Origin of the sequence: Frateuria defendens (assembly GCF_001182895.1) — a bacterium.
In the GTDB taxonomy this organism is placed as follows: Bacteria; Pseudomonadota; Gammaproteobacteria; order Xanthomonadales; family Rhodanobacteraceae; genus Frateuria_B; species Frateuria_B defendens.
Genome location: NZ_LFQR01000083.1, coordinates 1 through 56,468, shown reverse-complemented (window position 1 = coordinate 56,468; position 56,468 = coordinate 1). Strand labels below are relative to the sequence as shown.

General features: G+C 72.3%; 47 protein-coding genes and 1 pseudogene (1 of these 48 running past the window's edge). 28 read left to right on the top strand and 20 right to left on the bottom strand.

Annotated features, from left to right (window positions below; translation table 11 throughout):
* The 5 genes from trpB to accD form a co-directional block, all read left to right on the top strand.
* On the top strand, positions 1–622 hold the 3' portion of the coding sequence (trpB, locus tag ACH65_RS12390; protein WP_049622911.1) for a tryptophan synthase subunit beta. 596 nt of this gene lie to the left of the window's left edge; 622 of the gene's 1,218 nt are visible here — the last part of the coding sequence; its start codon lies off the left edge, out of view; the stop codon is at positions 620–622.
* A gap of 34 nt (positions 623–656) precedes the next feature.
* Positions 657–1,049, top strand: a complete 393-nt coding sequence (locus ACH65_RS19075) for a DEAD/DEAH box helicase family protein (protein ID WP_049622910.1) — start codon at positions 657–659, stop codon at positions 1,047–1,049.
* Positions 1,007–1,261, top strand: a complete 255-nt coding sequence (locus tag ACH65_RS19070) for a hypothetical protein (RefSeq protein WP_153242585.1) — start codon at positions 1,007–1,009, stop codon at positions 1,259–1,261. The genes ACH65_RS19075 and ACH65_RS19070 overlap by 43 nt, the downstream gene beginning before the upstream one ends.
* A gap of 6 nt (positions 1,262–1,267) precedes the next feature.
* Complete coding sequence (gene trpA / locus ACH65_RS12375; RefSeq protein WP_049622908.1) at positions 1,268–2,068, top strand: tryptophan synthase subunit alpha; 801 nt, start codon at positions 1,268–1,270, stop codon at positions 2,066–2,068.
* Positions 2,069–2,295: 227 nt separating this feature from the next.
* Entirely contained in the window at positions 2,296–3,165 is an 870-nt protein-coding gene (accD, locus tag ACH65_RS12370; RefSeq protein ID WP_049622907.1) for an acetyl-CoA carboxylase, carboxyltransferase subunit beta, read from the top strand.
* A 298-nt stretch (positions 3,166–3,463) separates the two neighbouring features.
* On the opposite strand, the gene ACH65_RS12365 is transcribed toward accD, so the two are convergent.
* The 3 genes from ACH65_RS12365 to ACH65_RS12355 all read right to left on the bottom strand — a co-directional run bounded on the left by ACH65_RS12365 (position 3,464) and on the right by ACH65_RS12355 (position 7,535).
* Positions 3,464–4,147: a DUF2968 domain-containing protein gene (locus tag ACH65_RS12365; protein WP_082190299.1), complete on the bottom strand. Its 684-nt coding sequence runs from the start codon at positions 4,145–4,147 to the stop codon at positions 3,464–3,466.
* Between the two features lie 1,695 nt (positions 4,148–5,842).
* Positions 5,843–6,406: a phosphatase PAP2 family protein gene (locus ACH65_RS12360; protein WP_049622905.1), complete on the bottom strand. Its 564-nt coding sequence runs from the start codon at positions 6,404–6,406 to the stop codon at positions 5,843–5,845.
* Positions 6,375–7,535, bottom strand: coding sequence for a glycosyltransferase family 4 protein (locus tag ACH65_RS12355; RefSeq protein WP_049622904.1), 1,161 nt, complete (start codon positions 7,533–7,535; stop codon positions 6,375–6,377). The genes ACH65_RS12360 and ACH65_RS12355 overlap by 32 nt, the downstream gene beginning before the upstream one ends.
* A 126-nt stretch (positions 7,536–7,661) precedes the next feature.
* Between ACH65_RS12355 and ACH65_RS12350 the strand changes: the two genes are divergently transcribed.
* The 7 genes from ACH65_RS12350 to ACH65_RS12320 all read left to right on the top strand — a co-directional run bounded on the left by ACH65_RS12350 (position 7,662) and on the right by ACH65_RS12320 (position 16,497).
* Positions 7,662–8,105 (top strand): DUF4399 domain-containing protein, encoded by a 444-nt coding sequence (locus ACH65_RS12350; RefSeq protein WP_049622903.1) that lies wholly within the window; start codon positions 7,662–7,664, stop codon positions 8,103–8,105.
* A 374-nt stretch (positions 8,106–8,479) separates the two neighbouring features.
* The gene (gltX, locus tag ACH65_RS12345) at positions 8,480–9,880 is read left to right on the top strand and encodes a glutamate--tRNA ligase (protein WP_049622902.1); all 1,401 of its coding nucleotides are present in this window, start codon (positions 8,480–8,482) and stop codon (positions 9,878–9,880) included.
* A 241-nt stretch (positions 9,881–10,121) separates the two neighbouring features.
* Positions 10,122–11,378 carry a TolC family protein gene (locus tag ACH65_RS12340; RefSeq protein WP_049622901.1) on the top strand — a complete coding sequence of 419 codons (1,257 nt, stop codon included), beginning with the start codon at positions 10,122–10,124 and terminating at the stop codon, positions 11,376–11,378.
* The gene (locus tag ACH65_RS12335; protein ID WP_049622900.1) at positions 11,375–12,511 is read left to right on the top strand and encodes an efflux RND transporter periplasmic adaptor subunit; all 1,137 of its coding nucleotides are present in this window, start codon (positions 11,375–11,377) and stop codon (positions 12,509–12,511) included. Before ACH65_RS12340 ends, ACH65_RS12335 begins: the two co-directional genes overlap by 4 nt.
* A 3-nt stretch (positions 12,512–12,514) precedes the next feature.
* The gene (locus ACH65_RS12330) at positions 12,515–15,595 is read left to right on the top strand and encodes an efflux RND transporter permease subunit (protein ID WP_049622899.1); all 3,081 of its coding nucleotides are present in this window, start codon (positions 12,515–12,517) and stop codon (positions 15,593–15,595) included.
* A gap of 89 nt (positions 15,596–15,684) precedes the next feature.
* A complete protein-coding gene (locus ACH65_RS12325; protein ID WP_049622898.1) occupies positions 15,685–15,951 on the top strand; it encodes a hypothetical protein in 267 nt (88 codons plus the stop codon).
* A 63-nt stretch (positions 15,952–16,014) separates the two neighbouring features.
* Positions 16,015–16,497, top strand: coding sequence for a transcriptional repressor (locus tag ACH65_RS12320; protein ID WP_049622897.1), 483 nt, complete (start codon positions 16,015–16,017; stop codon positions 16,495–16,497).
* 191 nt (positions 16,498–16,688) lie between these two features.
* Here ACH65_RS12320 and ACH65_RS12315 read toward each other — a convergent pair whose 3' ends face one another.
* Complete coding sequence (locus ACH65_RS12315) at positions 16,689–18,686, bottom strand: TonB-dependent receptor domain-containing protein (protein ID WP_049622896.1); 1,998 nt, start codon at positions 18,684–18,686, stop codon at positions 16,689–16,691.
* 87 nt (positions 18,687–18,773) lie between these two features.
* Here ACH65_RS12315 and ACH65_RS12310 point away from each other — a divergent pair, with 87 nt between their 5' ends.
* From ACH65_RS12310 to ACH65_RS18580, 3 genes are all read left to right on the top strand, one after another.
* Positions 18,774–19,208: a MerC domain-containing protein gene (locus ACH65_RS12310; protein WP_049622895.1), complete on the top strand. Its 435-nt coding sequence runs from the start codon at positions 18,774–18,776 to the stop codon at positions 19,206–19,208.
* Positions 19,209–19,244: 36 nt separating this feature from the next.
* Positions 19,245–20,237, top strand: coding sequence for a cation diffusion facilitator family transporter (locus ACH65_RS12305; protein ID WP_049622894.1), 993 nt, complete (start codon positions 19,245–19,247; stop codon positions 20,235–20,237).
* A 68-nt stretch (positions 20,238–20,305) separates the two neighbouring features.
* Positions 20,306–20,467, top strand: coding sequence for a 30S ribosomal protein THX (locus ACH65_RS18580; RefSeq protein WP_064504852.1), 162 nt, complete (start codon positions 20,306–20,308; stop codon positions 20,465–20,467).
* Positions 20,468–20,563: 96 nt separating this feature from the next.
* Here the strand turns inward: ACH65_RS18580 and hutI are convergent, their stop codons facing one another.
* From hutI to bcsE, 12 genes are all read right to left on the bottom strand, one after another.
* Entirely contained in the window at positions 20,564–21,793 is a 1,230-nt protein-coding gene (gene hutI / locus ACH65_RS12300; RefSeq protein WP_049622893.1) for an imidazolonepropionase, read from the bottom strand.
* Positions 21,790–23,223 (bottom strand): chloride channel protein, encoded by a 1,434-nt coding sequence (locus ACH65_RS12295; RefSeq protein WP_082190297.1) that lies wholly within the window; start codon positions 23,221–23,223, stop codon positions 21,790–21,792. Before ACH65_RS12295 ends, hutI begins: the two co-directional genes overlap by 4 nt.
* The gene (locus ACH65_RS12290; RefSeq protein ID WP_049622892.1) at positions 23,220–24,791 is read right to left on the bottom strand and encodes a bifunctional GNAT family N-acetyltransferase/carbon-nitrogen hydrolase family protein; all 1,572 of its coding nucleotides are present in this window, start codon (positions 24,789–24,791) and stop codon (positions 23,220–23,222) included. Before ACH65_RS12290 ends, ACH65_RS12295 begins: the two co-directional genes overlap by 4 nt.
* Before the next feature lie 64 nt (positions 24,792–24,855).
* Positions 24,856–26,031: a cellulose synthase complex periplasmic endoglucanase BcsZ gene (gene bcsZ, locus ACH65_RS12285; protein WP_049622891.1), complete on the bottom strand. Its 1,176-nt coding sequence runs from the start codon at positions 26,029–26,031 to the stop codon at positions 24,856–24,858.
* A 17-nt stretch (positions 26,032–26,048) separates the two neighbouring features.
* Positions 26,049–29,660: a cellulose synthase complex outer membrane protein BcsC gene (bcsC, locus tag ACH65_RS12280; protein WP_153242584.1), complete on the bottom strand. Its 3,612-nt coding sequence runs from the start codon at positions 29,658–29,660 to the stop codon at positions 26,049–26,051.
* A 2-nt stretch (positions 29,661–29,662) separates the two neighbouring features.
* Positions 29,663–31,951 (bottom strand): cellulose biosynthesis cyclic di-GMP-binding regulatory protein BcsB, encoded by a 2,289-nt coding sequence (bcsB, locus tag ACH65_RS12275; protein ID WP_049622890.1) that lies wholly within the window; start codon positions 31,949–31,951, stop codon positions 29,663–29,665.
* Positions 31,948–34,566, bottom strand: coding sequence for a UDP-forming cellulose synthase catalytic subunit (gene bcsA / locus ACH65_RS12270; RefSeq protein ID WP_049622889.1), 2,619 nt, complete (start codon positions 34,564–34,566; stop codon positions 31,948–31,950). The genes bcsB and bcsA overlap by 4 nt, the downstream gene beginning before the upstream one ends.
* Positions 34,563–35,327, bottom strand: coding sequence for a cellulose biosynthesis protein BcsQ (gene bcsQ / locus ACH65_RS12265; RefSeq protein ID WP_049622888.1), 765 nt, complete (start codon positions 35,325–35,327; stop codon positions 34,563–34,565). Before bcsQ ends, bcsA begins: the two co-directional genes overlap by 4 nt.
* Complete coding sequence (gene bcsR / locus ACH65_RS12260; RefSeq protein ID WP_049622887.1) at positions 35,324–35,530, bottom strand: cellulose biosynthesis protein BcsR; 207 nt, start codon at positions 35,528–35,530, stop codon at positions 35,324–35,326. Before bcsR ends, bcsQ begins: the two co-directional genes overlap by 4 nt.
* Positions 35,531–35,540: 10 nt before the next feature.
* Positions 35,541–37,184, bottom strand: a complete 1,644-nt coding sequence (gene bcsG / locus ACH65_RS12255) for a cellulose biosynthesis protein BcsG (protein WP_049622886.1) — start codon at positions 37,182–37,184, stop codon at positions 35,541–35,543.
* On the bottom strand, positions 37,171–37,362 hold the full coding sequence (bcsF, locus tag ACH65_RS12250; RefSeq protein ID WP_049622885.1) for a cellulose biosynthesis protein BcsF: 192 nt from the start codon (positions 37,360–37,362) through the stop codon (positions 37,171–37,173). The genes bcsG and bcsF overlap by 14 nt, the downstream gene beginning before the upstream one ends.
* A complete protein-coding gene (bcsE, locus tag ACH65_RS12245) occupies positions 37,359–38,897 on the bottom strand; it encodes a cellulose biosynthesis protein BcsE (protein WP_153242583.1) in 1,539 nt (512 codons plus the stop codon). The genes bcsF and bcsE overlap by 4 nt, the downstream gene beginning before the upstream one ends.
* 522 nt (positions 38,898–39,419) lie before the next feature.
* On the opposite strand from bcsE, the gene ACH65_RS12240 reads away from it, so the two are divergent.
* Together ACH65_RS12240 and ACH65_RS19875 are read left to right on the top strand one after the other, a co-directional pair.
* The gene (locus tag ACH65_RS12240) at positions 39,420–40,784 is read left to right on the top strand and encodes a formimidoylglutamate deiminase (RefSeq protein ID WP_049622883.1); all 1,365 of its coding nucleotides are present in this window, start codon (positions 39,420–39,422) and stop codon (positions 40,782–40,784) included.
* A 191-nt stretch (positions 40,785–40,975) separates the two neighbouring features.
* Positions 40,976–41,146 (top strand): hypothetical protein, encoded by a 171-nt coding sequence (locus tag ACH65_RS19875; protein ID WP_153242582.1) that lies wholly within the window; start codon positions 40,976–40,978, stop codon positions 41,144–41,146.
* Here the strand turns inward: ACH65_RS19875 and ACH65_RS12235 are convergent.
* Positions 41,147–42,052: pseudogene (locus ACH65_RS12235) on the bottom strand (LysR substrate-binding domain-containing protein).
* Positions 42,053–42,186: 134 nt separating this feature from the next.
* On the opposite strand from ACH65_RS12235, the gene ACH65_RS12230 reads away from it, so the two are divergent.
* Positions 42,187–43,278: an aldo/keto reductase gene (locus tag ACH65_RS12230; RefSeq protein ID WP_049622918.1), complete on the top strand. Its 1,092-nt coding sequence runs from the start codon at positions 42,187–42,189 to the stop codon at positions 43,276–43,278.
* Between the two features lie 25 nt (positions 43,279–43,303).
* Here ACH65_RS12230 and ACH65_RS12225 read toward each other — a convergent pair whose 3' ends face one another.
* Positions 43,304–43,981, bottom strand: a complete 678-nt coding sequence (locus tag ACH65_RS12225) for a hypothetical protein (RefSeq protein WP_049622882.1) — start codon at positions 43,979–43,981, stop codon at positions 43,304–43,306.
* Positions 43,982–44,184: 203 nt separating this feature from the next.
* On the opposite strand from ACH65_RS12225, the gene ACH65_RS12220 reads away from it, so the two are divergent.
* The 9 genes from ACH65_RS12220 to ACH65_RS12180 are packed head-to-tail and all read left to right on the top strand — an operon-like array spanning position 44,185 to position 53,880.
* Positions 44,185–45,135, top strand: a complete 951-nt coding sequence (locus tag ACH65_RS12220; protein ID WP_049622881.1) for a tetratricopeptide repeat protein — start codon at positions 44,185–44,187, stop codon at positions 45,133–45,135.
* Positions 45,136–45,140: 5 nt separating this feature from the next.
* A complete protein-coding gene (locus tag ACH65_RS19870; protein ID WP_161805611.1) occupies positions 45,141–46,016 on the top strand; it encodes a NifU family protein in 876 nt (291 codons plus the stop codon).
* Positions 46,013–47,179: an NHL repeat-containing protein gene (locus ACH65_RS12210; RefSeq protein WP_153242581.1), complete on the top strand. Its 1,167-nt coding sequence runs from the start codon at positions 46,013–46,015 to the stop codon at positions 47,177–47,179. The genes ACH65_RS19870 and ACH65_RS12210 overlap by 4 nt, the downstream gene beginning before the upstream one ends.
* A 17-nt stretch (positions 47,180–47,196) precedes the next feature.
* Entirely contained in the window at positions 47,197–49,518 is a 2,322-nt protein-coding gene (hypF, locus tag ACH65_RS12205) for a carbamoyltransferase HypF (protein ID WP_049622878.1), read from the top strand.
* Positions 49,519–49,529: 11 nt separating this feature from the next.
* Entirely contained in the window at positions 49,530–49,811 is a 282-nt protein-coding gene (locus ACH65_RS12200) for a HypC/HybG/HupF family hydrogenase formation chaperone (protein WP_049622877.1), read from the top strand.
* On the top strand, positions 49,808–50,935 hold the full coding sequence (hypD, locus tag ACH65_RS12195) for a hydrogenase formation protein HypD (RefSeq protein WP_049622876.1): 1,128 nt from the start codon (positions 49,808–49,810) through the stop codon (positions 50,933–50,935). The genes ACH65_RS12200 and hypD overlap by 4 nt, the downstream gene beginning before the upstream one ends.
* Positions 50,932–51,981 carry a hydrogenase expression/formation protein HypE gene (hypE, locus tag ACH65_RS12190; RefSeq protein WP_049622875.1) on the top strand — a complete coding sequence of 350 codons (1,050 nt, stop codon included), beginning with the start codon at positions 50,932–50,934 and terminating at the stop codon, positions 51,979–51,981. Before hypD ends, hypE begins: the two co-directional genes overlap by 4 nt.
* 8 nt (positions 51,982–51,989) lie before the next feature.
* Entirely contained in the window at positions 51,990–52,325 is a 336-nt protein-coding gene (locus tag ACH65_RS12185) for a hydrogenase maturation nickel metallochaperone HypA/HybF (protein ID WP_049622874.1), read from the top strand.
* A 37-nt stretch (positions 52,326–52,362) separates the two neighbouring features.
* Positions 52,363–53,880 (top strand): sigma-54-dependent transcriptional regulator, encoded by a 1,518-nt coding sequence (locus ACH65_RS12180; RefSeq protein WP_049622873.1) that lies wholly within the window; start codon positions 52,363–52,365, stop codon positions 53,878–53,880.
* Positions 53,881–53,895: 15 nt separating this feature from the next.
* On the opposite strand, the gene ACH65_RS12175 is transcribed toward ACH65_RS12180, so the two are convergent.
* Positions 53,896–54,948 (bottom strand): HoxN/HupN/NixA family nickel/cobalt transporter, encoded by a 1,053-nt coding sequence (locus ACH65_RS12175; RefSeq protein WP_049622872.1) that lies wholly within the window; start codon positions 54,946–54,948, stop codon positions 53,896–53,898.
* Positions 54,949–54,950: 2 nt separating this feature from the next.
* Complete coding sequence (locus ACH65_RS12170; RefSeq protein WP_049622871.1) at positions 54,951–55,415, bottom strand: hydrogenase maturation protease; 465 nt, start codon at positions 55,413–55,415, stop codon at positions 54,951–54,953.
* A 251-nt stretch (positions 55,416–55,666) separates the two neighbouring features.
* Between ACH65_RS12170 and ACH65_RS12165 the strand changes: the two genes are divergently transcribed.
* Positions 55,667–56,104, top strand: a complete 438-nt coding sequence (locus tag ACH65_RS12165) for a GNAT family N-acetyltransferase (protein ID WP_049622870.1) — start codon at positions 55,667–55,669, stop codon at positions 56,102–56,104.
* The last annotated feature ends 364 nt before the right edge of the window (positions 56,105–56,468 follow it).

Below are 56,468 nucleotides of genomic sequence, written 5' to 3'. Positions count from 1 at the left end.
CGGCACGGTGGCGGGCCCGCATCCGTACCCGCTGATGGTGCGCGACTTCAACACCATCGTCGGCCGCGAGGCGCGCGAGCAGATGCTCGAAGGCTACGGCCGCCTGCCGGATGCGATCACCGCCTGCGTGGGCGGTGGCTCCAATGCCATCGGCATCTTCCACGCCTTCCTCAACGACCGCGCCGTGCGTCTGGTGGGGGCCGAGGCGGCGGGTGAGGGCATCGCCACCGGCCATCACGCCGCCTCGCTGGCCGCCGGCCGCCCCGGCGTGCTGCACGGCAACCGCACCTACGTACTGTGCGACGACGACGGCCAGATCACCGAGACGCACTCGGTCTCGGCCGGCCTCGACTACCCGGGCGTGGGCCCCGAGCACGCCTTCCTCAAGGACGCCGGCCGTGCCGAGTACGTCGGCGTGACCGACGAGGAAGCGCTGGAAGCCTTCCACCTGCTGGCGCGCACCGAGGGCATCCTCGCCGCGCTCGAATCGAGCCATGCCGTGGCGCAGGCGATCAAGCTCGCGCGCGAATACCCCAAGGACAAGCTGGTGCTGTGCAACCTGTCCGGTCGCGGCGACAAGGACGTGCATACCATCGCCGCCCGCGAAGGCATCTCGCTTTGATCGCGCCGGCGATCTTTCGCGGAAGGACCTCGCCGTGACCGGCCAGGCGCCGCTCGCGCTGTTCCTGATCGGGCCGCCGGCGGTGGGCAAGATGACGGTGGGCGCCACGATCGCGGCGCGCACGGGGCTACGCCTGTTTCACAGCCACCAGACCATCGACCTGGTGCTGCCTTTGTTCCGGTTCGGGTCCGCGCCGTTCGAACGGCTGGTCCGCGGATTCCGGCGTCGGATATTCGAGGAGGTAGCCCAGAGCGACCTGCCCGGATTGATCTTCACCTACGTTTGGGCCTTCGACCAACCGAAGGACGCGCAGATCGCCGAAGAGCTGGCCGATGTCTTCCGGGAGCGCGGGGGCGGGCGTTGTTCGTGGCCCTGCATGCGGACTTGGAAGAACGCCTGCACCGCAACGAGAGCGCGTTCCGGCTAGAACAGAAGCCGTCCAAGCGCGATGTGGCGGCCTCCCGCGAGCGCTTGCTGGCGGCGGAAGCGAGGCATCGCTTCCACGCCGGCGAGTACTTTGCGGGCCGCCCGGACTATTTGCATATCGACAACACCGCGCTGGCGCCCGAGGCGGCCGCCGAGCGCGTCATCGCCGCCTTTGACCTGCCGCTTGCCGGGCAGGCGGAGCCACAGGGGTAGTTATCCATGAATCGCATCGACCGACGTTTCACCACCTTGAAGGCCACCGGCCGCACCGGCCTGATCCCCTTCGTCACCGCCGGCGATCCCTCGCCCGGTCATGCCGTGGCCCTGATGCGCGCGCTGGTCGCCTCCGGTGCCGACGTGATCGAGCTGGGCGTGCCGTTCTCCGACCCGATGGCCGACGGCCCGGTGATCCAGCACGCCAGCGAGCGCGCCATCGCCAAGGGCGTGGGCCTGGGCGACGTGCTCGGCTGGGTGGCCGAGTTCCGCCGCAGCGACGCGGACACGCCGGTGGTGCTGATGGGCTATTTGAACCCGATCGAGATCCACGGCTACGCGCGCTTCGCCGAAGAGGCGGTGGCGGCCGGCGTGGACGGCGTGCTGCTGGTGGACTGCCCGCTGGAGGAGTCGGCCGTGCTGGCGCCGCTGCGCGAGGCCGGCCTCAAGCAGATCCTGCTCGCCGCGCCCACCACCGCACCCGCGCGTATGGCAAAGCTGTGCGAGTCGGCGGAGGGCTTCCTGTACTATGTGTCGTTCGCTGGCATCACCGGCGCGGCAAGGCTGAGCACGGCGGACATCGCCGCGCGCGTGGCCGACATCCGCGCCAGGGCGAAGGCGCCGGTGGCGGTGGGCTTCGGCGTGCGCGACGCGGCGAGCGCCAAGGCCATCGCCGGCTTCGCCGATGCGGTGGTGATTGGCAGCGCGCTGGTCGAACGGCTGGCCGGCGCCACGGAAGAGGGCGACATCGCCGATCGCGTGCAGGGTTTCCTGCGGCCGATCCGCGAAGCGCTCGACGCGCGGTAGGCGCACCGTTCCTCGCGCCCTCTCCCCGCCGGGGAGAAGGTTGGGGGGAGGGGCGGGTGCTCGCCGCGAGCCTGCCTGCAAGACGTGCTTTGCAGGCAGGTGGACGCAGCGTGCACTCGCCCTTAGTTTTCGCTCCCGTAGAGAGCGGGCAGCGCGCGGTGCCGCGCAGGTTCGCTTGGATGGACGGTGTCGCAGCGACGGCGTCCGGTTTCAGATCGAGGTCGACTATGAACTGGCTGCAGAAAATCATGACCCCGCGCGCGCCCACGCAGGCGTCCGCCGCCGGCAAGGGCAAGGTGCCCGAGGGCGTGTGGGAGAAGTGCGGCGGCTGCGGCGCGGTGCTGTACAAGCCGGAGCTGGAACGCAACCTGATGGTCTGCCCCAAGTGCGGCCACCACCACGCCATCGGCGCGCGCGCGCGGCTCCTGTCCTTCCTCGACGAGGGCAGCGCGCAGGAGCAGTGGGCGAGCCTGGAGCCCACCGATCCGCTCAAGTTCCGCGATTCCAAGAAGTACCGCGACCGCATCGTGGCCGCGCAGAAGTCCACCGGCGAGAAGGACGCGCTGCTGGCGATGAGCGGCAAGCTCAAGGGCCGGCCGCTGATGGCGGTGGCGTTCGAGTTCTCCTACATGGGCGGCTCGATGGGCTCGGTGGTGGGCGAGAAGTTCACCCGCGCCGCCGAGCGCGCGCTGGCCGACCGGAGCGCCCTGGTGTGCTTCTCCGCCACCGGCGGTGCGCGCATGCAGGAGGCGCTGTTCTCGCTGATGCAGATGGCCAAGACCTCGGCCGCGCTGGCGCGCCTGCGCGACGCCGGCGTGCCCTACATCAGCGTGCTGACCCACCCGACCACCGGCGGCGTGTCGGCGAGCTTGGGCATGCTGGGCGACCTCAACGTGGCCGAGCCCAAGGCGCTGATCGGCTTCGCCGGCCCGCGCGTGATCGAGCAGACCGTGCGCGAGACCTTGCCGGAAGGCTTCCAGCGCTCGGAGTTCCTGCTCGAGCACGGCGCCATCGACCTGATCGTCGACCGCCGCGAGATGCGCGACAAGCTGGCCGACGTGCTCGGCCTGCTGGCGAAGGCGCCGCGCGCGGCCTGAGCCGGCCTCGCCAAGTCAGCCGTGGATCGCCGATGCCGCCGCCAGGGCGGCATCGGCATTTTCGGCCCCGGGTTTTCCACAGCCGGTGTGGACGTCCCTGGGACAAGCCTGTGGGTAAGTGCGCCGGGCGGCTTTGCGGTCAGGGACTTGCTACGGCTTGGTGAATTTCTGCGCAAGGCGCGCCATCGTCACCGGTCGGCATAGCGCACGAGCGTGTCCGCCGAATCCGTGCCCCATCGCGCGCAGGCATCCGCTGCGCGCGATGTTTTCGTTTCGGCGGAAAGAAACGGCTGTCCGCTCAGGGCGAACTTGCTGCAGCGCTCGGGGCGATGGCGGCGGCCGCGGCATCGCTTTTCGCCGCGGGCGGCGGCAGCGTGAGGTCGAGGTTGGTCTGCTGCATTTCCAGCGCGCGGATGCGCTGCTGCATGGCATCGAGCTGGGCGCTGCTGTTGCGCAGGTCGCTGGACAGCGACACCGCCTGTTGCTGCGCCTGCTGCTGCAAGGCGACCACCTGGCGCGCCTGCTCCTGCTGGTGCGTGGCGTCCTGCTGCAGGCTGCGCAGGCGCTCCTCGTTGAGCGCGATCAGGTGGTCGGTGTAGCGCTTGCCGGCCTGCAGGCGCGCGGCCTCGATATCGACCTGCGCCAGCTTCTCGGTCTGCGTGCCGAAGGCGCGGTAGATGCTCTTCGCGTCGTTCGCCGAGTCGGTGTGGATCACGCGCCAGAACTCCTTCTCGTGGAACAGCACCACGTAGTAGCTCAGCTTGTCGGCATGGAACAGCAGGCTGGCGCCGTAGCTGCCGTTGCAGGTGGTGCGCTGCTCGGTGAGCTGGTGAGCATCCATCAGCTTGCGCAGTTCGTCCACGGTGCTGGCGTCCGCCGTGCCGCGCGGCGGCGGCGCTTCGGGTGCGGGTGCGGGCGTGGCAGCCGGCGGCGGCGCCTTGGGCGCATGCTTGGCCGGCGCGGCGGCGGCGAGCGCCGGCATGGCGAGCAGCGCAAGCCGACAGCTACCGCCGCGTGTTCGGCGAGCTGCCGCGCGACACGCTGATGCGCGTGTCGTCCGGCGAACCGCTGCCCTCGTCGCCCTGACGTCCTGAGAGTCCGTTCACGCTCTGCCGGCGGGGCGCTGCCGCCGTGGTGCGCGCCTTGTGCGCACGAGCCTGCGGCGCAGCAAGGGCCCGGACGCGACGGTCACGCGCGAGGCGGGCTCCTGCACGGCTCCGGGTGCGTTCTGGTGGCAGGATCGTGGCGCTGCCGCCGTTGGCGAAGCCGCTGCACGCGGCGCGGCGCATCGTTGTCGATGAAAGCGCTCGCACGCGCGCAGGGCTTCGTGTCCGGGCGTCGCCGCGAACGCGCGGGAGGCTATCGCGGCGGTGCTTCGCATCGCATCGCATCGCGACGCGCGCGCCGTGCTGCGAGATAGCGGCGTCAGCACCGACCTGCCGGATCCGTGCATGGGCGTGCCGCATTTGCCCAGCTCTTTGCCGGATTCGCCTAGCTCTTTGCCGGATCGGTTCATCGGAGTCCCGCTGCGCCCGGTGTAATGGTCTCACGCGCCGGTGCCCATCGGGCACGGTCGCAACGGCAGCGCCTGCCACCATGGGCGGCAGGCGACACGCATTGCGTGACGCAAATGGGGGATCGCATGAGTCGCATCTATCGCCACCTCTGGAGCGGCGCGGCGCGCAGGCGGTCGCACCGGAATGGGCGTCGTGAGGCAGTCTGGGTTTGTGTCGCCAACATGATGCGCCGGCGCCCGGCAAGGCGTGCACGAGCCGGTACGACCGGGCCTCGGGCAGCCGCGTGGAGATTCCAGGCGTCGCTAGCCGGAACGCATTGACCACGGAGCCGGTCCAGGCCGGCGTCGTGGGGGGACATGATGCCCTGTCATGTTGCTTCGCCATATGGATCGCCCCACCCCCGGGGTGTGCCATGTGCCTCCACGATGCCGCCCTGGGCCGGTTTCACACGGCTCGATCGAACGAACGATGCGGCATGTCGCCGCTCGGCGATGGGCGTCGCCATGAAAGCTAAGCTCGCGGCAGGCGGCCTTCTTGGGGAAGGCGGTTGCCTCGGCGAAGGCGCCGGCGGATTGCCGCTGGCGCCTTCGTCGTGTGCGACGTGCGCAATGTTTCGGCAAAGGTTTTCCACAGCGACTGTGGACGCGCCTGGGGTAAGCCTGTGGATAGGTGATCTATCTGCTTGAGCGCAAAGGTGGTGGCGACGTGTCGGTTAGAGAATGTGCAACCTCGTCGTCACGATGGTCGGCGCATCGAGACGATGCGTCGCGCCCATGGCTCCGACGTGGACGCGCTTTGCGCGAGGCGCCGTCCTCGCGCACGCACGCCGTGGCGGTTGACGCTGCGGCCCCCGTGTCTGGCAAGCGCAACGGCAGCGATGTTTTCCACAGCGTCTGTGGATGCACGTGGCGCAAGCCTGTGGATAGGTGGCCTATCTGCTTGAGCGCAAAGGCAGTGGTGACGCGCCGGTTACGGAATGCGCAATCCTGTCGTGGCGATGGCGAGCCGGGCGGATGCAGTGGACGGCGGGGTTGGCGCGGCAGGCGCGCTGCTTTTCCACAGCGCCTGTGGACGCGCCCGGGGCAAGTCTGTGGATAGGTGATCTATCTACCTGAGCGCAAAGGCGGCGCCGACGCGATGCCTAGAGAATGCGCAGCCTCTCAGGCCGCGATCGTTCCCAGCCACAGCGACAGCGCGCCCAGGCCGCCGCCGATCAGGGTCGCGGCCAGCACGTCGCTGGGGTAGTGCAGGCCGAGGATCACGCGCGAGATCGCCACCAGCGTGGTGAAGGTGACCAGCAGCGGCGCCAGCAGCGGGTACCAGGCCAGGGCCACCAGGGTGAAGCCGACCGCCTGCAGGGTGTGGCCGGAGGGGAAGCTGAACTCGTCCAGCGGCGGCACGTGCGCGATCACGCCGGGGCAGGCGCGGAACGGGCGCGGCCGGCGCGTCCAGCGCTTGAGCAGGCGGTACAGCAGCAGCGCGGCGAGGCCGGTGGCCGCCATGTGCATGGCGACGAGCAGCCCGCGGCGGCCGTCGAAGGCCGCCAGCGCGAGCATCAGCGCATACCAGAACACGCCGTCGCCGAGCCGGCTGACGGCGCCGAAAAACAGCCCCACCGCACGGCGCGCGCCCCAGCGGTTGGCCGCCACGCACACACGCCGGTCCAGCGCGAAGCGCGGGCCCAGCGGCAGTTCAGACGTGGACCATGGCGGTGTGGCGGACATGGCGTACCTCCTCGGCGAGTTGCTGCAGCAGCGCTTCGAATTCGCGGATCACCGCCTCCGGCGAGAGGCGCGCCATGCTGGCGTGCGCGTCGCGGCCCATGTGCCGGATCAGGCCGGGGTTGCCGGCCAGCTCCACCGCGGCGTCCACGAACGCGCGCTCCTCGCCCGAGGCGACACAGCGGCCGTTGCAGCCATCGCGCAGGTGCTCGCGCGCGGCGCCTTCCTCGTAGGCCACCACCGGCAGGCCGGCGGCCAGCGCCTCCAGCACCACGTTGCCAAAGGTCTCGCTCAGGCTGGGGAAGAAGAACACGTCGGCGCTGGCGTAATGCCGTGCCAGTGCCTCGCCGCGCTGCGGGCCGGCGAAGATGAAGTCGGGATGCGCGGCTTCGAGCGCGGCGCGCGCCGGGCCATCGCCCACCCACACGTAGCGGGCCTGCGGCAGGCGCCGCTGCAAGGCGCGGAAGGCCCTCACCGCGAGGTCGAGGTTCTTCTCCGGCGCGATGCGCCCCACGTACAGCACCACCGGCGTATGGCCGTCCACGCCCCATTGCGCGCGCAGCGCAGGGTCACGCCGGCTGGGGTGGAACAGCGCGGTGTCCACCGCGCGGCGCAGCAGGCGCGCGTTGTCCACGCCCAGCTCTTGCAGCTCATGCACCAGCGCCTCGGTGGGCACCAGGGTGCTGGCGCCGCGGCGGTGGAAGCGGCGCAGGTAGCCGCGCACCAGCGGCGTCAGCACGCCGAGGCCATAGTGCCCGGCATAGGCGTCGAAGCGGGTGTGGAAACCGGTGGACACAGGGATGCCCAGGCGGTTGGCGGCGCGCAGGGCGGACCCGCCCAGCGGACCCTCGGTGGCGATATAGAGCGCATCGGGCCGCAGCCGCGCCCAGCGCCGGCGCAGCATGCGCCCGGCCGGCAGGCCCAGGCGCAGGCCGGGGTAGCGGGGCAGCGCAGCGCCGCGCACTTCGGTGGCGAGGATGCCCGGCTCGTCGGCGAACGGCTGCGGCTGGCGCGGGCGGATCACTTCCACCGTGTGGCCGCGCGCGGCGAGGCCGGCGGCGAGGCTGTGCACGGTGAGGGCGACGCCGTTGATCTCGGGCGGATAGGTTTCGCTGACGATGCCGATGCGCATGGGCCATCACCTGTGCTGGCTCGATGCAGCTTGTCCGGGCCAGGTTGCGCGCGCGTGGCGCGTGCATGACGCGGCGGTGACGGCGGGCGCTACACTGCGCGGACTCATCCTGCGGAGATACGACCGATGAAGCGCATCCTGTTCGCGACACTCCTCGCCGCCTCCGGCGCCGCGGCCGTCGCCGCCGACAACCAGGCCGCCGGCGGCCTGCCGGTCACCAAGGCGCCGGCCGGCGCCGAGGTCTACATCATCGCGCCGAAGGACGGCGCCACCGTGGGGCCGGAGGTGACGGTGCGCTTCGGCCTCAAGGGCATGGGCGTGGCGCCCGCGGGCGTGAAGAAGGAAGGCACCGGCCACCACCACCTGCTGGTCGACGTGAAGGAACTGCCCGCGGCCGGCCTGCCGATCCCGAAGGACGACAACCACCTCCACTTCGGCAACGGCCAGACCGAGACCACCGTCAAGCTCAAGCCCGGCACGCACACGCTGCAACTGGAACTGGCCGACGAGAACCACGTGCCGTTCGAGCCGGCGGTGGTGTCGAAGAAGATCACGGTGCACGTCAAGTAACGCGGTGCACATCGAGCAACACGGTACGCGTCGAGTAACACGAGGCATGTCGAGCAAGCCGCGGCCTCCGGCTTTTCCCTCTCCCCCCGGGGAGAGGGCAGGGTGAGGGGGCTCGCGCAAGCGGGGCTAGCTTCTTTGGGTTTGTTCGGGCACCGACAGCAGCGTGCTTGCTCGACGTACAAAAACAAGCACGCACTCTCGTTCTTCCCAAGGTTCCTGCACGCCCCGCCCCTCACCCGGGCCCTCTCCCCAGCGGGGAGAGGACGCGCGTGGCGGCAAGGTGAAGATGTTTGGGCACCAAGCCGCTCATGCGGGCCAGCGCCGCCGGCATCGGCTAAAATCTCCGGCTTCGCCTCGCAAGCCAAAGCCCTCCGATGACCGTCCGTACCCGCTTCGCCCCCAGTCCCACCGGCTTCCTGCACATCGGCGGCGCCCGTACCGCGCTGTACTGCTGGCTGGAGGCGCGCCGCCGCGGCGGCGCGTTCGTGCTGCGCATCGAGGACACCGACCGCGAGCGCTCCACCGACGCGGCGGTCAAGGCCATCCTCGATGCGATGGCGTGGCTGGGGCTCAACGCCGACGAGGGCCCGGTCTACCAGACCGAGCGGCTCGGGCGCTACAAGGAAGTGGCCGAGCGGCTGCTCGCCGAAGGCAAGGCCTACTACGCCTACGAGAGCAAGGAAGAGATCGAGGCGATGCGCGAGGCCGCCATGGCCAAGGGCGAGAAGCCCCGCTACAACGGCTACTACCGCGATCGCAACGAGCCCTACCGCGACGACCCGAACCGGGTGATCCGCTTCAAGAACCCGCTGGAAGGCGCGGTGGTGTTCGAGGACAAGGTAAAGGGCCGCGTGGAGTGGGCCAACGCCGAGCTCGACGACCTGGTGATCTTCCGCTCCGACGGCTGGCCCACCTACAACTTCGCGGTGGTGGTGGACGACATCGACATGGGCATCACCGAGGTGATCCGCGGCGACGACCACGTCAACAACACGCCGCGCCAGATCAACATCTACCACGCGCTCGGCGCACCGGTGCCGGAGTTCGCGCACCTGCCGATGATCCTCGACAAGGAGGGCAAGAAGCTCTCCAAGCGCACCAACTCGGTGAGCGTGATGGAGTACCGCGAGGACGGCTTCCTGCCGCACGCGCTGCTCAACTACCTGGTGCGGCTGGGCTGGTCGCACGGCGACCAGGAGATCTTCTCGGTGGAGGAGATGATCCGCCTGTTCGACGTGGCCGACGTCAACAAAGCCGCCTCGCGCTTCGACACCGAGAAGCTGGCCTGGCTCAACCAGCAGTACCTGAAGTCCGACGACCCGCAGGCGCTGGCGCCGGAGTTCGCCTGGCACCTGGCGCGCGCCGGCATCGACGCCAGCCACGGCCCCGCGCCGGCCGACGTGATCGTGGCGCTGCGCGACCGCGTGCACACGCTCAAGGAAATGGCCGAGCGCGCCAAGATCTGGTACAGCCCGATCGTCGAGTGGGACGAGAAGGCGGTGGCCAAGCACCTGAAGAACGAGACCGCCGCGGCGGTGCTCGGCGAGGCCAGGGCATTGCTCGCCGGCTGCGAGTGGAAGCCCGAGGCGATCCACCAGGCGGTGGAACAGATCGCGGCCAAGTTGGCGCTGGGCATGGGCAAGATCGCCCAGCCGCTGCGCGTGGCGATGACCGGCACCCAGGTATCGCCTTCCATCGACCACACCGTCTACCTGGCCGGGCGCGAGGAAGCGCTCAAGCGCCTCGACGACGCGCTGGCCCGCGCCGCGGCTTGAGTGCAGCGAGCGTCTCGTGCGGCAGCTTGTCGCACGAGACGGGGGCGACATCGCCGCTTGCCCAAGGCGGCGGCGCGAGCATGAATGGCGAAATTTGCTGCATCGCAGCGAGAAAGAGTGACGAAAGAAAGCCGACCTAGCTTGGCGGGTTCCGGCCCTGGTCTTTCCGACGTTCTGCATGGCTCGCCTGCGTGACTCCCTACGCCTTCTTCCAGGTGTCTTCTTGTGTGCCGCAGCATCGATGCTGCAGGCGGCGCCCGCGGGCGCGCCGGGCGCCGCCGACGGGCCGCTCAGCCTGCGGCGCGCGCTCGACCTGATCCCGCTGCGCAATCCGGACGTCGGCATGGCCGACATCGCGGTGCGCCAGGCCGAAGCCGACGAGACGACCGCGGGCGAGCGCCCCAACGGCCAGCTCAGCCTTTCCACCAGCGACATCAATACGGCCGGCCACAACGGCCCGGGGTCGTACTGGGACAAGTACTACGACACCATCGTCAGTTTCAGCCAGACCTTCGAGCGCGGGCACAAGCGCCGCTTCCGCCTCGACCAGGCGCGGGCCAGCCTCGACGCCGCCCACAGCGACTACGCCAACGTGCTGCGCCTGGCGCGGCTGGCGGTGAGCGATGCGTACTGGGAGTTGAAGCGCAGCGAAGAGAAGCTCGCCAACGCGCAGGCGCTGGCCGACATCGAGCATCGCTCGCTGCACGCGGCCGAGCAGCGGCTGCATGCCGGCGACGCGCCGGCGCTGGACGTGCAGCGCATCCGCATCGAGACCGCGCAGGCCGACAGCGCGCTCGATGCCGCGCGCAGCGCGCGCGACGACGCCCGGGTGACGCTGGCCGGCCTGCTGGCCTGGCGCGGCGGCTACGAGCAGCTCGCCACCACCGACGACTGGCCGGCCGGCACGCCGGACGCGGCCGGGCCGGGCGGCAAGCCGGACGAGCGCGCCGACGTGCTTGCCGCCGAGCAGCGCGTGCACGCTGCCGAGGCGGCGCTCGAAGGCGCCCACGCGCTGCGCCACCGCGACATCACCTTCAGCGTGCAGTACGAGCACGCGCCGGCGCCCGGGCCGCCGCCCACGCCCGGCAACGGCAACACGCTGCTGGGCGTGGGCGTGAGCATCCCGATCTTCACCGGCAACGGCTACCACGGCGAGATCGCCCGCGCCCACGCCGACCTCGACGCCGCCCAGGCCACGCGCGACCGCGCCGCGCTCGAGGCGCAGAACGATCTTGCCCGTGCCCGCGCCGACCTCGCCGCCGCCGCCGCCCGCGCCGCGCGCTACGACGGCGGCCTGCTGGAACAGGCCCGCCAGGCGGCGGCCACCGCCGAAACCGCCTACGCGCGCGGCGGGCTCGGCCTCACCGATCTGCTCGATGCGCGCCGTGCCTTCAAGGCCGTGCAGGACGACGCCACCGACGCCCATGCGGACTATGCCGAGGCGCAGGATGCGCTGCGCGCCGCCGTACCGAACCTCGCCGAGGCATCGACCCCATGAGCATCCCCACCAAGCCCCTGGCCCTCGTTCTGCTCGTCGCGCTCGGCGGCGCGCTGGCCTGGCACCTGCACGGCCAGCGGGCCGTGGCGAAGGCGGCGCCCGCGAGCGAGTCGGAAACCAGCGGCGACACCGTGCGCTACCCCGCCGGCGCCTCGCAGCTGAGCTACCTGGAGATCGAGCCCGTGCACGCGGTGCCGGCGCCGGCGATGGACGCGCAGCCGGGCAAGATCGCCTTCGACGAAGACCACACCGTGCGTGTGATGAGCCCGGCCAACGGCCGCGTCACCCAGCTGGTGGCCGAGCCCGGCGCGGTGGTGAAGCAGGGCGACGTGCTGGCCTGGATCGATTCGCCCGACTACGCCCAGGCGCGCGCCGACGCCAGCAAGGCCGCCGCCGACAGCGCGGCCAAGGCCAAGGCGCTCGGCCGCGCCGCCGAGCTCACCCGGCTCGGCGTGCTGGCGCAGAAGGACCTGGAAGCCGCCGAGGACGACGCCGCGCAGGCGCGGGCCGAGGCCGCGCGCGCCAGCGAGGTGCTGCGCAACCTCGACCCCTCCGGCCACGACGGCCCGCGCTACGCGCTGCGCGCGCCGATCGCCGGCACCGTGGTCGATCGCACCATCAATCCCGGCCTTCAGGTGCAGAGCGGCGGCGCGCCCCTGTTCGTGATCACCGACGCCAGCCACCTGTGGGCCAGCTTCGAGGTGCCCGAGCGCGATGCCGGCAAGGTGCGCGCGGGCCAGCGCGCCAGCGTGGAGGTGGACGCGCTGCCCGGCGAGCGCTTCGACGCGCACATCCTCTACGTGGGCGGCGCGCTCGACCCGTCCACCCGCCGCTTCACCGTGCGCGCCGCGCTGGACAAGCCGGACGAGCGCCTGAAGCCGGAGATGTTCGCCCGCATCACGCCGATCGACGCCAAGCCCGCGCCGCTGGTGGCGGTGCCGAACACGGCGCTGGTCAACATGGGCCTGCATCACTACGTGTTCGTCGAGATCGCGCCCGGCACCCTGCAGCGCCGCGAGGTGCGGCTCGGCCTCGCCGGGGAGAACCGTTCCTGGCTGCGCGAGGGCGTGCGCGAGGGCGAGCGCGTGGTGACGCGCGGCGCCGTGCTGCTCAACGGCGAACTGGCGGAGTAGGCGATGCTCGGCAAGATCATCGACTTCGCGCTGCGCCAGCGCGTGTTCGTGGTGGTGCTCACCGCGATGCTGGCGATCGCCGGCCTGTACGCCTTCGTGCAGCTGCCGATCCAGGCCTTCCCCGACGTGCAGGACGTGCAAGTGCAGGTGATCTCGCTGGTGCCGGGGCAGGCGCCGGAGGAGGTGGAGCGCACCGTGACGCTGCCGATCGAGCGCGCCATGTACAGCGTGCCGCGGCTCTCGCAGCTGCGCTCGGTGTCGATGGGCGGCCTCTCGGTGGTCACGCTCACCTTCAGCGACCACACCGACGACTACTTCGCCCGCGCGCAGACGCTGGAGAAGCTCACCCAGGTGACGCTGCCGCAGGGCGTGCAGCCCAGCCTCGGCCCGCTCAGCACCGCGGTGGGCGAGGTCTACCGCTACGTGATCGAGGCGCCGCCCTCGATGCCGCTGAACCAGGTGCGCGCGCTGCAGGACTGGGTGGTGGACCCGGCCATCCGCCAGGTGCCCGGCGTGGCCGACGTGGTGAGCTTCGGCGGCGCCATCCGCGAATACCAAGTGCGGGTGGACCCGGACAAGCTGCGCCGCTACGGCGTCTCGCTGGAGCAGGTCTCGCAGGCCCTGCAGGCCAACAGCGCCAACGGCGGCGGCGGCCTGCTCAACCGCGGCGACGAGGCGCTGGTGGTGCGTTCCATCGGCCTGGTCGGCTCGGTGGACGACATCGCGCGCATCCCGGTGGCGAGCCAGAACGGCCAGCCGGTGCGGGTGGGCGACATCGGCGCGGTGGCCATCGGCGACCGCGTGCGCTCAGGGATCATCGGCTACGACCGCCAGGACGACGTGGTCGAGGGCATCGTGGACATGACCAAGGGCGAGGACCCGGCCAAGGTGGTCGCCGCGCTCAAGGTGAAGCTCGCGGAGCTGGCGCCGCAGCTGCCCAAGGGCGTCTCGCTGCGGCAGGTGTACGACCGCACCGAGCTGGTCCACCACACCGTGCACACGGTGGGCGAGAACCTGCTCACCGGCGCGGTGCTGGTGATCGCGGTACTGCTGCTGTTCCTGCGCAACCTGCGCGCGGCGCTGATCGTGGCGGTGATCATCCCGCTGGCGCTGCTGGTGGCGTTCCTCCTGATGCACCTGCTCGACGTGGACGCCAACCTGATCTCGCTGGGCGCGGTGGACTTCGGCATCATCATCGACAGCGCGGTGGTGCTGGTGGAGGCGCTGATGGTGCGGCTCGCCGCCGAGGCCGCGCTGGGCGCGCAGGGCCTGTCGCCGCGCGCCGCGGTGGCCGCCACCGCGGGCGAGATGGGTACGCCCATCCTGTTCTCCAAGGCGATCATCATCCTGGCCTTCCTGCCGATCTTCACCTTCCAGCGGGTGGAGGGAAAAATCTTCGCGCCGATGGCGATGACGCTGGCCTTCGCGCTCGCCGGCGCGGTGGTCTACACGCTCGTGCTGGTGCCGGCGCTGCTCTCCTGGGCGGTGAAGCGGCCGGGCATGGAGGAGAAGGAAACGCGCTGGATGCACGCGCTGCAGGAGGGCTACCGCCGCCTGCTCGAACGCCTGCGCGCGCGGCGCAAGCTGGCCTTCGGCGTGGCGCTGGCGGCGCTGGTGGCGGCCTTCGCCATCGTGCCGCTGCTGGGCAGCGAGTTCCTGCCCGAGCTGGACGAGGGCAACATCTGGCTCAGCATCGACCTGCCCAACTCCGCTTCCTTGCAGACCACCAAGGGCATCGAGCAGCGGGTGCGCGCGATCCTGCTCGGCTACCCGGAAGTGACCCAGGTGGTGGCCCAGGTCGGCCGCCCGGACGACGGCACCGACTCGCACGGCCCCAACCAGATCGAGATCCTGGCGGACTTAAAGCCGCACGGCGAATGGCGCTTCCCGAGCAAGGAGGCGCTGGTCGAGGACATGTCGCGGCGCATCCACCAGCTGCCAGGCATTCCCACCAACTTCTCGCAGGTGATCCAGGACAACGTGGAGGAATCGCTTTCGGGCGTTAAGGGCGCCATCGCGGTGAAGGTGTTCGGCCCCGACCTCGATGTGCTGGAGGCCAAGGGCGAGGAGATCGCCGCGGCGCTGCGCAAGGTGCCGGGCTCGGCGGACGTGGAGGTGTACCGCATCGGCGGCCAGAGCGAGCTGGACATCGAGCTGGACCGCGGCGCGCTGGCGCGCTACGGACTCAACGTGGCCGACGTCAACACCACCGTGGCCGCCGCGCTGGGCGGCGCGGCGACCAACAGCGTGTACGAGGGCGACCGCATCTTCGACCTCACGCTGCGCCTGGCCGCGCCCTACCGCAACTCCGTGCAGAGCGTGGGCGAGCTGCCGGTGACGCTGCCCAACAACGCCGGCAGCATCCCGCTCTCGTCGGTGGCGCACATCGCCATCCGCCAGGGCGCCTCGCGCATTATGCGCGAGGGCGGCAGCCGCATCGTGGCGGTGAAGACCAACGTGCTCGGCCGCGACCAGGGCGGCTTCACCAGCCAGGCGATGGCCGACGTGGCGCGCGAGGTGAAGCTGCCGCCGGGCTACCGCGTCACCTGGGGCGGCCAGTTCGAGAACCAGCAGCGCGCGATGAAGCGCCTCGCGCTGATCGTGCCGCTGTCGCTGGCCGGCATCTTCATCCTGCTGTTCTGGGCCTTCGGCTCGATCCGCAAGGCGCTGCTGGTGCTGGCCACGGTGCCGTTCGCGATGATCGGCGGCCTGCTGGGGCTGTGGCTGGCCGGCCTGCACCTGTCGGTGTCGGCGGCGGTGGGCTTCATCGCGGTGGCCGGCATCTCGGTGCAGAACGGCGTGATCATGGTGGAGCAGATCGTGGCCCTGCGCCGGCGCGGCGACGACGTGCTCGCCGCCACCGACGAAGGCGCGGTGAACCGCCTGCGCCCGATCCTGATGACCGCGCTGATGGCCGGCCTCGGCCTGATGCCGGCCGCGCTCTCGCACGGCATCGGCTCGGAGACGCAGCGGCCGTTCGCCACCGTGATCGTGGGTGGCATCGTCACCGCCACGCTGATCACGCTGCTGATCCTGCCGCTGCTGTACCCCTATGCGGAAGAGCGCGAGGGCGCCGCGCGCTGAGGCGCGGCCCCTCGCGCGGCCGCGGCGCTTGCGCAGGGCGGGCGGCTGGCCTACACCGATGCGGTGGCCGTGACGGCGAGTGAGGTGGGATGGCCGATTGGCTGGACAAGGTGCTGCGGGGTGTGGACCTGCAATCGCCGGATGCGTTCGGGCAGCTGTTCCTCAACCTGATGGAACTGGTGCCGTGGGCGGCGCTGTTCTGGTGGAGCGTGCTGTTTGCCGTGGTCGGCGCCGTGCTCGGCTGGCGGCGCGGGCGCACGCTCGAAGGCGTGCTGTGGGCGCTGGCGCTGGGGCCGTTCGGCTGGCTGGCGGTGCTGCGGCGTCCGCGCCGCCGCCCGCCGCCGTTGCCGCGCTGAGGGCCTGTCCGCGCGCCGAGTCGCGCTTGCCGGGCGGTGTATCATCGGGGCGAGGTGAAACCCATGAGCCAAGCCACGTCCACCAAGTTGCAGCCGCACCGTCACCAGGACGACCCGAAGGGCTTCGTGACGGCGGTGGAGCACGCCAGCGAGGAACGTGGCCTGCGTCTCACCCCGCTGCGCCGCGAGGTGCTGGAACTGGTCGCCGCCGCCGGCAAGCCGGTGAAGGCCTACGACCTGCTGGACCAGCTGCGCGAGCGGCACGGCAACGCGGCCCCGCCCACGGTGTACCGCGCGCTCGACTTCCTGCTCGAGCACGGCTTCATCCACAAGCTCGAATCCATCAACGCCTTCGTCTCCTGCCACCATCCGGCGGAGGCGCACCAGGTGCCGTTCCTGATCTGCGATGTCTGCGCCAGCGCGCAGGAGGTGTGCGACACGCGCGTGGCCGACCTGATCGAGGCGCAGGCCAAGGCCTTCGGCTTCCGGCCGCAGGCGCAGACGCTGGAAGTGCACGGCGTCTGCCGCAACTGCCGCAAGGGATAGGCGCGGGCGCATCGCGGCGCGAGCCGGCGCCTGTATCGAAACTCTCGACGTCGAAAGCGCCGGGCGCCCGCCCGGGGCATTCGCCTTGGCATGAATAAGGTGCGGGCGCGGCACATCCCGTGCAGCGCCCCGCGTTTCCGGTGCTTGGCGGGGAGGAGGTGCCGCACCGGAAAATCGAACCTGGCGATGGATCAGAAGTAGGCGCGTACGCCCACCGACACGTTGCGTCCCGGCAGCAGCACTTCGTCCTTGAACAGCGAGGTCGCCAGCCGCGCCTTGCGGTTGGTGAGGTTGTTGCCGTCCACGAAGGCTTCCCACTGGCTGCGGTCGCCGTCGTGGAACGTCCAGGCGAGGTGCGCGTTGACCAGGGTGTAGCCGGCGGTCGGGGTCTCGAAGGCGGCGGTCTGGTCCTGGCGGAAGTAGTGCACGGCGCCGAGGCTGGCGCGCAGCGTGTCGCGGCTCCAGCTGAACTGCGTGCCGAGGCGGCCGGCCGGGATGCGCGGCAGGTTGCCGCCGTGGTCGTCGAGCCGGGCACGCACGGTGTCGCCGTACACGCGCAGGTCCCAGGCGCCGCCGGCGTTCCTGGCCAGGTGCACGGTGGCCTCGGCCTCGGCGCCGCGGAAGGTGGCGTTGTGCTGCGACCACTGGCGCACCGGCAGGTCGTCCTCCACCAGGCCGGTGTCGGCCAGGTAGATGAAGTTGCGGTAGCGGTTGTAGTAAACGCCCACTTTGCCCTCCACGAATTGGCCGTGGTAGTGCAGGGCGAGCTCGGCCTGGTTGGCGGTTTCCTTCTTCATCGCGGGGTTGCCGATCTCGAAGCTGTGCGAGGCCTCGTGCGGGCCGTTGGCGAACAGCTCCTCCTCGGCCGGCGCGCGCTCGGCATGGTCGAGGTTGAGGCTCAGGTGCCACGGATCGCTGAAGCGCCACGAGGCGCCGGCCGAGTAGCTGGCCGGGTTGAAGCGGCGCCGGCGCTCGCCCTCGGGCGAGGCGGTCTGGCGGTCGCGGCGCGCGCCCAGTTCCAGCTTCACCGGCCCGAACTCGCGCTGCTCGGTGAGGAAGGCGCCCCAGGCCTTGGTGATGGTGGCCGGTACGAAGGTCTCCTCGCCGATGGCGGCGAAGTTGCGCCGCACGTACTGCACGCCGAAGGCGCCCTCCCAGCCGGCCAGCGGCTCGTGGGTGAGCAGCAGGCGGCCTTCGTTGGCCTGGGTCTTGAAGGTGGTGCCCAGCGACCCGCCGACGTATTCCACGTGCTGGTAGTCGTTGTGGCCGAAGCTCGCCTCGGCCTTGGCGATGCCCGGCAGCGGCCGGTTGAAGCCGCCCTTCAGGTCGTAGCGTTTCTGCGCCAGCTTGATGTGCACCGGGTCCTCGCCCGCCGCGGCGTCGCCGGGCTCGGCGGGGCTGCCGTAGTCGTCCATGTAGCGCGACACGGAGAGGCCGAGGTAGCCCCAGTCGCCCAGCAGCGAGGCGCCGAGCGCGCCGGAGGTGGTCTTCACCTGGCTGTTGGCCTGGGTGCCGCCGGGGATGTCGTAGCTGCCGTCGTCGCGGCGCATGCCGTCCACGTGCAGGGCGAAGCCGTCGTTGCCGGCGTCGGCGCGGAACACGCCGGTCTTGCCCTCGGTGACGCTGTCGTAGCGGCCTTCGGCGCGGCCGCTGAAGCCGTTCTCGGGCGCCTTCATCGGGATGCGCCCGTCCACCACGTTGACCACGCCGCCGATCGCGCCGGAGCCGTAGAGCAGGGTGGAGGGCCCCTTCAGCACCTCGATCTGGTCGGCCAGGAACGGCTCGATGGAGACGGCGTGGTCCTGGCTGATGTTGGACACGTCCTGCGAGCCCAGGCCGTTCTCCAGCACCGCCACGCGCGGGCCGTCCATACCGCGGATCACCGGCCGGCCCACCGCCTTGCCCAGGCCCGCGGTCTGCACGCCCGGGATCGCCGAGACCGTCTCGCCCAGCGTGCCGGCCTTGGCGTCGTCCAATTGCGAGCCGGCGAGCACCGCCACCGGCGCCACGATGTTGTCGGCCTGCTGGCCGAGCGGCACGGCGTTCACCGTGATGGTGTCGAGATCGGCTACCTTGCCCTTCTTGCCGCGCTGGGCGTCGGCGGCTGCGTCGGCATCCGCCGCGTACAGCGGCAGCGAGGCGCCGCCCAGGCTGGCGGCCAGGGCGAGGGCGATAACGGTCTTGCGCATGGGGGAAGACTCCGTGGTATCGGGGAGGGTTATGTTATAAAATAACAATTCGTCCCCTTGAGCAAGTTCTTGCGAGCAGCGATCCCCATGAATCCCGGGCAGGACCAACCCACAAATTGGCGACAGCTGGCCGACCGCATCGGCGCGGGCGCCTCGTTCCTGTGCGCCATCCACTGCGCCGCCTTGCCCTTCGTGCTGGCGGCGTTGCCGGTGCTGGGGCTGGAGTTTCTGGCCGACCATCGTTTCGAGCACGGCTTCGTGCTGTTCGCCAGCGCGCTGGCGCTCGCCAGCCTGCTCAGCGCCTACCGGCACCATCGCCGCGCGCTGCCGCTGATGCTGGCGCTGCCGGGGCTGTTGCTGTTGTTGCTCGGCGTGACCGTGGCCGAGCGCTATCCCATCGCGCTGCACAGCACCCTGGTGACCACCGGCGGCCTGCTGGTGGCGGTCGCGCACTTCGTCAATCTGCGCCTGCACCGGCTGGTGCACCAGCACGGCTGCGCCGTGCCGGCGGCCGAGCAGTGATTGTGTAACGGCGCCGGCGCTACCTAGCATTCACGCATGTCCACCGCTCATCCGCCTATGCACGACCACGTGCACGACCACGTGCACGATCACGATCACGATCACGATCACGCGCATCCGCACGGCCATGCCCATGGGCACGGCGGCAGCAGCCGCAAGCTGTTGCTCGCGCTGCTGCTGACCACCGCGATGATGGTGGTCGAGGTGGTGGGCAGCGTCTGGTCCGGTTCGCTGGCCCTGCTTGCCGACGCCGGGCACATGCTGGTCGACACGCTGGCCCTGCTGCTCGCCTTCGTCAGCGCCTGGCTGGCGACCAAGCCGGCCGACGACCGCCGCAGCTACGGCTACGCGCGGCTGGAGGTGCTGGCCGGCTTCGTCAATGCGCTGACCCAGTTCGTGCTGGTCGGCTTCATCGTGTGGGAGGCGGTCAACCGCCTGATGCGCCTGGAAGAGGTGCACATCCTCTCCGGCGTGATGCTGTGGGTCGCGGCGGTGGGCCTGCTGGTGAACCTGTTCGTGCTGCGCTCGCTGCACGGTCATGCCCATGACGACATGAACGTGGGCGCCGCCGCGCTGCACGTGATGGGCGACCTGCTCGGCTCGGTGGCGGCGGTGGCGGCCGCGCTGCTGATCGGCTGGCTGGGCTGGACCTGGACCGACCCGGTGCTGTCGCTGCTGGTGTCGCTGCTGATCCTCGCCAGCGCCTGGCGACTGCTGCGGCGCTCCTCGCACATCCTGCTCGAAGGCGTGCCCGAGGGGCTGGACCCGGCCGAGATGGAGGCCACGCTCGGCCAGGCCGACGGCGCCATCCGCGGTGTGCACCACCTGCACGTGTGGCAGCTCGCTTCCGGCTCGCGCATGGCCACGCTGCATGCGGAGCTGCACGACCAGCGCGCCGCCGCGCGGGCGCTCGACGCCATCAAGCACCTGCTGCGGCAGCGCTACGACATCCGCCACGCGACCGTGCAGATCGACCCCGAGCGCTGCCCCGACGAGCACGGCGGCTGCACCGGCCACGAACGCCACTGACTTGCGCTTTACCCGGTCGCTGATAGGATGGCGGCCCCTCCAATCATTTGCGAATCAAGGAGTTTCCAATGGGCAAGGGCGATCGCAAAACCCGCCGCGGCAAGATCTACCGCAGCAGCTACGGCAACAACCGCGCGCATGACGCACAGCCGGCCGTGGTGGGCGCCAAGCCCACCGTGACCAAGCCGGCCGTGGCCAAGAAGGCGGCGCCGAAGAAGAAGTCGGCCTGACGCCTCCCGGCTCTTGCGGGCCGGTCGATGGATGACAAAAAACCCCTGCCCCGGCAGGGGTTTTTGTTTGCGCCTGCGCCGGGATGTGACCGCTGCTCAGGCCTCGACCGGCGAGCCCGCCAGGTACACCCGGTCGAGCAGCGCGCCGCCGATCCAGTAGCACAGCTCCGCCGGGTTGCGCGCATGCCAGATTGCGAGGTCGGCGCGCTGGCCCGCCACCAGCGTGCCGCGGTCGTCCAGGCCGAGCGCGCGGGCGGCGTTGGCGGTGATGCCGCGCAGCGCCTCCTCCGGCGTCAGCCGGAACAGCGTGCAGGCCATGCCGGCGGCGAGGCGCAGGGAGAGTAGGGGCGAGGTGCCGGGGTTGCAGTCGGTGGCGACGGCGATGGGCACGCCGTGCGCGCGCAGGCGCCCGACCGGCGGCAGGCGGGTTTCGCGCAGCGCGTAGAAGGCGCCCGGCAGCAGCACCGCCACGGTGTTGGCGGCGGCCATCGCGGCGATGCCGTCTTCGCTCAAGTGTTCGAGGTGGTCGGCGGACAGGCCGCGGTACTCGGCCACCAGGGCCGCGCCGCCGAGGTCGGAGAGCTGCTCCGCATGCAGCTTCACCGGCAGGCCGAGTGCGCGGGCGCGCTCGAACACGCGGCGGGTTTCCTCGCGGCTGAAGCCGATGCCTTCGCAGAACGCATCGACGGCGTCGACCAAGCCATCTTGCGCCAGCGCGGGCAGCATCGTGTCGGCGACCAGCGCGACGTAGTCCGCGCGCCGCTCGCGGTACTCGGCGGGTAGCGCGTGCAGGCCCAGGAAACTGGTGCGCACGGTGAGGCCGAGTGCTTCGCCGAGGCGCCGCGCCACGCGCAGCATGCGCCGCTCGGCGGCCGGCTCCAGGCCGTAGCCGGACTTGATCTCCAGCGTGGTCACGCCGTCGGCCAGCAGGGCCTGCGCGCGCGGCAGCGACTGCGCGAGGAGCGCGTCCTCGTCGAGTGCGCGGGTGGCGGCGACGGTGGCGGCGATGCCGCCGCCGGCGCGGGCGATGTCCTCGTAGCTGGCGCCGTTCAGGCGCAGGTCGAACTCGTGCGCGCGCTGGCCGCCGAACACGAGGTGGGTGTGGCAGTCGATCAGGCCAGGCGTGACCAGCGCGCCGTCCAGCGATTCGACGTGGGCGGCGAGGCGGCTGGCCTCGCGCGGCAAGGCGTCGAGCGGGCCGACCCAGGCGATGCGGCCGTCGTGGACGGCGAGCGCGCCGTGCTCGATCAGGCCATACGGCGCGGGGCCCGCGAAGGTGGCGAGCCTGGCATCGAGCAGCAGGCGGTCCCAGCGCGGCGCGGTCATGGGCGTTCCGGGCGGTCGGGGCCGGGCAACTCCTGCTTTTCGGCGGGGCCTTCCGGCGTGGTCCCGGCCTCCGCCTCCGCGGCCGTCGCGGCGGCGCCCGCTCGCGCGTGGGCCTCGATCAGCACGTCGGCCAGCGCGTGGTACACCGGCTTGCGGCACAGCAGGGACGAGGCGGCGCGCGCCAGCAGGCAGGTGGCCATGATCGGCAGCGCCATCTGCTGGTTGGCGGTCAGCTCCATCGAGATCACCGTGGCGGTGAGCGGTGCCTGGGTGACGCCGGCGAGGTAGCCGGCCATCGCCAGCAGCACCACGGCGGAAGGGTCGGAGCCGGGCAGCATGGCGGCGAGGTTCTGCCCCAGGCCCGCGCCCACGGCCAGCGCCGGCGAGAAGATGCCGCCGGGGATGCCGGCCCAGAACGAGGCGATGTTGCCGAGGAACTTCAGCACGCCGAAGGCCTGGCCGGTCTCGCTGCGGTTCTCCAGGATGGCCCGCGCCTGCTCGTAGCCGGTGCCGTAAAGCCCCGCGTGGGTGAACTGGCTGAGCAGCACCAGCGCCAGGCCGCAGCCGGCGGCGAACAGCACCGGCGAGCGACCGCGCAGCCGGCCCACGTGCCCGGCCAGGCCGTGCGCGCCGGGCAGGATCAGCCGCGCGAACAGCCCGCCGGCCAGCCCGCACACCGCGCCGGTGGCGAGCACCGCGAGCCAGGCCTTGCCCAGCGGCAGCATGATGTCGAAGCGGCCGAAGTAGGCGTAGTTGCCGAGTATGCCGAGCGACACCACGCCGGCGATGATCACCGCGGTGAGGATGATGCCGCTCATGCGGTGCTCGAACGCGCCGCTCATCTCCTCGATGGCGAACACCACGCCGGCCAGCGGCGTGTTGAACGCGGCGGCGAGCCCGGCGGCGGAGCCGGCCAGGATGAAGCGCCCGGCCGCCGCCGGTTCCGCGAAGCCGAAGCGCCGGCCCAGCGAATAGAGCAGGCCGGCGCCCACGTGCACGGTCGGCCCCTCGCGTCCCACCGAGGCGCCGCCGAGCAGCGCGGCCAGGGTCAGCGCGATCTTGCCCAGCGCCACGCGCAGCGAAAGCAGGCTGCGGCGGAAGGTCTCGTCCTCCACCTTGAGCGCGGCGATGGCCTGCGGGATGCCCGAGCCGCGCGTGGCACGGAGCGCGCCCTGGGTGAGCCAGGCGAGCAGGGCGAACATCGCGGGGGTGATCAGGAAGGGCCAGAAGCGGCTGTGCTGCTCGGCGCGGTGGAACAGCTCGAACACGCAGTCCGCCGCGCTGGCGAAGCCCACCGCGGCCAGGCCCACCAGCACCGCGCCGCTCCAGAACAGGATGCGCCGGCGCCAGTGCACCGCCGAGAACAGGTCCGAGTCGCCCAGCCACCGGGGCTTGCGCGGCGCCGGGGGGCGCGTGTCTTCCCCGCTCACGGGGCGCCTTCCGGCGTGCGCGTCCAGCGCGTCTCGTAGAGGTCGAAGCGCCGGTCCTTGAGGTTCTGCACCGCGCCGGCGTTGCGCGCGCGGGCAAGGTTGTCCAGGCGCAGGTCGGCGAACAGCACGGTCTCGATGTTGGGCGTGGAGTCGGCGGCGACGCCGTCGCGCGCGAAGGGGAAGTCGCTGGGCGTGAGGATGCAGCTCTGCCCGTACTGGATGTCGAAGTTGTTCACGCCGGGGAGGTTGCCCACGTTGCCGGAAAGCACCACGTAGCACTGGTTCTCGATCGCCCGCGCCTGCGAGCAGTAGCGCACGCGAAGATAACCTTCGCGCACGTCGGTGCAGAAGGGCACGAACAGGATCAGCGCGCCCTGGTCCACCAGGTGGCGCGCCACCTCGGGGAATTCGGAGTCGTAGCAGATCATCACGCCGATCGGCCCGCAGTCGGTCTGCACCGTGGCCGCGCTCTCGCCGCCGGTGATGTTCCACACGCGGCGCTCGCTCGGCGTGGGGTGGATCTTCTCGCGCTCGTGGATGGAGCCGTCGCGCAGGCACACGTAGCAGACGTTGTGGATGTCGCCGTTGGCCTGCTCGGTGGGGTGCGAGCCGCCGATGATGTTGATGTTGTAGCGCACCGCCAGGTGGCTCAAGAGCGCCTTCACCTGCGGCGTGTACTGGCTGAGCTTGCGGATGGATTCCACCGGCGGCAGCTCGGCGTTCTCGATCGAGAGCAGCTGCAGCGTGATCAGCTCGGGAAAGGTGACGAAGTCGGCGCCGTAGTCGGCGGCGATGTCGGTGAAGTATTCGACCTGGGTGGCGAACTCCTCGAACGAGGCGATGCGCCGCTGCAGGTATTGCACCGTGGCCACGCGCACCGCGTCGGGCAGGCGCTGCGGCGTGGGCACCGGCGGGATCTCCGGCTGATCGAGCAGGTGCGGATTGCGCCACACCAGGTGCGCGGCGTAGCCGAGCGACTCGTAGTCGGACGGCACGTAGTTGCGCAACAGGCCGATCACCTCGAAGTGGTTGGCGAGCTGGAAGCTCAGCGTGGGGTCGCGCCGGCGCCGCTCGACCACCGCCTGCACGTAGGCCTCGGCGCTGCCGTAGCGCTGCACCGCCTTCGCCAGCCCGGGGATGCGCCCGCCGAACACGATGCCGCGCAGCTTCAGGTCCATGCACAGCCGCTTGCGCGCCTGGTACAGGCGCTGGCCGATGCGCAGGCCGCGGTAGTCCGGGTGCACCACCACTTCCATGCCGTAGAGCCAGTCGCCCTCCGGGTCGTGCCGCGAGGCCATGCCGCCGCCGGTGATCTGCATCCAGGTGTGCGGCTTGAGCGCGGCCTCCTCGCCGATGCGGAAGGTGGCGCAGTAGCCGACGATGCGCCCTTCGTACTCGACCACGAACTGGCCTTCGGGAAAGTGCGTCTGCTGGGAGCGCAGCATTTCGGCCGAGTGGCCCCATTCGGGCGTGTAGACGCGCCCGGTGAGCGCGACCAGCTGGGGGATGTCGGCCGAGGTGGCCTGGCGCAGGCTCAGCTTGGCCGGATGGGCGGTGGGCGTGGGCATGGCCGCATTATGCCCTCGCCTCGATGGCGCCGGCAGGCGCAGCGTCGATGCGCGGCGCGCGGCCTCAGCCGGCGGCGGGGCAGCCGGTGTGCCAGCCGGGCAGCAGGCGGCCGTCGGCGGCGAAGCGGTAGCGCCCCTCCAGCCAGCCGGTGCCGAACAGCGCGAGCACGCGGGCGTAGTACGGCGGCTCGCCCTGCACCGGCGCCGAGGGGGCCGGGATCGCCGTCCGCTGCGCGGCGAGCAGGGCGGGGCGGCCCTGCGCCTGCAGGTAGGGCAGCAGCGCGGCGGCGAAGCCGAACGAGGGCGTGCCCTGGCCGCGGCCGTCGCGGGTGTCGATCTTCTCGGCGAAGCGGCCGTCGCGCTCCAGCATGCGCAGCGGGCCGCCGAGTGCCTTCAGCAGCGGCGCGCGCAGCGGCTCGGCGGCGGGCAGCATGCCGGCCCAGAGGTAGACGCGGATGGCGTCGTAGCTGCCCACGCCGTGCGTGTCCGGGTCGGCCACGAAGTCCTTGCCGTTCCACACCACCCAGTCCGGCGCGAAGCCGGCCGGCGCGGCGCGAGCGATCATCGCCGGCGTGCGGCCGGCAAGGCCGCGCCAGGGGCCGGCCGGGTCCACGGCGGCGAAGCGGCGCAGCAGCTGGAGGGGCAGGTAGCTGGGGTTGAGCCGCCAGCGACCGCCGCCGGCGAAGCCCTGCGGGCCGGGCAGCAGCATGGCGCCGAAGCCGGGCAGCTCGGCGATCTCCTGCTCGCGCACCAGCCGCAGCACCTGTCGCCCGCTTTGCGCCAGCGCCGGGCGATGCCACAGGCGGCCGGCTTCGAGCAGGGCATAGGCCAGCCACAGGTCGGCGTCGGAGGCCGGGTTGGCGTCCAGCACCTGCCAGGCCTGGCGTTTCACGTCGTGGCCCCACAGCCAGGCGGGCAGGTGCTGGTCCGGGCGGCCGCCGCAGAGGTTGTCGCGCGTCCAGCCGAGCAGGCGGTCGAACCGCGCCGGGTCGTTGGCGACCAGGGCGAAGAACAGCGCGTAGGCCTGGGCTTCCGAAGTGCTGCGCCGGTCGGGCGTGCTGAAGTCGATCACCCGCCCGTCGGGCTGGATGTGCTGGCCGGCGAAGACCTGCCATGCCGGCCATGCCCCCGGGCAGTCGCCGCGTGCCCGGATGGCGCGCGGGAGCAGGCCCAGCGCGGCGGCGCCGGCGATGCCTTGCAGCAGCCGGCGGCGGCTGTCGGAGAAGCGGGCAGGCGCCATCTTCCTCATGGATGCGATCAGCGGAAATCGCCGTAGGGCGTCAGCGGACGCACCGGCAGCGGCAGGTTACCCCGCCAGGGCTCGAACACGTAGCGCAGGTAGAGCTGCGCGTGGCTGGGCGCGTAGTCGCGGCTGTGCTGCAGGGTGAAGTCGCCGCCGAGCACGAGGTGGTTGGACAGGCGCCGCTCGGCGGCGAGGTGCAGCAGGTAGCCGCTGCCGTGGCTGCTGCCGCCGCGGTTCGCGAAGCCGCCGCCGTCGAGGCTCGCCGGCGCGGCCTGCGCGGCGAGGTCGGCCAGCGGGCCGGCGACCAGTCCGCGCAGCGGGTATTGCCGGCTGTCGCCGGTGCGCGCCACCGACCAGCTGACGGAAGCCTCCGCCAGCAGCGACCAGTTGGCGCTGCGCCAGGCGAAGTTCAGCGGCACGCCGACCGAGGCGTAGCGCTGCGGGCTGTAGTAGCCGCCCTGGCCGAGGCTGTAGTTGCCGAGGTCGCGGGCGTAGCGCCAGGCCATCACGGTCACGCCGCTGGTGAGGCGCAGGTCGTCCTGGCGGACCAGCTTGATGTACCAGCCGCTCATCGCGGTGGTGCGGTCGTTGGCGGCCACGTTCTGGCCGAGCAGGCGGTGCTGGCCTAAGTTGGCCCACACGCCGTTGCGCCCGCCCTGGTCGTAGCTGAGATTCAGCGTGACGCCGTTGGCGGTGACGCCGCCCCAGCGGATGCCGGTGCGCGGATCCACGGCGCCGGCGTAGGAGAGCAGCGAGTTGGTCATCGGCCGGCGCGAGGCGGTGAGCGTGTAGCCGAGCACGCCGAAGTCGCCGCCCCCGCTCACGCCGCCGAGCCAGTTGCCGACGGGGAAGCCGAACGGCGAGTGGCCGAGGTCGAAGGCGAGGTTGCCGTCCGCGCTGCGCCAGCCGGCGGCGATGCCGGTGCCGCTGGCCTGCTGCCGGCGATGGCCGGTGCAGCCGGGGAGGGTCTGCGCGGCGCCGTCGCTGTCGGGCGTGGCGAAGCGGCAGCTGCCGAAGTCATCCGTGTAGCGGCCGTCCGCGCCGGTGGCGAAGCCGCCGGCGTCGAGGCGCACGTGCTCGGCGCGCAGGAACGCCTGGCCGCCCTGCCAGGGCAGTTCCAGGTGGGCGATGCCGGTGTCGTTGCGCAGGCGCGAGAGGCCGGGCGTGCCGTTGTGGCGCCAGCCGTAGTCGTCGGCCACGGCGAGGGTGGGGTTCTGCTGGCGGTAGAGCGTGTCCACGTCGTCGCGCAGGCTGCGCCGCAGCCAGTCGTCGCCGTCGTGCTCGCGGCTGGCGAGGGTGAGCGCGCGGTCGTCGCGCGGCGCGGCCTGGCCGGCGGCGAGCAGGCCGTTGTCGCGCAGGGCCAGGGCGTATTCGTCCAGGGCGCGTTGCGGGTCGTCCCTGCGCAGCAGGCGCGCGGCGTCGCGGTGGAGCAGGGCAGCGGGCGCACTCTGCCGGGCCAGCAGTTCGCGCATCAGCGCGCGGGCGCGGCCGGGGTCGCCGGCGCGTGCCCAGGCCATCGCCAGCCGGCGGCGTGCGTTGATCGCCGTGGGCGGCAGTGCCGGCGCCTGCGTTTGCAGGGCTTGGCGGGCACGGTCGAGGTCGCCGGCGTCGAGCCAGGTCTCGATCCGGCCCAGGCGGGCGTCGGCGTTGTCGGGCCGGGCGGCCAGCACCTGGGCGTAGCGCCGCAGTGCCTGCCGGTAGTCCTTGCGTTGCTGCGCCCAGTCGGCCAGCCGCAGGTCGAACTCGACGCTGTGCGGCTGGCGTTGCAGCAGGGCGATGGCCTCGCGTTCGCGGCCGGTGCCGCGCAGCGCCTCGGCGTGCGCGAACAACTGCTCGCGTTCCAGGCGCGCGGCCAGCTCGCGCATGTCTGCGGTCCAGTGCGCCGGCGCGATGGCGTGCAGCGAGGCCAGCGCCGCGGCGTCCTGGTCGCCGGAGGCCAGGTAGAGCGCGTGGGCGTGGCGCGCCTCGGGGTTCCCGCCGTTGCGCGCCAGCAGGGCGGCGAAGGCCGCGTCGGCCTCGGCGACGCGCCGCTGCGCGCGCAGCCGGCCGGCCAGCCGGTAGGTCAGCCAGGCGTCGTCCGGGGCCAGTTGCCGGGCCGCTTCGAGCAGGCCGATGGCGCGCGCCGCGTCGCCGGTGTTTTCCGCCTCGCGTTCCAGCCGCTCGCGCTGCCAGCCGCGCAGGAGGCCGGCATAGGCCCGGCGCTGCGCCGGCGGCAGCGTGTTCGCGTAGGCGGTGGCCTTGGCGCGGTCCTGCGCGGCGTAGCGCTGCATCAGTCCGCGCACCGCGCGCTCGTTACCGGGGTCGAGGCGCAAGGCCGCCTGGAACTGGCGCTCGGCCTCCTCGTCGCGGCCTTCGGCCAGAGCGACGTTGGCGAGGCCGAGCGTGGCCTCGAGGTTGCGCGGCTGCTCGCGCCGGGCGGCGAGGTAGAGCGCCTTCGCCGGCGCGACCTGCCCGGCCTCCAGCGCCGCGCCGGCCTGCTGCAGGCCGAGCCAGAAGCGGGTGGAGGCGGCGAGGTCGCGCCACTTGCCGGCGTAGCGGCTGTCCTGCTCGCGCTTCGCGGCCTGCCGGAAATAGCCCAGGGCTTCCTCGCGCCGGCCTTGCCGCAGCACCGCGAGGCCCAGGTTGCCGAGCGCGGCGGCATCGTCCGGGTGGCCGCGCAGGGCGCGGCGCAGGGCGTTTTCGGCCTCGGCATTGTGCTGGCGCTCGAGCAGGTCCAGGCCCGTGCGTTTCGCCTGCCACGCGGGGTCGGCCAGCTGCGCGCGCATCTGGTCGACCTGCCCGCGCGCGTCACCCGCCAGCGGCGAGGACGGGTAGCGATCGGCGAAGGCCTGCAAGGCGCTCGCGGCGGCGGCCGAGGTCGGCAGGTTCTTCAGGTAGCCGAATTCGCGCTGGGCCGCCAGCTCGCGCGCATTCGGGTCGGCGCCCATCTGCCGCAGCAGCGCCAGGGCCTCGGCGGGCCGGCCGTCGTCGAACAGCAGGTTCGCCAGCAGCTGGCGCAGCGGCACGTTGCCGGGGTAGTCGCGCTCCAGCGCGGTGAGCCTGGCGATGGCCGGCTTGCGCTGGCCGGGCACAGCGCTGCGCAGGCGCCAGTACTCCACGCCCAGCTCGAGCCCCGGCGGAGGATCGCCGAACAGTTTCCGGTAAGCGGCCAGCGCCTCGCTGCCGTGCCCGGCGGTGGCGAGCAGATGCGCCTGTTGCAGCGCCTGCTGGCCGGCGGGCCGGCTCAGGGCCAGCAGGGCGTCGGATTCGGCCAGCTCCGCCGAGCCGGGCGCGCGGGCGCGCAGGCGGGCCAGCAGGGCGTCGGCCTGCTGCGGCTGGCGCTGGCGCAGGGCGAGGCGGATGCCGGCGGCGAGCGTCTTGGGATCGTCGGGTGCGATCAGGCGCAGCCGGCGCAGCGCGTCCGCCGACAGTTCGATGCTGCCGGTGGCCTCGCCGAGGCGGATCTGGGCCAGCAGCCAGTCGCGCTGGCTGGCGACCACCGGCGCGGCCGGCGTGTCCGCGAGGGCGCCGTGCGGCCAGCCGCCGAACGCCAGCAGCAGGCCGACCATCCCGCCCGCCGCCTGCCGGCCGCGGCGCGGCCGGCGCAGGCCGCGCATCCGCTCGTCGGTGGTGCGCCTGCGCGGCATGCTCAGTCGCCCTGCGCCACGCGGCGGGCGGCGACCCGGCGCAGCGCGAGCCACAGCAGGAAGGCCGCCAGCACCACTGCCAGCGTGGCCAGCGCGGCCAGCAGCAGCGGGTGGCCGGAGAGGTGGAACCACAGCAGCAGCCACCAGGGCAGGTTGCCCACGTAGTAGTGCTCGCCGACGAACTGGCTGCTGACGCCGCTGCTGCGGATCAGCGCGACCGAGCCCGCCACCGCGGCACGCTTGCCGATGTCGCCGAGCGTGTCCTGCAACAGCGCGTAGTCGGCCGGCTGGTTGCCTTCCAGCGCCACGATGCTGCGCTGCGGATGGAACGGCGACTGCATGCCGAGGATCGCCGCCAGCGGCGCGCTCGAGCTGACGGCCACGCGGTTCACGGGCGCGCCGTCGCCGGTGGTTTGCAGCCGCGCGTCCAGCGCCGCCTCGGCGGGCGGGCGGCCGCCGGCCTGGCGCAGCACGCTGCGCTGGTTCTCCAGCAGCAGGGCCGGGTCCGCGCGCTCGCGCAGTTCGGCCGGCAGGGTGCCGATCAGCAGCAGGTCGGCGTCGCTGGCGGCGGCCTGCTTCCAGTCGTCGGTGACGCGCAGGCCCAGCGCCGGGTAGCCGGTCTGCGCGCCGAGGCCGCCGACCAGGTCGAGCAGGGTGCCCACCTGCTCGCGGCTGGCGTTGGCCGGCACCAGCGCCACCGTCTCGGACAGATCGGCCATGCGGCTGAAGGGAAAGCCGCTGAGCGCGAAGGCGGCCAGGTCGGGCAGGCCGATGTAGTGCTGGAAGCCGGAGAAGTCGATGGTGGAATCGTCCTCCACCGCGCCCTGCACGTTCACCGGCAGCGTGGTCCGGCACACGTCGCGCTGCGCGCTGCCGACCACGCTGGCGAAGCTGAAGTCGAAGCGCAGCTGGTTGTGGTCGCCGATCTTGAGCGCGGGGATCAGCAGCTTGTCGCTGGCGCCGGCGTCGCCGCTCAGCACAGGCAGGCGCAGCTGTTCGAGCTTGCCGCGGTGCGGGCCGCCCACCAGCGGCAGGCTGGCGATGAACTGGTCGTTGACGCTGACGGTGAGGCGCGACTCGTCGTCGCCCGGCGGCGGCGTGTAGCGATAGAGCAGGCGCAGCGGGATGCCCTGGTTGCGCCACACGAAGAGGTCGGGCGGCAGGTTGAGGTTCACCGTGATCGGGCGCGGGAACAGCCCGCCGATCTGCATCTGCTGCGGGTAGTCGAGCAGTTCCACCAGCCGCACCGGGCGGTCGGTGCGGGTCCAGTTGGGCGCGTCGTAGGGCTTGCGCGGTGCGAGCGGCTGCAGCTGGTCGATCTTCACTTGCCGGCCGCGGAAAAGCGTGCTGCCCGCGGCCAGCGCGCTCGCCGCCAGTTCCAGGTCGGCGTCGTTGCGGCCGAGCACCAGCAGCAGCTTGCCGTGCTCCGCGCCCGGGCGGTCGGCCAGCTCGACCACCGGCCCGTCCACGGCCGGATGCGCGGCGAGGAAGGCCGGGCGCCGGTCGTTGGTGGCGAACACCACGGCGTTGCCGCTGGCGGGCAGGTCGCCGAAGCGCACCGGGAAGTGCGCCTGCCGCCACCAGCCGGCCTGGCTGCCGAAATACGAGGCCGCGATCGCCGCCGCGCGCTGGCTGCCCACCGACGGGCTGCCGGCGAACACCACCGGCAGTTCGAGCTTGGCCGGGTCGCGCGGGTCGAAGAAGGGCAGCGGGAAGTTGGCGAGGTCGTCCTGTATCGCCAGCGCCTCGCCGGCGAGGCGGATCGCGCTGTCGTGGCCGATGTTCACCCACAGGGTGCTGTTGGCCATGTCCTCGCAGGTGCTGTCGTAGTGGCCCACGAACTCCAGCCGCACGCGGTTGAAGTCGGTGAGCAGGCGCGCGTCGAGCGGCAGCTGGCGGCGCACGCGCTGGCCGAGGTCTTCTTTGGCGATGGGCAGCACGCCCATCAGCTGATCGTTGAGGTACACGCGCAGGTGCGAGAGCGTGGGCAGCAGCGCGGGCGAGGGCGTGTAGCTGAGGTCCAGCACGGCGCTGCGGGCGATGCGGTCGCGGCGCAGGCGGAACTCGATCTGCTCGGTGTTGCGGATGCCGAGCAGCAGCATGTCGCTGCGCTTCCCGAGCTCCCCGAAGCCGTAGTCGGCTTGCCAGGACGGCGCGGCCGGCGCCGCGGCGACGCTGCCGGCCGCTACCGGCGTGGCAGCCGGCGCGGTAGCGGCGGAGGCGGCGAAGGCGCAGCCGAAACTCAGCAGCGCCGCGAGGGGAAGCCAGCGCGTGATCGGGAAATGACTCATGGCGTCGAACCTGGAGCAGAGGGCCGCATGGCGGGCCGTAGTGGAAGCGCGGGGCGCGGCAGGAAGCTGGCGAGCCAGCGCAACAGCCGGCCGAGCTGGCGCAGCGGCGGGCGCAGCACGGCCGGCGGGTGTTCGGCCAGCCGCAGGTAGCCGCGTCCGCCGAGTGCGAAGACGCTGAGCAGGCTGCTCACCAGGCTCGGCAGGCGGAAGCCGTCGTGCCAGTCCAGCCAGGCGTCGGCGCGGGCGAAGGTGCATTGCACGAAGTCGATCTGGCGCCGTGTGTCCATCGCGTCCAGCCGCAGTCCCAGGCGCCGGCCGAGGCTGCGCTGCACGCGGCCCTCGAACACGAACTCCCGCGTGCCACGGTGCAGCAGCAGCGACACGGCCGTGCCGGGCGCGAGGTCGAGCGCGGCGGCCAGCTCGAGGCCGACGCTGTCGTCGGAGAAATCGCTCAAGGTGCACGCGTGCATGTGGCCGTCCGCAGTGCGCAGCGCCGCCGGCAGCCGGGCCGACACGCGAGGCGAGCGCCGCAGCTGGCGCACCTCCGCGGCCACCGCGATGGCGCCGCCGATGATCAGCAGGTTGTAGAGCACCCACAGCGAGCTGACGATGAGCGTGCCGATCTCGTCCGCCGGCCCGTGCGCCAGGCGCCACGCGGCGAAGCCCAGGCCCACCACGTTCAGCGCCGCCAGCAGCAGGTAGGGCTTGGCGATGCGCCAGTCGAACCAGTCCTGGCTCTGCACCTCGTCCTTGGCGGTGACGTTGAAGGCGCCCTTCTTCGGGTTGATCAGCGCCAGCGTGGTGGGGCGGGCGATGTACCAGGCCAGCACCGTCTCGTACACCTCGCCCCAGAACGGGCGCCGGTACACGCCCTGCAGGCGCGCGTTGGCGAGGCTGGCGTGGATCATGTGCGGCAGCACGAACAGCAGGATCGCCAGCGCCGGCGCGTAGATGATGTAGACGTGCAGCAGCAGGAAGGCCAGCGGCGCGGTGAGGAACACCAGCCGCGGCAGGCCGGCCAGGAAGTGCAGCATGGCGTTGGCGTAGCACAGCCGCTGGAAGACCGAGAGCCCCTTGCCGAACAGCGGATTGTCGATGCGGAAGATCTGCGCCATGCCGCGCGCCCAGCGGATGCGCTGGCTGACGTGCGCGGCCAGGCTGCCGGTGGCCAGGCCCGCCGCCTGCGGGATGCGCAGGTAGGCCGAGTGCCAGCCGCGGCGGTGCAGGCGCAGCGCGGTGTGCGCGTCCTCCGTCACCGTCTCCACCGCGAAGCCGCCGATGTCGTCGATGGCCGCGCGCCGCAGCACCGCGCAGGAGCCGCAGAAGAACGCCGCGTCCCACAGGTCGTTGCCGTCCTGCACCAGGCCGTAGAACAGCTCGCCCTCGTTGGGGGTGTGCCGGAAGATGCCGAGGTTGCGCTCGAACGGGTCGGGCGAGAAGAAGTGGTGCGGCGTCTGCACCAGCGCCAGCCGGCGGTCGCGCAGGAACCAGCCCACCGTCACCTGCAGGAACGAGCGCGCCGGCAGGTGGTCGCTGTCGAAGATCGCCACCAGCTCGCCCTTAAGCTGCGGCAGCGCGTGGTTGAGGTTGCCGGCCTTGGCGTGGCGGTTGTCGGTGCGGGCGATGTAGCCCACGCCCGCTGCCTGCGCGAACTCGCGGAAGGCCGGGCGGCGGCCGTCGTCGAGGATGTGGATGCGCAGCTTGTCCTTTGGCCAGTCGATGCCCATCGCGGCGTAGACCGTATGCCGCACCAGGGCGAGGTCTTCGTTGTAGGTAGGGATCAGCACGTCCACGCTGGGCCAGCGCGAGAGGTCCGCCGGCAGCGACGCGGGCTTGCGCTGCAGCGGCCAGATGGTCTGTACGTAGCCCAGCATCAGCACCAGCCAGGAGTACGTCTCGGCGGCGAGCAGGATCATGCCGCAGGCGAAGTCGAGCGGGCTGTTCCAGTTCAGCGTGGCGGTGTAGCGCCACCACAGGTAGCGGCACGACACGGTGATCGAGAGCACCGCCAGGACCAGCGTGGAGAGCCGCCCCGGCAGCCGGCGTACCACCATGGCGATGACCCACATCAGCAGCACGAAGACAAATTGCGCCAGGTAGCCGAACGGCTCGGTGACGCACAGCAGCGCCAGCCCCGCCGCCAGCAGGGCGAGCGCGGCGGTGAGCCAGCGGCGCGAGCGCGGGCGCAGGCCGTTGGCGCGCCGGCGCAGCGCCTGCCACGGCGCGCTGCCGCGCACGCGCGCGGGCAGGCGGTGCAGCGTTGCCGCATAGGCGCCGGCTGCCTGCCGCCCCCGTTGCCACAGGCGCCGCCAGCGCCCGCCGGCGGCGGCCTTCAGGCGTTGTGCGCGCGGGCGCGCCCGCTCCGCCGGCGTGCGCACGAGCAGCAGCCACGCGGCCTGGATCGCCACGCGCAGCGGGTCGCCGAAGCGCAGCCGCCGGCCATCCAGGTGGGCGAACGCGCCGCCCGGCGTATCCAGCGCGCGGCGCCAGGCCGGCCCTTCCAGCGGCAGCAGCAGCCAGCACAGGCCTTGCAGCAGCCAGCACCACAGCGCGGTGGCCGGCGCCGCGCCGCGCTGCTGGCGGAAATGGCGATAGCTGCGGTAGGCGAGGCTCACGCCTGCACTTCCGCGCCACGGCCGCGCCGCGCCACCTGCGCGAGGCACCAGGTGGCGACGCTGGCGAGTTCCTTGGCGGCGAGGCTGTGCGGCGCGTGGTGGCCGACCGGCATCTGGTGCGCCATCGCCTCGCGCATGGCCGTGTCCTCATGCACCGCCTGCGGCACCAGGCGGTCTTCGTAGCGGTCGAGCCAGACCTGCATCAGGTCGCGCTCCAGCGGGTGGGCGGGGTCGTACCGGTTCACCAGCAGCCGCTCGCCGTGCGGGGGCTCGTCCCCGCGCAGGGCGAGCAGCGCATAGCAGGCCGGATCCACGTTGACGGTCCGCAGCTGCAGGCGGCAGCCGTCGTGGCCGAGGAAGGGGCGCACGTGGCCGGGCAGGCGCTGGGGCAGGTCGAACAGCACCCAGTCGAAGCGTTCCTCCAGGTTCTGCCTGCGCTGCGCCCAGCGCTCGGGCGCCTGCGCCAGGCGCTGCTCGAGGCTGCGGTATTCGCCGGGCGAAACCCGGCCGTAGGGCAGGAGGTGCAGGTTGGGCAGCACGCGGTAGGCGGCCTCATGCCACGGGCGCTGGTCGAGGTCGGCGCGCGCCCAGCCTGCCTCCAGCGCCAGGTCGAGGTTGAAATGCAGGCGCAGCAGGTTCTCCGGGCACAGGTCGACCAGCAGCACGCGCTGGCCTAGCTGGTGCAGGGCATAGCCGAGCCCGGCCAGCAGCGAGCTGGTGCCCGCGCCGCCGCGGACGCCATGCAGCGCCAGGCTGCTCATGCGCCGACCCGCTCCGCGGCGGCTGCGCGCCCGGCCGCCTCGATGCGGTCGAGTTCCCGCAGCAGCGGCCAGCGCTGCAGCGCTTCCTCCCGCTCCCGATGGGCGGAAAAATCCACGTAGTTGAACTGCGGCAGCTGCAGGGACTGGCGCAGGTTGGCGATGTCGTCTTCGCGCGTGGCGCGGATGGGCAGGGGCGTGTTCATCGGCAGGCGGTCACGGGTTCTGTGGATAGGGCAGCCACTCGGACTCGCCCTTGAGTTGCACGTGGGGCTTGCCCGCGTACTCGATCACCTTGGCGCCCTCGTCCTCGGCCTCCGGCGCGGTCTGCGGCAGGTCGCGCAGCAGTGCCTGCCAGTCGTAGGCGGCCGGATGCTGCGCGCTGGCGGCGTAGAGGCGCGACACCAGCTCGGAGATCGCCAGGTAGCTGCTCGGCGCGGCCACGTGCAGCGGACCGCCCATGGGCGGCGTACCCATGCCGATCAGCTTCACGGCCACCGGCACGTGGGTGATCGCGGGGCTGGGGATCTCGCGCAAACCGGGGATCTGCATGCGGTCGCCGCGCAGCGCCGCGCCGTGCTCGGGGACGATCACCAGCGCCACGCGCCGGCCGCTGCGCGCGAGCTCGTCCACGAAGCGCGAGAGGTCGTCGAACAGCTGCTGCGCTCGCGGCCTGTAGTCGGTGCCGGAGCGACCGTCGGCACCAAGCAGGCGGTTGCCGTCGTGCAGGCTGATGGTGTTGTAGAACAGTGCCGTGCGGGGGCTGCGCTCGCCGAGCCGGTGCTGCCACCAGGCGGCCAGCACGTCGTGGTCACGCTTGATCGGCGAGCCGTCGAACGCGCTCAGCGCGCGGGGCAGGCGCGAGGTATCGAAGGGCGCGGCGGCGAGGCCGCCCTGCTGGTGCAGCTCGTCCAGGAAGTGGTCGAAGTGGCCGTCGTGGTTGAGCGCGAGCTCGTCGCTGAAGCCGAGCCGCGCCAGGTTCTCGAACAGTTCGCAGCGCGGGTCGGCCGGCTGGTAGAGCTGCGCGTGCGAACCCTGCCCGCAGCTCGCGCGCAGCAGGCGGATGGCGGCGGGGCCGCTGTAGGAGGTGGCCGAATCGAAGTCGTCGAAGACCACGTCCATCTTGCGCAGCAGCGTGTTGTCGCGCAGCCCGACTTCGTCCAGGTCGTCCCAGGCGAGCGAGCAGATGTTGATGACCAGCAGGTCGAACGGTTCGGCGTCGGCGGCCGGCGCGGGGAACTCGGTATGCCGGGCCGCCTCGTCCTGGTAGAAGCGCGCCAGGTAGGCGTCGAGGGTGGCGTTGTCGGCCGGGCCGCTGTTCTGGCTGGCCGGCGCCGAGCCGGAGGCCGCCGGGGCCGACGCCTGCGCCGCCTCGGTCGCGGCCGTCCAGCCCGCGGGGCGCGGCACGGCGAGCAGGGCCAGCCACAGCAGGCCGGCGAGGCTGACGGTGGTCAGGCGCAGCCAGGGCGCGAGCAGCACGTAACCGAGCACGAGCAGCGCGAGCAGGCCGAGCAGGTGCCAGTCGACGAAGCGGCCGGCCAGTTCGAGCAGGTAGCCCGGCGTGAAGTCGAGCACGCCCGGCGCGCCCAGCAGGCGCGCGAACGGCGGCAGCCAGGTGTCGTAGTAGCACAGCGCCACGGCGGCGGGCACGGCCGCGAGGTGGCGCAGCCGCGACAGCCAGCGCGGCTTGAGCGGCAGCAGCAGCGCCGCGGCCAGCAGCAGGTTGGGCAGCGCGTGGAGGTTGAGCGTGCCGCCCCACGCCAGCGCGAACTTCGCCAGGAAGTACAGGTTCCACAGGCCCAGCCCCGGTCGTGCCGGGACGGCCTCGGCGGGCGACGGGAGCGCTTCAGTGCGGGCCATCGTTCCTGCCTGTCCGGGTGGATCGCCGGCGCACGGCGTGCACCTTGAGGAAGCGGGGCGGCAGCCGGCGGCCGATCCAGCGCGAGAGCCCGCGCCACAGCGCGCCGGCGAAGAGGCCGAACGGCACGGCCAGCGCGCCGGTGGCCGCGACGACCTGGAGCAGCTGGTCGTAGCTCATGGCACCGCGTCCATGCCGGGCAGCGGCGCGCACTGCGGGGCGAGCGGCACGGGCGCGTGCGGAGCGGCCTCCGTGTCGTCCCGCGCGGCGGCGGCCGGGAGGGGCGGCGCCGCGGCGGCGGCCGCGTGATCCGTCGCCGTCTGGCGCAACGCTTCGGCCAGGTCGTAGTCGGCGATGACGTGGTAGCCGGCCACCAGTTCACGCCAGGGCAGGCGGAACAGGTTGTCCAGCGCGCGCTCCACGCCGTCGCGGCGGCAGGCGAACAGGAACAGGTAGATCCGCGGGCCGGCGATGCAGGCCAGATCGCCATCGCGGCGCAGCACGCATTGCCCCAGCACGTTGGCGACGTTGAGGCCGGGCATCGGTTCCAGCACCACCAGCGAGTGGATCAGGTTGCGGCCCGCGCGGCCGCTTTCGACGGCGTGCACCTGGGCGGCGAATGCTTCTGCCGACACCACGCCGCAGACGGGCGGCGGGCGGAAGTCCTGCAGCGCGGTGGCGAAATCCTCCGGCAACTGGCGCTGCCAGGTGTGGCCGTGGATGGTGTCCAGCATGGTGAGGAAGCGCGAGAGCTGGGTGCCGTGTGGCACCACCAGGGTGGCGCCGCTGGCGAGCAGCAGGCGCTCGTCGGCGTAGCGCAGGCAGGGCGCCATCTCCCTGACCACCAGCTTCAGCGCGCGGCCGCGCTCGCGGCGCAGGGCGTAGAGCAGGCGCGCCAGCTCTTCCACCTGGCTGTTGCCGTCGATGGCGAACAGGATGCTGGAAGCCTGGGCGCGCGCCGCGTGGCCGGCCAGCGCGGCCCAGTCCTCGAACAGCCGCCAGGCGCTGGACAGGGGCGGCGCGCCTTCCAGCACCGAGCGCTGGGCCAGGTAGCTGCGCTGGTCGCTGCCGGTGGCTTCGGCCGCCGCCTGCGACAGGTCCTCCGACACGGTCAGGGCATCGCCCGTCTGTTCCAGCGCGAACTCGCGCGCCGCCTGCACGCCGAGGCCGTTGCTCCAGAAATGCAGCAGGTAGCGCAGGCCGCCGTGGCTGCGGTAGGCCTGCGCCAGGCCGGCGACATGTGCGTTCAGCGCGAACAGGCGGGTGCAGAGCGCGGAGACGTCGCCGTGCGCCAGCACCAGCAGGGTGTGGCGGCCGCGCTCCAGCCAGCCGCGCAGCGCGGCGCACCAGGCGTCCAGCGCGCTGTCGTCGACATCTTCCCAGGCGGCGGCGGGGATCGAGACCAGCAGCAGCGGCGGCACAGAGGCCATGGCCCGTTCGAGTTCGGCAGGCAGGTTTTCCAGCGCCGGGCGGATCTGCGCGGCGGGGACGTGGAGAACAGTGAGTTCGCCCGGCCCCTGGTCGGAGCCGAGCCCGTCGAGCAGCGCATCGGGCGAGCGGCCGGCCACCACGGCCGCGGCCCTGGCCTGGGCCGGCAGGCCCGCCAGCAGCTGGCGGGCGAAGCGGTCCGCCACGGTGACGTGGTCGCAAGCCAGCCAGTACAGCCCGCCACGGCGCAGTTGCAGGAGTTCTTCCTGCATCCCTTCCATTGGCAACGAGAAATATCGCAACGACCAACCCCAGAAAACCGACGACAGGCACCCGTCCTGGCCCGATGGGCCATGCGGTGCAAAGCAGCGAATTCACGCGAAGTCCGATCGGGCCGTAGTGCTGTCGCAGGCCGCCATGGGCGGTATGCCCGGAGCCGGGCCATGCGGTGCTCGAAGCGGACGTGTTTTTCGTAAGGCCTTGCCGGCCTTGGCATGCCTCGGGGGCATGCGGAGAAAGACAATGACTAGCAGGCCAGTTGCGTGCCCACCCGCGAGGGCGATCTTGGTCCGGGTGGGCATGCCGTCGACTGTCCTTAAGATCAGTGCCTCTCGGTCCTCCCTTGTTCCTTGAGTGAGACCCCGCTACGCGGGCGAAGTATTTGTTACGTTGTCAAGGAAGTATATCCATTTATGTGATCTGGTCGACTGAATGGCGGGGCGTCCTGGAGGCGAAATCGACGGTTTTGCCGCCGCCGCCACGGATGGACTAAGGTCCGCGCTGGTTGCCGGCGGCGAGGGTGCGACGATATGACAGAGGTCGAGCGGGCCTGGCGCGCGGACTTCGCCTGGCGGCAAGGCTGGTCGAAGGACGTAGTGCTGGCCGTCGACGGCACGGGGCGGTGGCGGGAGGCTGCCGGCGCCGCCTCCGCCGAACGCGCGGGCCGCTGGGTGCTGCCCGGCATGCCCAACCTCCACTCCCACGCCTTCCAGCGCGCCATGGCCGGGCTGGCCGAGCGGCGCGGGCGCAGCGACGACAGCTTCTGGTCGTGGCGCGAAACCATGTACGCCTTCGCGGCGGCGATCGGGCCGGAGGCCTTGCAGGCCATCGCCGCGCAACTCTACGTGGAGATGCTCAAGGCCGGCTACACGCAGGTGTGCGAGTTCCACTATCTGCACCACCAGCCGGACGGCACGCCCTACGCGCTGCCGAAGGCGATGTCGCTGGCGCTGGTCGAGGCGGCGCGCGAGGCGGGCATCGCGCTGACCCTGCTGCCCGTGCTCTACATGACCGGCGGTTTCGACGGCCGGCCGCTCGCCGCGCGGCAGCGGCGTTTCGGCCACGACGTGTCCGGCTACCTGCGCCTGCTGGAGGCGCTGCGCCGGCACGAGGGGCCGGCCGTGCGCGTAGGCATCGCGCTGCACTCGCTGCGCGCGGTGCCGGAGGAGGCGATGCGCGCGGTGCTGGCGAGTGGCCTCGCGCAGGACGGCCCGATCCACATCCACATCGCCGAGCAGCTCGGCGAAGTGCAGGACTGCCTGGCCCTGCGCGGCGCGCGGCCGGTCGAGTGGCTGCTCGATCACGCGCAGGTGGACGCGCGCTGGACGCTGGTGCACGCCACCCACCTCACCGGCCACGAAACCTCGCGGCTGGCGCGCAGCGGCGCGGTGGCCGGCCTGTGCCCCAGCACCGAGGCCAACCTCGGCGATGGCCTGTTCCCGCTGGCCGACTACCTCGATGCGGGCGGCACGCTGGGCATCGGCTCGGACTCGCACATCTCGGTGTCGCCGGTGGAGGAGTTGCGCTGGCTGGAATACGGCCAGCGCCTCAGCACCCGCCACCGCAACATCGCCGCGCGCGGGCAGGGCGAGAGCGTGGGCGAGACGCTGTGGCGCGCCGCGCTGCGCGGCGGCGCGCAGGCGGCGGGCCTGCCCGTGGGCGAACTGGGGCCCGGCCATCGCGCCGACCTGCTGGTGCTCGACGAGCCATCGCCGCTGCTGGCGGCGCGAGGGACGGACGCGGTGCTGGACAGCTTCGTCTTCGCCGGCAACCAGCAGCTGGTGCGCCACGTGCTGTGCGGCGGCGAGTGGGTGGTGCGCGATTTCCACCATCGCGACGAGGAACGCATCGCGGCGCGCTATCGCGCGGTGGTCGAGGAGCTGGCGCGCAGCTGATCGCGTGGAGCGGCGGCGATGACGGCACCGCGGTGGAGCGGCCGGCCGCCCGGTGGCCGGCGCGTGGCCGACGACATGAACCGCGTCCGGCGCGAACATGAACACGTTCCCAGCGACGCCCGGCCCGCCGGTCATCGGGCCGCGCCGACGCGGCGTTTCCAGGCGCATCCGTTCCGCCGCGAGGTGCCGCCATGCGTTTTCCCGTCCGACTCCTTCCGCCCGCCCTGGTCGCGCTCGCAACCGGCCTGCTGCTCGCCGGCTGCGTGGTGGTGGCCCCGCGCGGACACGCCGGGCGCGCCTGGGTGCCCGGCTACTGGGCCTCGCCGCACGTGTGGGTCCAGGGGCATTGGCGCTACCACTGATCAGCCCGCGCGCCGCTGCCGCTCGCGCAGGAAGTCGATGAACACGCGCAGCTTCGGCGGCACCTGGAAGCGGCTGGGGTAGTAGAGGTAGAAGCCGTCGAAGGGCGGCAGCCAGGCATCGAGCACGCTGACCAGCCGCCCGTCCGCCAGCATCCCGCGCACGTAGGGCTCGAGCGCGTGGGTGAGGCCCACGCCGTCCAGCGCGGCGCGCACCGCGAGGCCGGGCTGGTTGACCACCCAGGTTGCCGGCCACGTCGGTCTCGAACCAGCGGCCCTTCTGCGCGAACTCCCAGCGGTAGACGCCGCCGCTGCTGGCGTAGCGGAATTTCAGGCAGTTGTGCCGCGCCAGGTCGCGCGGATGGCGGGGGCGCCCGTGGCGCTCGAAGTAATCGGGCGAGCCACCACGACCGCGCGCACGGGGCCGGTGAGCGGCGCCGCCACCATGTCCTTCTGCAAGCGCTCGCCGAGGCGGATGCCGGCGTCGAAGCCTTCGCCGACCAGGTCGACGAGGCCGTCGTCGACGCGGATGTCCAGCTGCACGTCCGGCCACGCACGGGCGAACTCCGCCAGCATCGGCTCGATCAGCCAGGGCAGCACCACGTTCGGCACGGTGACGCGCAGTGTGCCGCGCGGGTGCTCCTCGTGCTGGCGCAGGTCCTCCAGCGCCCCGTCCAGCTCCTTCAGGGCAGGGACGATGCGCGCCAGCAACTGGCGGCCGGCTTCGGTCAGGCCCACGCGCCGCGTGGTGCGGTGGAGCAGGCGCACGCCGAGGCGTTGTTCGAGCTGGCGCAGGGTCTGGCTGAGCGCGGAGGGCGTGATCTCCAGCACGACGGCGGCGCGGGTGAAGCTGCCGTGCTCGGCGATCAGGCGGAAGGCGCGCAGGGCAGCGGTGGCGTCGTCGCGCATAGGTGGCCGGAACGAAAAGTGGAAAGCGCCATTTATTAGCCAGATTTAATAACGCATCAAGCCGTGCCCGCTTTTTCCGCGCCGTGGCGAGGGCCAGACTGGCGCCGTCTTCCATGCTCCCCAAGAGGTTCGCCATGTCGCTCGATCGCTACTACACCCTCGGCCGCTCCGGCCTGCGCGTCAGCCCGCTCGCCCTGGGCGCCATGACCTTCGGCGAGGAATGGGGCTGGGGCGCGGCGGAGGACACCGCGCGTGCCCTGTTCGACCGCTACCTGGACGCCGGCGGCAACTTCATCGACACCGCCGACATGTACACCGAGGGCAGCAGCGAGGCGCTGCTCGGCCGCTTCGTCGAGGAGGCCGGCGTGCGCGACCGCGTGGTGCTCGCCACCAAGTTCACCTACAACGCCCAGCCCGGCAACCCCAACGCCGGCGGCAACGGCCGCAAGAACATCCTGCGCGCGGTGGAGGGCTCGCTGCGCCGCCTGCGCACCGACTACATCGACCTCTACCTGCTGCACACCTGGGACCGCCTCACCCCGGCCGAGGAAGTGGTGCGCACGCTGGACGACCTGGTGCGCGCGGGCAAGATCCGCTACGCCGGCCTCTCCGACGTGCCGGCCTGGTACGCGGCCCGCGCGCAGACCTACGCCGAGGCGCACGCGCTCTCGCCGCTGGTGAACCTGCAACTCGAATACTCGCTGGTGGAGCGCCACATCGAGCACGAGTTCGTGCCGCTGGCGACCGAGCTGGGGCTGGGCATCACCGCATGGAGCCCGCTGGCGATGGGCCTGCTCTCGGGCAAGTACCGCCCGAGCCGGGACGGCGGCACGGGCGAGGGGCGCCTCGCGGTGGTGTCGGGGCGGCCGGGCTTCGACCGCTTCACCGAGCGCAACTGGCGCATCGTGGGCGCGCTGGAGGCGGTGGCGCAGGAGCTGGGCCGGCCGATGGCGCAGGTGGCGCTCAACTGGGTCGCCACGCAGCCGGGCGTGGGCTCGGTGATCGTCGGCGCTACCAAGCTGGCTCAGCTCGAGGACAACCTCGCGGCGCTGGATTTCACCTTGCCCGAGCCGCTGCGCGTGCGGCTGGACGAGGCCAGCCGGCCGGAGGCGCCGTTCCCGTACTACATGTTCGCCGACGCACAGCAGGCGATGATCCACGGCGGCGCGCAGGTGGGCAGCAAGCCCGCGGGGTATGCGCCGCCGGTGTTCGTGGCGCAGGGGTGAGCGCCTCGCCCCGAGGGCGCCGCCGTCACGGCGCGAAGTGCAGCCCGGCGAGTGCCTCCCTCAGGCGCCGCTGGGCCACATCGCGCGGAAACGGCACCTTGCGCGGCGGGTCGTAGACTTCCGGCGAGCTGCCGATGACCAGAAGGTCGATCGCATAGCAGCGGCCGCGATGGACGGCGCGGTAGGTCTCGGCCACGACGTAATGGTTCATCCCCGCGTCGCCCGCCTGCGCATGGCGGAACGGCACGCCGTCGAGCTTGACCGTTTCTTCCTTGGGCTCATCCTCGTCCTCATAGGCGTTGGAGGCCGGTTCGAGGCAATGGGCGAGGTCCTGCGCGTCGGTGCTGGTGCCCAGGCGCAGCTCGGCCGCGGTGATCTCGTTGGAGCCGTCGAGGACCAGGGCCAGGGCCGGTTTGCCGTGGCTCTCGGAATCGGCCTCGAGTTTCCAGGCGTCGGGGTCGAAATAGTCGCGCTTGAAGTCGTGGCGCAGCGTCATGCCCGGCGGGACCACGATCGAGATGCCGAGGGCGTCGTCGCGATAGGCGGGCGGCGACGCGGGTGCCGGCGTCGGCACCCGCGTCGGTGCCTTGGCGACGCTGGCCACGCTGCCGGAGTGGTCCTGCGGTGGCTTCTGCCGTTGCCCGCAGGCGGCCAGCAGCAGGCCGAGGCAGGCGAGGGCGGCGAAAGCGGGGAGGCGTGGCATGGCGGCTTCCTGTCCGTTGGGGGAAAGGCCATGTTGGCACGGGAGCGATGCCACGTCTCCGAGACAATTCCAGGGCGCACGGCGGCCGGGTGCCAAGCAGGTTTGCAGTTTTGCAACGATGGTTGACAGGGTTGGGACCGCGCGGCAGCTTGGCGGCAACCTTCAAGACATCTGCCGCGGCCGTCTCCACGCCGCCCCGCCGTATGCCCGCCGAACCCACCCCGGAAGCTTCCAGCGCCCTGAGCGACATCCAGCTGCGCACCGCGCTGGCGATGGCCGAAGACTCGCAGGCCAGCCCCGCGCAGCGGGCCGAGATGCTGATGGAGATCGCCATGGGGCTGCAGCAGCGGCCGCGCCACGCACGCCAGCTGCACGATGCGATCGCGCTCTACCGCCGCGGCCGCGAGCTGGCGCCGCCCGGCTCGGTGCTGGCGGCCCGGCTGCTGGCCCGCGAGGGCACCGCGCATCAGGCCCTGCCCGACGGCGGCACGGCGTCGCTGCGCGCGGCGCTGGACTGCTACGAGGCGGCCCGCCCGCGGCTCGCCGCGCAAGGCGGCCCGGCGGAGCAGGCCGAGCTGGAGATGAACGCGGGCCTGGTGCTCCAGGCCCTGGCGCAGGAGGGCGCAGCCCGCATGCCCGACGCGCTGGCCTGCTACCAGCAGGCGCTGCGCGTGTTCACCGCGCGCGACTACCCGCGCGAATTCGCGATCCTGCACAACAACCTCGCCATCGCCTACCTCTCGATGGGCGGCGGCGGCCGCGGGGCGCTGCGCGAGGCACTGGCGATGCAGTCGTTCGAGCACGCGCTGGCCGCCATCAACCGGGTCGATCACCCGGCCGAATACGCCATGACCCAGAACAACCTGGGCAACGCCCTGCAGTACCTGCCCAGCAGCCATCCGCTGGACAACCTGCACCGGGCCATCGCCGCCTACGACGAGGCGCTGACGGTGCGCGACCGCCGCCATACGCCGCTGGAATACGCCCACACGCTGGCCAACAAGGCCAACGCGCTGTCCAACCTGCCGGCGGCGGAGGGCGCGGCCCGCGCGCGCGTGCTGTACGGCGAGGCGCTGGACGTGTTCGAGCAACTGGCGATGGCCGGGCAGGCGGCCACCGTGCGCGCCGCGCTGGCGGAACTGTCGGCAGCCTGATGGCCGTGTCCGCGACCCGTGAGGCGATGGCCGACGCCGGCGAGCAGCTGGCTGTGCTGGCCGGCCGCGTCAGCGAACTCCAGGCCGCCGCCGCGCAGCTGCCCGGCGAGCAGCGCGCGCTGTTCGAGCAGTTGCAGCATGCGATCGAGCAGCTGCACCGCGAGGCCCTGCTGCGGCTGGTGCGCGGCTTGCGCGAGGAGGCCGCCGCCGCGGCCCGCCTGCGCGAGGTCGTGCGCGATCCGCTGGTGTTCGGCGTGCTGCGCCTGCACGGCCTGGTACGCGACCCGCTGGAGCAGCGCGTGCGCGCTGCGCTGGCATCGGTGCAGCCGATGCTGGCCCAGCACGGCGGCGGCGTGGAGCTGGTGGCGGTGCTGCCGCCCGACGCGGTGGAGATCCGCCTCATCGGCGCCTGCCGCAGCTGCCCGGCTTCCATGCAGACCCTGCGCCATGGCGTGGAGGCCGCCTTGCGCGAGCAGGCGCCGGAACTGATGCGCATCGTAGAGCTGGGCGCCGATCCCGCCGCGGCGGATCGCGGCGCGCAGGCGGTGAGCCCGTTCTCGCCCGCGCCGGGCGGCGGTTTCGTCGACCTCTGCGCGCTGGAGGAGCTGCCGGCGGACACGCTCGTGGGGCACCGGCTGGGCGGGCGCGAGCTGCTGCTCTATCGCCGCGGCGACCTCGTCCACTGCATGGACAACCGTTGCCTGCACCTGGGGCTGCCGCTGTCCGGCGCGGCGGTGGAGGACGGCGTGCTCACCTGCCGCCACCATGGCTTCCGCTACCGGCTCGACAACGGCGACTGCCTCGACCTGCCGGGCGTGCGCCTGCCCCATCACGCCGTGCGCCTGCGGGCCGGGCGCGTCGCGGTGAAGCTCGGCGCATGAGCCGGCCGCTTGCCGAACCGCCGCGGCGGGTTTCGTTGGCGCCGCCGCGCGAGCGGGCCGCCGCGCCGCATGCCCTGGCCGGGGGCGGGCCGGCGGTGATCCTGGGCGCGCAGTCCGAATGCGCGCCGATCCGCCCCGATGCGCGCAGCCTGTTCGGCCCGCGCGGCGCGACCGTCACTGCGGACGGCTGCCTGTGGGTGGCGGACACCGGCCATCATCGCCTGCTCGGCTGGCCGGCGCGGCCGGCCGCCGACGGCGCCGCGGCCGGCCTGCTGCTCGGCCAGCGCGATGCCGGCGGCGAGGCGCGCAATGCCGGTGGCGCCGTCGAGGCAGGCGGGTTCGCCATGCCCACCGGCCTGTGCGCGGTGGGCGAGGGGCTGGCGGTGGCCGATGCCTGGAACCACCGCGTGCTGCTGTGGCGGCGGGCGCCGCGCCGCTCGGGCCAGCCGCCCGACCTGGTGCTGGGGCAGGGCGATTTCCGCGCCGGGGCGATCAACCGCGGGCGCCCCGGGCCCGACGCGGACACGCTCTACTGGCCCTACGCCGTGCACTACGACGGGCAGCGCCTGTGGGTGGCCGATACCGGTAACCGGCGCGTGCTGCGCTGGGACCGCCTGCCGGGCCACCACGGCACGCCGGCCGACGCGGTGCTGGGCCAGCCCGATTTCCGCCAGCGCGACGAGAACGCCGGCGCGGTGGGCGCCGGCTCGCTGCGCTGGCCGCACGCGCTGGCGCATTGGCGCGGCGCCCTGGTGATCGCCGATGCCGGCAACAACCGCGTGCTGTGCTGGCGGCAGGCCGCGCCGCCGAGCGGCTGCGCGGCCGACGCGGTGCTGGGGCAGGCGGACTTCCATGGCCTCGACCACAACCGCGGGCACTACTGGCCCACGGCCGGCAGCCTCAACATGCCCTACGGCCTCGCCGTGCTGGGCGAGGCGCTGCTGGTGGCCGACACCGCCAATTCGCGCCTGCTGCGCTATGACACGTTCGGGCCTGCCACGGCGCTGGCCGGGCAGGCGGGCTTTGCCGACAAGGGCGACAACCGCTGGCAGCGGATGGCGCGCGACACGCTGTGCTGGCCCTACGCGGTGGCCGCCCACGGCGACACCGCCATCGTGGTCGATTCGGGTAACAACCGGGTGCTGCTATGGCCGCAGCGGTGAGGTGCCAGGAACCGGCCATGGCGGGCCTGCGGCTGGAGCTGCGCGGCATCGTGCAGGGCGTGGGCTTCCGGCCGTCGGCGCTGCGGCTGGCGCGCGAGCTGGGCGTGGCGGGCGAGGTGCGCAACGCCGGCAGCGCGGTGGTGGTCGAGGCCTACGCCGACGCGGCGCGCCTGGAGGCCTTCGCCGCTGCACTCGCGGCGCTGCGCCGCGGCGGCGCCCAGGTGGACCGCGTGCGGCGCGAGGTCATCCCCGTGCCGGCTCCGCCGCCTGCGGACTTTCGCATCGCGGCCAGCACCGACGAGGCGCCGGGCCTGGGCGTGGCGCGCGACCTCGCCGCCTGCCCGGCCTGCGTGGCCGAGACGATGGACCCGTTCTCGCGCCGCTACCGCTACCCCTTCACCGCCTGCACCGACTGCGGGCCGCGGCTGTCGGTGATCACCGGCACGCCCTACGACCGCGCCAACACCACCCTGGCCGGCTTCCCGCTGTGCGCCGACTGCGCCGCCGAATACGGCGAGGTGGCCGACCGGCGCTTCCATGCCGAGGCCAACGCCTGCTACCGCTGCGGCCCGCGCGCCACGCTGAGGCGGATGGATGGACGTCCGTTCGCGCTCGACGCGCTGACTTTCCTCGACGACGTCGATGCCGCGGCCAGCCTGATCCGGCGCGGCGAAATCGTGCTGGTGAAAGGGCTAGGCGGCTACCAGCTGGCCTGCGACGCCGCCAGCGAGGCCGCGGTGGCGAGGCTGCGCGCCGTCAAGCGGCGCGACGGCAAGCCTTTCGCGCTGATGGCGCGCGACCTGGCCATGCTGCGCGAGTACTGCGAGGTGGAGCCTGTCGCGGAAGCGGAACTGGCGAGCGCGGCCGCGCCGATCGTGCTGCTGCCGCGCCGGGCCGGCGCGCCAGCGCTGGCGGCGGGCATCGCGCCGGGCCTCTCGACCCTGGGCGTGATGCTGCCCTCCACGCCGCTGCACCACCTTTTGTTCAAGCGCCTGCGCGCGCCGATGGTGCTGACCAGCGGCAACCTCAGCGGCCAGCCCCAGGCCACCGGGCCGGCCCAACTCGCGGCGCTGGAGGGCGTCGACTGGGTGCTCGACCACGACCGCCCCATCGCGCGCCGGGTGGACGACTCGGTGGTGCGCATCGTGGCCGGCCGGCCGCGCCTGCTGCGCCGCGCCCGCGGCTACGCGCCGGCGCCCCTGCCGGTGCCGCCGGGCTTCGACGCCGCGCCGCGCGTGCTGGCGCTGGGCGGCGACCTCAAGAACAGCTTTGCCCTGGTGCACGAGGGCCAGGCCATCCTCTCCCAGCACATCGGCGACCTGCACGATGCTGCCTGCCTGGCCGACTGGGAGGCCGCGCTGGCCGACTACCGGGCCTTCTTCCGCTTCCAGCCGGACCTCGTCGCCTGCGACCGCCACCCCGGCTACCTCTCGCATGCCCATGCGCTGGCGCACTACCCGGAACAGGCCGTGCCGGTGGGCCATCATCATGCCCACCTGGTCGCCTGCCTCGGCGAGCATGGCTGGCCGCTGGAGGGCGGGGCGGTGCTCGGCGTGGTGTTCGACGGCCTGGGCTACGGCGACGACGGCGGCCTGTGGGGCGGCGAATTCCTGCTCGGCGACTACCGCCGCTGCCGGCGCCTGGCCAGCCTGCGCCCGATGCCGCTGCCCGGCGGCGACCGCGCCGCGAGCGAGCCGTGGCGCAACCTTTATGCGCACCTCGTCCGCTGCCTCGGCTGGGAGCGGTTCGAGCGCGATTTCGCCGGCCTCGGCCTCCGGCGCCGCCTGGCCGCGCTGCCGCACGGCCTGCTGCAGCCGATGCTGGCGACCGGCCTGCAGGCGCCACCGAGCAGCAGCGCCGGGCGCTGGTTCGATGCCGTGGCCGCCGCGCTGGAGCTGTGCTTCGAGCGCATCGGCTACGAGGGCGAGGCGGCGATCCGGCTGGAATCCTGCGCCGCCGGCGCCTGGCCGGTGGAAGCGGGTTACCCCTTCGCCGAGACCGTCGCCGACGGCCTGCCACGCCTCGACCCCGCCCCGATGTGGCCGGCGCTGCTGGCGGACCTTGCCGCCGGCTGCGCGCCGGCGCGGGTGGCCGCGCGCTTCCACGCCGGCCTCGCCGACGCGGTGGCGGCGCTGGCCGGCCGGCTCGCCGCCGCCCACGGCTGCGGCACGGTGGCGCTCTCCGGCGGCGTGTTCCAGAACCGCCTGCTGGCCGAGCGCGTGGTGCAGCGCCTGGCCGCCTGTGGGCTGGCGCCGCTGCTGCCCTCGATGCTTCCCGCCGGCGACGGCGGCCTTGCCCTGGGCCAGGCGCTGATCGCGCTGGCCCGTTACTGCCGATGAGGTAATCACCCATGTGTCTTGGTATTCCCGGACGGATCGAGTCGATCAGCGACGCCAGCGCCAAGCTGGCGGTCGTGGACGTGCTCGGCGTCCGCCGCGAGGTCAACATCGCCTGCGTCGCGCCCGACGGCGGGCCGCTGGAGGATTGCGTCGGCAGCTGGGTGCTGGTGCACGTGGGCTTCGCCATGAGCCGCATCGACGAGGAGGAGGCCCGCCTCACGCTCGAACTGCTGCACGCCCTGGGCGAGGCCCAGGCCGAGGCGGCGGCCCTGCGGGAAGGCGCGCGCGCATGAAATTCATCGACGAGTTCCGCGACCCCGGACACGCCCGCGCCCTGGTGCGCGACATCGGCGCCACGCTCGAACGCCTCGGCGCCACCGCCGAACGGCCGGTGCAGATCATGGAAGTATGCGGCGGCCACACCCACGCGATCTTCCGCTACGCGCTGAAGGACCTGCTGCCGGCCAGCCTGGAGTTCGTCCACGGGCCCGGCTGCCCGGTGTGCGTGCTGCCGATGGGGCGGGTGGACGACTGCATCGCCATCGCCCGCCAGCCCGGCGTGATCTTCACCACCTTCGGCGACGCCATGCGCGTGCCGGGCTCGGCCATGAGCCTGCTGCAGGCGCGCGCAGAGGGCGCCGACGTGCGCATGGTGTATTCGCCGCTGGACGCGCTGGCCATCGCCCGCGCCAACCCCGGGCGCGAGGTGGTGTTCTTCGGGCTGGGCTTCGAGACCACCATGCCCTCCACCGCGCTCACCGTGCTGGAGGCCGAGCGGCAGGGCGTGGCGAACTTCAGCCTGTTCTGCAACCACATCACCATCACGCCCACGCTGCGCGCGCTGCTGGATACGCCGGACCTCAACATCGACGGCTTCATCGGCCCCGGCCACGTGGCGATGGTGATCGGCAGCGAGCCGTTCGACTTCATCGCCCGCGACTACGGCCGGCCGGTGGTGGTCTCCGGCTTCGAGCCGAACGACATCCTGCAGTCGCTGTGGATGATCCTGCGCCAGCTCGAGCGCGGCGAGGCGGCGGTGGAGAGCCAGTACGCGCGGCTGGTGCGGCCGGGCGGCAACCCGGCGGCGCTGGAGGCCATCGCCAGGGTGTTCGAGGCGCGCGAGTTCTTCGAGTGGCGCGGGCTCGGCTCGATCGACGCCTCGGGCGTGCGCATGCGCGAGGCCTACGCGCGCTTCGACGCGGAGCGGCGCTTCGCCATGCCCAACCTCGCCGTCACCGACCCGGCCGAGTGCCAGTGCGGCGAGGTGCTCAAGGGGCTGATCAAGCCCAGCCAGTGCCGCGTGTTCGGCGGCCGCTGCCGGCCGGAGACGCCGCTCGGCGCCCTGATGGTGTCCAGCGAGGGCGCCTGCGCGGCCTACTACCAGTACGCCCGGCCGGACGCGGAGGCCGCGGCATGAGCCCGCCCGAGACGCTGCCCGCGCGCTGGCAGGGCAAGACGATCACCCTGGCCCATGGCGCCGGCGGGCGGGCCATGCGCGAGCTGATCACCGAGCTGGTGCGGCCGGTGTTCGAGAACCCCTTGCTTGCTCCGCTGGAGGACCAGGCGCGCATCGACCCGGCCGTGCTCGACGGCGGCCAGCTCGCCTTCACCACCGACAGCTACGTGGTCTCGCCGCTGGCCTTCGCCGGCGGCGACATCGGCCGCCTGGCCGTCTGCGGCACCGTCAACGACCTCGCCGTGGGCGGCGCCCGGCCGCTGTACCTGAGCTGCGGCCTGATCCTGGAGGAAGGGCTGCCGCTGGAGACGCTGTTCGAGGTGCTGCGCAGCATGCGCCGGGCGGCCGACGAGGCCAGCGTGAGCATCGTCACCGGCGACACCAAGGTGGTGGGGCGCGGCAGCGGCGACCAGGTCTTCATCAACACCGCCGGCATCGGCGCCATCCCGCCCGGTCGCGCCACCGGGCCGGCGCAGGTGCGGGCGGGCGACCGGCTGGTGGTCAACGGCACCCTGGGCGACCACGGCATCGCGGTGCTGGCCGCGCGCAACGAGCTGGCCTTGCAGATCCCGGTGGAGAGCGACAGCGCGCCGCTCAACGGCCTGGTGGAGGCCATGTTCGCCGCCGCGCCGCAGCTGCGCTGGCTGCGCGACGCCACCCGCGGCGGGCTCGCCACCATCGCCAACGAGTTCGCCCAGGAGGGCGGCTTCGGCCTGCTGCTGGACGAGCTGGCGCTGCCGGTGCGCGATCCGGTGCGCGGCGCCTGCGAGATCCTCGGCCTCGACCCGCTCTACCTCGCCAACGAGGGCAAGCTGGCGGCGATCGTGCCGGCCGCGCAGTGCGAGGCGCTGCTGGCGGCGATGCGGGCGCATCCGCTGGGCCGCGAGGCCTGCGCGGTGGGCGAGGTCCGCGAGGCCTCGCCCGGGCGCGTGGCGGTGCGTTCGCGCTTCGGCGGCGAGCGCATCCTCGACCTGCTGCTCGGCGAGCAGCTGCCGCGGATCTGCTGAGCGCGGGCATGCACGAACTGGCGATCACCCGCAACCTGGTGGCCATCGCCGGCGAGCATGCCGGCGGCGCGCGGGTGCGCCGCATCCTGCTGCTGCTCGGCGAGCGCTCCACGCTGCTGCCGGAGGCGGTGCGCTTCTGCTTCGAGGCGATCGTGCCGGGCGGCCCGCTCGAGGGCGCCGTGCTCGACATCCGCGCGGTGGGCGAGGGCGAGGGCTGTCGCGACTGCGGCGCGCCGCGCGCCGGCGACGCCGCGGCGTGCCCGGCCTGCGGCGGGCGCGAGAGGCAGCGCTACAGCGGGAACGAGGTGCTCATCAAGTCGATGGAGGTGGAAACATGCGAGTGAATCCGTCGTGCCGCCCCGGCCGGCAGGGTAGTGCCGCATGAACCTGCCGCCGCAGACCATCGTGCCCCTGCTCGAAGCGCTGGAGGCCGAGGCGACCCGCTCGCACGAGTGGCGGGTGGCCCTGGTGGGCCGGCGGCTGGCGCGCGACGCGCGGCTGCGCCGCCGGCTGGGCACCGACTACGCGGTGAGCGTGCACGACCGCGCCCGCGAGGCGCTGGCCGCGCTCAACAACGAGGAAACCCGCGCCGACCTGGTGATCGTGGAACAGGTGCTGGTGGACGGGCGCGGCGTGGACCTGCTGCGCGAGCTGCGCGTGCACCACCGCGACACGGTGCGGGTGATGGTGCTCGACAACGACGCCACCCAGGTGGTGCGCGACGCCATCAACGACGCGGCGATCTACCAGGTGATCATGGCGCCCTGGCAGCCCGAGCAGGTGCACCTCTTGGTGCGCCGCGCGCTGGAGGCCCGCGAGCTTTCGCGCATCCACCGCTACCTGTCGCGCCAGCTCAAGTTCACCGACCGCACCGTGCAGCCGCCGGACCCGGTGCACAAGGCCATGCGCGAGATCTACACCTTCGACCGGCTGGTGTTCGCCAGCACGGCGATGGCCGAGGTCTGCAACTTCGCCCGCAAGGCCTCGCTCACCGACCTGCCGGTGCTGATCGAGGGCGAGACCGGCACCGGCAAGGAGCCGATGGCGCGCGCCATCCATCTCTTCAGCCAGCGCCACAACCTGCTCTTCATGCACGTCAACTGCGCGGTGGAGACGGACGAAGCCCTGCGCGCGGTGCTGTTCGGCCGCCCCGACGGGGAGCGCGGCACGCAGCCCGGGCTGCTGGTGGCGGCCGAGGGCGGCAGCGTGTTCCTGGACGGCATCTCGGACATCTCCCAGGCCACCCAGGCGGCGCTGCTGCGCTTCCTGCAGGCCGGCGAGCCGCCGCAGGCGGGGCGGGGCGTGCGCATCATCGCCAGCAGCGACCGGCCGCTGCGGCCGCTGGTGGCGCAGGGCAAGTTTCGGCGCGACCTGTACTACCGCCTGCGCGGCTTCGAGCTGCGCATTCCGCCGCTGCGCGAGCGCCGCGAGGACATCCCGCCGCTGGTGGCGCACCTGCTGGAGAAGTACTCGGGCAACATGGGTCGCCACGTGGCCGGCATCACGCCCGAGGCGCTGGCCTGCCTGGGCGCCTACGACTTCCCCGGCAACGTGCGCGAGCTGGAGAACGAGGTACGCCGGATCATGGCGCTGATCGACGACGGCGAATTCATCACCGTGCGTCACCTCTCACCGGAGATCTCCAGCGCGCGGCCCGCGCCGCCCTCGCCGCCGGCCTGCGCGAGCCTGCTGGACCTGCCGGGTGGCACGCTGAAGGAGAAGGTGGAGACGCTGGAGGCGCAACTGGTGCGCGACGCACTCGATTGCTGCCACTGGAACCACAGCAAGGCGGCGCGCGAGCTGGGCCTGTCGCGGGTGGGGCTAGCCAACAAGATCAAGCGCTACGCCATCCGTCGTGCCGGCCTGCCGCCGCCGGCCGGGCGCGAAAGGGCCGACTGAGGAGTCGGCCCCGCGCTAGCCGAGCCGCGCAAAGCGCCGCCAGCGGAACAACAGCATCGAGCCCAGCCAGGCGGCGACGAACAGCCCGATCATCAGATAGCCGTACCGCGACAGCGCGGCGTTGGCGGCGCCGACCCAGGCCCACGCGCGGCCGTCCGGCTGCAGCTTGCCGGCGATCAGGCCCAGCGCCTCGACGCCGCCGATGCCCAGTGCCAGCACCACCGACAGCAGCGTGAGGCCGAGGTTGTACCAGAGCTTGCGCAGCGGGTCGCGGTAGGCCCAGCCGTAGGCCCGGGTCATCAGGATGCTGTCGGTGGTGTCGATGAGGGTCATGCCGGCCATGAACAAGAGCGGCAGCAACAGCACGTCGAGCAGCCCCGACCCCTGGCTGATGCCGTCGCCGGCCATCACGAACAGGCCGATCTCGGAGGCGGTGTCGAAGCCCAGCCCGAACAGCAGGCCGATCGGCAGCATGTGCCAACTCCTGCCGACCAGCCCGAACAGCGAGCGGAACGCGCGCGCCAGCAGGCCACGCTGCTGCAGCAGCATCTCCAGCCGGGGATGGTCCAGGTGCCGGCCCTCGCGGAAGCCCCGGAACATGCCCAACAGATCGCGCAGGATGAACAGGTTGGCCAGTGCGATCAGCAGCAGGAACAGCGCCGAGACGCCGGTGCCGATCACGCCGCCGAGCTCGTGCATGGCGTTCCAGTGCCGCTTCACCGCATCGCCGGCCAGGCCCAGCGCGCCGACCGCGCACAGCACCACCAGCGAATGGCCGAGGGAGAAGAACAGTCCCACCGCCTGCGGTGCGGTGTCCTGCTGCATCAGCTTGCGCACCACGTTGTCGATGGCGGCGATGTGGTCCGGGTCCACCGCATGGCGCAGGCCCAGCAGCCAGGCCAGGAAGGCCGTGCCGAGCAGGGCCGGGGCATGCGCGTGGCGCTCCAGCACATAGGCCCACAGCGCCAGGTTGAAGCCCGCCAGGCCAAGCAGCAACGCCACCGACGGCTTGTGCCGCAGCCACGCCGGTAGGCCGGCGGACGAGGAGGCGGAAGGATAGACCCGCATGGCTAGCGACGGCCTTCGATCATCGCCGCCAGCGCCTCGACCGTGCGCTGCACGCCTTGTTCGACCGACGTGCTGAGGCCAATGCCGTAGCCGAGGTGTTCGGCCTCGATCAGGAACACCTCGACGCGGTCGAGGAAGCCGCCGTCGTTGAGCTGGCCGGCCGCGTAGAGTGCGTGGTCCCAGCGCAGGCCGTGCTGGCTGAACAACGGCGCCTGCGGGCGCAGCGCCTCGCGGGCGGGCAGCCGGAACACCTCGCCGGGGCGGCTGCCGCTGCGGCAGGCGTCCACGATCACGGCCCGTTCCACGCCGCGCAGGGCATACACCACGTCCATGCCCGCGCTGCCGGCATCGACGAGGCGCAGCCCCGCCGGCGGCGGCGCCAGCCGCCGGTGCAGGCGCGCGATCACCTCGGGCCCGGCGCCGTCGTCCTGCCGCACCGGGTTGCCGCAGCCCATCACCAGCAGCATGGGCGTTCCATGCGCTGTCGCAAAACGGCGAGGCGGGCCCGGCTCACGCGGCATGTCCCGCGTCGCGGCGGGTGGCCGGCATCTGGCATGGGTGGGGAGGCGTGCGATGAATCCGGAGGCATGCGATCGTAGGGCGCGAATCGGTGGGAACGCCTTCAGCGCCTGTCGAGAAAGCGGCTATTGGAAAAGGAGCCGGCCATGCCGGTCAACGCTTGGCGCAAACCGCAAACCAAGTAGACAGGAGCAGGGCGATGGTCATCGCTGTCCGTCCGGCGGCCCGGCACGACCGGCCGGCCTTGCGGCAGCTGTTCCTGCAATCGCGCCGCCGGACCTTTGCCTGGCTGCCGGCCGGCGATTGCCGGCTGGAGGATTTCGACGAACAGACCCGCGGCGAATCCCTGCTGCTTGCGGAAGACGCGCAGCGGAACATCGCCGGCTTCATCGCCGTGTGGACGCCGGACCGTTTCATCCACCATCTGCATGTGGCCGAAGACAGGCAGCGGCAGCGGATCGGCCGGATGCTCCTGGCCGCCTTGCCCGGATGGCCGGTGGCGCCGTACCGGCTGAAATGCCTGTGCCTCAACGTGCGTGCCCTGGCGTTCTACCGGACCTGCGGTTTCATCGAGGTCGGCTCGGGCACGGTGCCGGAGGGGGATTTCGTCCTGCTGGAAGCCGGCGGCGGGGGCTGAAGCTGCTGCGTGTCTGCGCGAGGAGCATGCAATGGTCCGGGCGGTGGTCCTGTAGAGCCTGTTCACGATCTTGCCGTTGGCGTGCCTGGGCCATGGAGCGCGTTTTGCGGTAGCCATGAGTGAGGGAATGCAGTGACTCAGCCCTACCCACTGCTCTTGCTCGTCGTTCCGGCGTAGGCTCGACAAGCGCGCAGCGCGCAGAACGTCCGAAGGACGGCCCCACAGGGGCGAGCGAAGCGAGTCACCCAGAGCGGTCACGCCTTGCTCGAAACGTGTCGCGGCCCTGGCCGGCCGTCGGCCGGGGTTTCGCTCATCTGCCGATGAGCGAGTTACTTCTCTTTGCGTGCCCACGCACGCGCATGGA

Coding starts and splice junctions, on each gene's coding strand:
- trpA (WP_049622908.1), top strand. CDS start 1,268: ATGAATCGCATCGACCGACGTTTCACCACCTTGAAGGCCACCGGCCGC.
- accD (WP_049622907.1), top strand. CDS start 2,296: ATGAACTGGCTGCAGAAAATCATGACCCCGCGCGCGCCCACGCAGGCG.
- ACH65_RS12365 (WP_082190299.1), bottom strand. CDS start 4,147: ATGCCGGCGCTCGCCGCCGCCGCGCCGGCCAAGCATGCGCCCAAGGCG.
- ACH65_RS12360 (WP_049622905.1), bottom strand. CDS start 6,406: ATGTCCGCCACACCGCCATGGTCCACGTCTGAACTGCCGCTGGGCCCG.
- ACH65_RS12355 (WP_049622904.1), bottom strand. CDS start 7,535: ATGCGCATCGGCATCGTCAGCGAAACCTATCCGCCCGAGATCAACGGC.
- ACH65_RS12350 (WP_049622903.1), top strand. CDS start 7,662: ATGAAGCGCATCCTGTTCGCGACACTCCTCGCCGCCTCCGGCGCCGCG.
- gltX (WP_049622902.1), top strand. CDS start 8,480: ATGACCGTCCGTACCCGCTTCGCCCCCAGTCCCACCGGCTTCCTGCAC.
- ACH65_RS12340 (WP_049622901.1), top strand. CDS start 10,122: ATGCTGCAGGCGGCGCCCGCGGGCGCGCCGGGCGCCGCCGACGGGCCG.
- ACH65_RS12335 (WP_049622900.1), top strand. CDS start 11,375: ATGAGCATCCCCACCAAGCCCCTGGCCCTCGTTCTGCTCGTCGCGCTC.
- ACH65_RS12330 (WP_049622899.1), top strand. CDS start 12,515: ATGCTCGGCAAGATCATCGACTTCGCGCTGCGCCAGCGCGTGTTCGTG.
- ACH65_RS12325 (WP_049622898.1), top strand. CDS start 15,685: ATGGCCGATTGGCTGGACAAGGTGCTGCGGGGTGTGGACCTGCAATCG.
- ACH65_RS12320 (WP_049622897.1), top strand. CDS start 16,015: ATGAGCCAAGCCACGTCCACCAAGTTGCAGCCGCACCGTCACCAGGAC.
- ACH65_RS12315 (WP_049622896.1), bottom strand. CDS start 18,686: ATGCGCAAGACCGTTATCGCCCTCGCCCTGGCCGCCAGCCTGGGCGGC.
- ACH65_RS12310 (WP_049622895.1), top strand. CDS start 18,774: ATGAATCCCGGGCAGGACCAACCCACAAATTGGCGACAGCTGGCCGAC.
- ACH65_RS12305 (WP_049622894.1), top strand. CDS start 19,245: ATGTCCACCGCTCATCCGCCTATGCACGACCACGTGCACGACCACGTG.
- ACH65_RS18580 (WP_064504852.1), top strand. CDS start 20,306: ATGGGCAAGGGCGATCGCAAAACCCGCCGCGGCAAGATCTACCGCAGC.
- hutI (WP_049622893.1), bottom strand. CDS start 21,793: ATGACCGCGCCGCGCTGGGACCGCCTGCTGCTCGATGCCAGGCTCGCC.
- ACH65_RS12290 (WP_049622892.1), bottom strand. CDS start 24,791: ATGCCCACGCCCACCGCCCATCCGGCCAAGCTGAGCCTGCGCCAGGCC.
- bcsZ (WP_049622891.1), bottom strand. CDS start 26,031: ATGGCGCCTGCCCGCTTCTCCGACAGCCGCCGCCGGCTGCTGCAAGGC.
- bcsC (WP_153242584.1), bottom strand. CDS start 29,660: ATGCCGCGCAGGCGCACCACCGACGAGCGGATGCGCGGCCTGCGCCGG.
- bcsB (WP_049622890.1), bottom strand. CDS start 31,951: ATGAGTCATTTCCCGATCACGCGCTGGCTTCCCCTCGCGGCGCTGCTG.
- bcsQ (WP_049622888.1), bottom strand. CDS start 35,327: ATGAGCAGCCTGGCGCTGCATGGCGTCCGCGGCGGCGCGGGCACCAGC.
- bcsR (WP_049622887.1), bottom strand. CDS start 35,530: ATGAACACGCCCCTGCCCATCCGCGCCACGCGCGAAGACGACATCGCC.
- bcsG (WP_049622886.1), bottom strand. CDS start 37,184: ATGGCCCGCACTGAAGCGCTCCCGTCGCCCGCCGAGGCCGTCCCGGCA.
- bcsF (WP_049622885.1), bottom strand. CDS start 37,362: ATGAGCTACGACCAGCTGCTCCAGGTCGTCGCGGCCACCGGCGCGCTG.
- ACH65_RS12240 (WP_049622883.1), top strand. CDS start 39,420: ATGACAGAGGTCGAGCGGGCCTGGCGCGCGGACTTCGCCTGGCGGCAA.
- ACH65_RS19875 (WP_153242582.1), top strand. CDS start 40,976: ATGCGTTTTCCCGTCCGACTCCTTCCGCCCGCCCTGGTCGCGCTCGCA.
- ACH65_RS12230 (WP_049622918.1), top strand. CDS start 42,187: ATGTCGCTCGATCGCTACTACACCCTCGGCCGCTCCGGCCTGCGCGTC.
- ACH65_RS12225 (WP_049622882.1), bottom strand. CDS start 43,981: ATGCCACGCCTCCCCGCTTTCGCCGCCCTCGCCTGCCTCGGCCTGCTG.
- ACH65_RS12220 (WP_049622881.1), top strand. CDS start 44,185: ATGCCCGCCGAACCCACCCCGGAAGCTTCCAGCGCCCTGAGCGACATC.
- ACH65_RS12210 (WP_153242581.1), top strand. CDS start 46,013: ATGAGCCGGCCGCTTGCCGAACCGCCGCGGCGGGTTTCGTTGGCGCCG.
- hypF (WP_049622878.1), top strand. CDS start 47,197: ATGGCGGGCCTGCGGCTGGAGCTGCGCGGCATCGTGCAGGGCGTGGGC.
- ACH65_RS12200 (WP_049622877.1), top strand. CDS start 49,530: ATGTGTCTTGGTATTCCCGGACGGATCGAGTCGATCAGCGACGCCAGC.
- hypD (WP_049622876.1), top strand. CDS start 49,808: ATGAAATTCATCGACGAGTTCCGCGACCCCGGACACGCCCGCGCCCTG.
- hypE (WP_049622875.1), top strand. CDS start 50,932: ATGAGCCCGCCCGAGACGCTGCCCGCGCGCTGGCAGGGCAAGACGATC.
- ACH65_RS12185 (WP_049622874.1), top strand. CDS start 51,990: ATGCACGAACTGGCGATCACCCGCAACCTGGTGGCCATCGCCGGCGAG.
- ACH65_RS12180 (WP_049622873.1), top strand. CDS start 52,363: ATGAACCTGCCGCCGCAGACCATCGTGCCCCTGCTCGAAGCGCTGGAG.
- ACH65_RS12175 (WP_049622872.1), bottom strand. CDS start 54,948: ATGCGGGTCTATCCTTCCGCCTCCTCGTCCGCCGGCCTACCGGCGTGG.
- ACH65_RS12170 (WP_049622871.1), bottom strand. CDS start 55,415: ATGCTGCTGGTGATGGGCTGCGGCAACCCGGTGCGGCAGGACGACGGC.
- ACH65_RS12165 (WP_049622870.1), top strand. CDS start 55,667: ATGGTCATCGCTGTCCGTCCGGCGGCCCGGCACGACCGGCCGGCCTTG.